This is a genomic window from Microcoleus sp. T2B6, from assembly GCF_036700475.1.
Classification (GTDB): Bacteria; Cyanobacteriota; Cyanobacteriia; order Cyanobacteriales; family Microcoleaceae; genus Microcoleus.
Map to the genome: position 1 here is coordinate 1 of NZ_JAUBOZ010000059.1, position 47,741 is coordinate 47,741.

The window sequence follows — 47,741 nt, forward strand, 5'->3', positions numbered from 1 at the left end:
ACTAATTATGAAATGGAACCGAAAAATAAAAAATAAAGGTAACTTAGTTAATGCAGTTTAGATGTTTGACAGCTTATAACATTTTCTAAAGTGAGTGGGTGGGCGATGGGGAAATGGGGTCGTTGTATGATTTTTGGAGTAGAGGTTGGTTCCACTGGACTTGACCTTGCTACATCCGGGCTTGTCAATATTTCTGGCATTTGCGGAGCGTCTGGGGTCAGTCCCGACAGTTCCGAATGACACGGCTTAGATTTTCGCACATTATGTAGATTATACCTGACTAGGAGTCAACAATGGCTAAAGATAAAATTGGTGAAGTTAAAACCCCATCCGGTTCTACATACTATGTTTATTGGGACAAAGGTACTGGCGAAGTATATGTTGGCAGTGAGTCTGCTGGTAAAGCCGATTCCAAGGGTGAGGCTTTGCGTAAAGCTGACTACTACGCAACTACGCTTAAAAAATTGAAGGATTGATTGAAAAAAGTTGCGCTCGCTTCTTCTAATCTACTATGGGGTAGTGGGGAGGATAGAAGAGGGATTAATAAGGTCGATTGGTTCCCTGAAAAAAGGAAAAATTCCTATTAATTGCCTACAGAGATTATTTGCTAGTAACTACATAAGTAATTTGGGAGGATGTCAGTATGAAATTATCCATAGATCGTCAAGAAAAAAAAGGTTTTTTTGGCGGAACTTACTACGAATCTTATATTCAATTGATTTTGACTGAAGAAGAGGAAAAAATTGCAAAAAAAATGGGTTTGATGAGCGTAAACATTTTTCATTGGGAGGCGTCTCAACAAGATCAACAGCTACTTCTTACATTGAAAGACACTGATAGTAAGGTTCGTCTAAGCTTTAAAGAGTTAACTAAGGGTATCACAGCAAAAAGTATGGGCGAAATGGATCTCAACCGTCTAGCTTTTACTGAAGATAGGATGCGGGCCAAGTGCAAGGAAATTAAAGTGGGGATGGACAATTATATTTCACAAAAAAATGCAGTGGGCAAGGGAAAATATGAAGAAGAATTTTAGAAATACATAGAGTGTCTAGCTAATTAGATGCCTAGCAAAGGAATTAAAAGTTAGTAAAATAGGGAAAAAAAACATGGAAACTAGACCTGTACAAATGTCAGATATTCGAGTCCCTAATAGAAGCGAACTCAATGAGGGAAAAATAAGGTCAATAGAAAATTCTCCTGACTCTATCTCAAGTCTGCTCCACTCCAAGACAGATCCTATAGCCCTGCATAAGGGTAAACCTCCTTACGAAGTTTATAGTGGAAGACACAGAGTTTATGTAGCTTTTCAGAATGGAATTAAGCTAATTCCAGCAGTTTTTACTTAATCAGCGATCGCCCTTTTCTTCCCAAAGTGCGATCGCCCTTTGCTTTCCAACACCAACCTAATTAATACCCTATCTAAGGGGTTTTCTAAACCGATATCCATCAGGTTCTACAACCACAAATGCCCCTTTTAGTTCTACTTCAGAGTAATTTTCTATAACTGCTGCTAGTTCCTTATGAACTTCATTCAGCATTTTAGGTAAGACTCGAAGGTAAATCACACCTGTTCCGATCGCCCTCACAAAAACAAGATTTCCGTAATCTCTGTCTCGCGTAACCAGGATGCGATTTTCTGCTTGCGCTACTCTCAGTATTTCTTCATCACTTGCTTGCGCTAGACCCATTTGAGCGACAACAATTACATCATGTCCTGCATCAATCAAAAACTTTGTGGTGACAGCATGCACATCTTGATCGATCAGAAATTTCATAATTTAAGCTAATGCCAAATGCACATCTTCCGCCGCCACCAGTGCGATCGCATAACGCAAGCACGCCCGAATATCATCCATTTCCAGATCGGGATAGTAGTCTCGGATAATTTCTCCAAAAGAAAGCCCTTCATTTAGTAATTCGAGAACGCTCTGTACAGTAATGCGCGTACCCATTATGCAAGGCTTACCGAAGTGAATTTGAGGGTTGACGGAGATTCTGTCCATTTTGACCACAGAGCTATATGTCTCTTCTATTTTAAGTCATCAGGTAGGCGATCGCAACCTGTATTTTTTCACCAGTGGCATTATTTTCCTATCAGCCGATCGTACTCTGCGTGAGTACCAATCCAAAACCACAAAATACCTGTTTCAATTTCAACACCCAACGCCCGATAAGCCTGTCCAGCGCTTACAGACCAATACTTACCAACCTTCTTAAAATGCAAAGAAGGATGAGACGGATCGGCCTTCAGCAACTCATAACACTGATCTGCTGTAGCTTGTACATTTGATGACCAAGCATTGTAACACTCCCAAAACTTTCTCCTTCGTATAGTGCATTAAATCGCTCGATAATTACCACTCTCACAATCTGCGATCGCCTCTGCTGCTAAAGCATCTAGTTTACCCTCAGCAATATCTTTCTCTAACTGAACATCCCATCGTTGGTAATCCAAATTTAGAAACCACTCTAACAACTCTCCAATCTTGTTGGGCGGAAGTTGGAGAATCGCATTTTCTATCTGTTCAATAGTCAACATAGGCTATCTTAACTTACACTAAAGTTCGTTGATTTTTTTGCTGGTTATTTATTATATCTCAATTCGGGATTCGGGGAAAAGCGATCGCCCTTATTTTCCCAAAGTGCGATCAATCGCCCCTACTTTCTTATTTAGTTGAGCAGTTGGATTATCTCCCCATCGCGCTGATTTGGTAGCTAGAATATACTATTCGTTATTAGTAGGTGGTAAAAATGAGTACCAATGAAGACTTGTTTCGTAGAGCAGAATTAAATTATAAAAATAAAAATTATCAAGCAGCTATTGAAGACTATACCCGATTCTTGCAACTAAACCCCAATGAATCCAAAGCTTACTGGCAGAGAGGTGTTGTCTGGGTAGATTTGGGAAACAATCAAGAAGCTATTAAAGATTACACTCAATTTTTAAAATTTCGACCTGATGTGGTTGACGTGTATGTAGCCCGTGCCGCTATTTTCAAAGATGCGGGTAACTTACAAAGAGCAATAGATGATTGCACTCACGCTCTATCTGTGGGTAGTGATTGGGATCATATAGCATACAGTTTAAGAGGCGATTGTTATGGTGTATTAGAAAACTATCAGGCTGCGCTTCAAGATTATAACCAAAGCATTCGTTTAGATCCTGAAGAAATTGAAAACTATCAAAAAAGAGGCTTTATTCACCAAGAACTCAAAAATTACCATGAAGCGATTGAAGATTTAACTAAAGTATTGGGTCGCAATTCTGAAAATTCAGAAGTAGTTCACTGTTATCATCTTCGCGCTGGATGCCATCAAGGGCTTGGCAATTGGGCGGAAGCAATTAGGGATTTTACAGAGGTAATCCGTAGAGATCCTACTTACTATAGAGCTTACATTGGACGAGGTGGAGCTTATGGGTTCTTGAATGATAGGGAAAGTGCAGCTTCAGACTTGGATACAGCACTTAGATTATCCCAGGCTCAGGGAGATACTGATGCATACCAGAGCGCTATGATGGTGATTAAATTACTGGGGATTACGAAAAAAAGTAGTGACAGCAATATCAGTGATAATACGCCAAGCCCCGTTCCAGTGCTGCACGTAGTCGCGGCGATTTTGTTTCCCCCGCTGGGCGTATTTTTGACGGTTGGGCTTGGCATTCATTTTTGGATCAGCCTGGTGCTCACACTCGTTTTTACCTGGATTCCCGGCATTATCCACGCTGTTTGGCTGGTTTACAATCACGATCGAAGTTAAGCAGTAGGGAAGTACGATCGCCCTTATTTCCCCAAAGCGCGATCGCCCTTATCTTTCCCAAAGTACGATCGCCCTTTTTTCCCAAAGTGCGATCGCCCCTCTCTTCCCATCCAAAAATACTCCCTCAACTTCTCAAATTCTCCAACACTAAAACCGTTAACCCCGGTAAAGAAGGCAACCGCGCATCATTTGTCAAGAAAAACGAAGCACCCTCACGGATAGCTGTAGCCATTTGAATGGAATCGGGCGATCGCAAATTGTAAGTTGCTCTCAGTTGTGCCGCTGTTTCAGCAATATCTGGAGTTAATTCAACAACAGTTAAACTTTCTTGATTCATCAATATTTCACGATATTCTTGAGCCAAGGCAGTATTTTTCTGTCGCAGGGGATGAACTAGCACTTCTACGAGCGTTACTGTTGATGTCACTATCCTAAAATCACCGCGATTAAACGATTTAAAGAAAAGCAGCATCATCTCTAGATATTTTGGATTTTGCTCCATAAAGTAAATCAGAGGCGCAGTATCCAATCCGACAACTTGTCCCTGTAACTGAGCTATCCATTCCATGAATCTCTTTCCCGATCGACATATTCTTGAGCATCAATCCCATGCCAAATTTCCTTACCCAAACCTGATAATTCTAAAATACTGCGCTTCGGCTTAGGAATCACCCGTTGACGAATATGTGCAAACAATTCAGAGATGAGTCGCATTTGCTCATCTGGTGCAAGTTTGAGAACCTGAGTCAGTACCGTGCTGTAAGTAGACATAGACTCTTCATTAAGATTTTTGGGCTGATTGTCATTATAGCAATTTAGGAGCTAGGCAAATACGATCGCCCTTATCTTCCCCAAGTACGATCGCCCTTATTTCCCCAAGTACGATCGCCCTTATTCCCCCAAGTGCGATCGCCCTTATCTTCCCCAAGTACGATCGCCCTTATTTCCCCAAAGCGCGATCGCCCTTATTTCCCCAAAGCGCGATCGCCCTTTGCTTTCCTACACCAACCTAATTAATACCCTATCTAAGCGGTTTTCTAAACCGATATCCATCAGGTTCTACAACCACAAATGCCCCTTTTAGTTCTGCTTCAGAGTAATTTTCTATAACTCCTGCTAGTTCCTTATGAACTTCATTCACCATTTTAGGTAAGACTCGAAGGTAAATCACACCTGTTCCGATCGCCCTCACAAAAACAAGATTTCCGTAATCTCTGTCTCGCGTAACCAGGATGCGATTTTCTGCTTGCGCTACTCTCAGTATTTCTTCATCACTTGCTTGCGCTAGACCCATTTGAGCGACCACAATTACATCATGTCCTGCATCAATCAAAAACTTTGTGGTGACAGCATACACATCTTGATCAATCAGAAATTTCATAATTTAAGCTAATGCCAAATGCACATCTTCAGCCGCCACCAGTGCGATCGCATAACGCAAGCACGCCCGAATATCATCCATTTCCAGATCGGGATAGTAGTCTCGGATAATTTCTCCAAAAGAAAGCCCTTCATTTAGTAATTCGAGAACGCTCTGTACAGTAATGCGCGTACCCATTATGCAAGGCTTACCGAAGTGAATTTGAGGGTTGACGGAGATTCTGTCCATTTTGACCACGCAGCTCTATGTCTCTTCTATTTTAAGTCATCAGGTAGGCGATCGCAACCTGTATTTTTTCACCACCGGCATTATTTTCCTATCAGCCGATCGTACTCTGCGTGAGTACCAATCCAAAACCACAAAATACCTGTTTCAATTTCAACACCCAACGCCCGATAAGCCTGTCCAGCGCTTACAGACCAATACTTACCAACCTTCTTAAAATGCAAAGAAGGATGAGACGGATCGGCCTTCAGCAACTCATAACACTGATCTGCAGTAGCTTGTACATTTGATGACCAAGCATTGTAACACTCCCAAAACTTTCTCCTTCGTATAGTGCATTAAATCGCTCGATAATTACCACTCTCACAATCTGCGATCGCCTCTGCAGCTAAAGCATCTAGTTTACCCTCAGCAATATCTTTCTCTAACTGAACATCCCATCGTTGGTAATCCAAATTTAGAAACCACTCTAACAACTCTCCAATCTTGTTGGGCGGAAGTTGGAGAATCGCATTTTCTATCTGTTCAATAGTCAACATAGGCTATCTTAACTTACACTAAAGTTCGTTGATTTTTTTGCTGGTTATTTATTATATCTCAATTCGGGATTCGGGGAAAAGCGATCGCCCTTATCTTCCCCAAAGTACGATCGCCCCTTCTTTTACCTAATCAAATGGATTCAATATAGTTAACCCATTAACACGCTTAAAATCCTTAGCATTGCGAGTCACCAAAACACATCCCTCAACTAAAGCACAGGCGGCAATTACACCATCACCTAGTTTTAAGCGATAATCTCGGCGAATATGGGCTGCACTATCTAACACTGATTCTGTCAATGATACGCACTTAAGAAGCCTCAAAAATTCTCGCATCTCATTCGCTTGTTCTTCTGTCAATGCCGGGTAACAAAGTAACTCCACCCAACTAATCGGAGAGTAAAATGCCTCTGCATCTCCAGCTTCAATCTCATCAAATATAGGCTGAACCTCCGGCTCGTCATAGAAGTAGTAAATCAGAATGTTGGTATCGAGAAGATATTTATTAATCATCCCATTCTTCTCTAAGTTGCAACTGGAATTCCAAAGCATCCACACGATACGGCAAAAAACCTCGCCATCTCTTTAAATTTTTCCTGGGCAATCTTTCACTGCTACTCTGAGTCTGGGTTGTTACCCGATCGCGCATCAAAGCTGACAATACTTCTAAAAGCTGCTGTTGCTCGTCAGGAGTAAGATTTTGAGCCTGACTCAGTACCTCGCTATAAGTAGACATAGGCTTTATGTTGAGATTTTTGGGCTGATTGTCATTATAGCAATTTAGGATCGAGGGAAGTGCGATAGCCCTGATTTTCCCAAAGTACGATCGCCCTTTTCTTCCTAAAGTACGATCGCCCTTATTTTCCCAAAGTCCGATCGCACTTCAGTTAATCATAAATTTCTCTCCGGTGTCCAATCTGGTGAATAGTAATCACCTTTAAATCATCATCAAAAGAATAAATTACCCGATAATCACCCACTCTTAACTTAAAGAAACCTGCCAGATTAGCCGACAACGGCATAGGAGTAATTTGTTCAAAATTTTCCGCCAACCAATTGATTTTATTACCTATACGCTCCTGCACAGCCTGAGTCAATCTTTCTTGGTTAACCAGAGCTTCTGCAGTCAACTCAACCGAATAGCTCATTACTATTTTATGCCGAGTTTTTGATAAACTTCCCCAGGTTCGACGCTACTTTTTCCTGCTTGTTTGCGCTTCGTTGACTCTAACAATTTCTGCTTGACTTCTTCCTTAACTTCTAAACCTGCATCAGGATCGCCCAAATATTCTTCTAAACACTGTTCCACGGTATGCCGAATTAAGTCCCGCAATTGGTCAACTGTCATGTCTTTGACTTGCATCTTAATCTCCTAGTCTGTGGGATTATCAATAATAAATAATAGCAACTTTAGTACGGTTGTATCTGTAACTTAGCTATCCATTTTTAGAGTAATTTTCTCTAACTCCTGCTAGTTCCTTAACTTTGATGATAACAGGACGGGTTCCTCCTTGTTCAGAACCCTCAACAAATTCAAGTCTAGCATCATAGACTTCTCCCCGGTTCATACAGGAGATTCTCCCAATTGCAGCGCTTCCCAACTCGCTACCGCAAACTCAGCCTCGATCTGTAGCACTTGAGCTTGATACTCTGGATCTTGTACCATTTCAATCAGTCCTGCATCAATTTCCGATCGTTTACCCTGAGTTTGGGTTGTTACCCGATCGCGCATCAAAGCTGACAATACTTCTAAAAGCTGCTGTTGCTCGTCAGGAGTAAGATTTTGAGCCTGACTCAGTACCTCGCTATAAGTAGACATAGGCTTTATGTTGAGATTTTTTGGCTGATTGTTATTATAGCAATTTAGGATCGAGGGAAGTGCGATCGCCCTTTTCTTCCCCAAAGAAAGTGCGAGCCCCCTTATTTGTAAACATCCCCCCTAGAATTAATCGCAGTCACAACATATACTTGATTTTCCCTGTCTTCTACAAAAAGTATCCGATATTTACCCACTCGCAGCCTTAATTCAGGACGACCTTTAAGTTGCTTAATGTCAAGCCCTCTATCGTCACTTACTAAAGTATCTAAAGCCTTGACAATTCGTACTTGGTCATCCGGTTGCATTCGCGATAAATAGCGTTCTGCTGCTTTCAGGAGAATGTAGTCACTCAATTTTTTTCTCCAAATAGCTTCACTTTGAGTTCTTGGGAGGATATCCCCCGATCGCGACCAGCTTGGTAATCTTGCCAAGCAGCCTCGCTCTCTGCTATTTCTTCTGCTGAAATTACTTCATCATCTTCGGCAACTTCTTCCCGTAACTGAATCATCTTTTTCAATTCTTCTAATAACCGCAGTTTGTCTGCAAGCGTGAGGCTTTTAACTTGATTCAGTACCTTGCTATAAGTAAACATAGATTTGGTTGTAAGAGTTTTTGCTTGCTCTCTATTATATCTCCATTTAAAATTATGGGAAAAGCGATCGCCCTTTTATTCCCAAAGTTCGATCGCTCTTATACTATCTTGCACAATTTGTTAGCTGTTGCGAATTCACCTCAAAGGATCTCGCAAACTCCGCTTGCGGCAGCAATCTTTTGATAATCCGCAAGTGTTCCTCGGCGTCGTTTCGGCGGCGAAAACGCGCCACAGTCAGGCGTTGCAGGTTGGGCAGGTGGCGGTAAATCACCCACGGGTAAAGTTGTTGTTTGTAGTTCATCCTAGTTCTGCAATAGATTGCGGACAAAATGAGACACTAGAAAGGCAGGGCTGATTTCCCGTACTCTGCCCTTTTGCTGTCTATATAGACATAGTGTCTGGACAAAGTTGTTTTGTCAAGTAGTCTAGACACTATGTCACATTTTGTAATGATTAAGCGAAGACAACCTCAAGAAGAAGCTGGCGAATCACCGCTGAAAAAACTCAGAGATGAGTTAGGAATGTCCCAAGAAGAATTTGCTCGGCAAATTGGGACATCGGTACGCACTGTGAGTCGCTGGGAAGCCGGAGATAACGTGCCGACATTCACAATTGCCCAGATGAAAGCTTTGGCAAATTTTTTGCGATCGCGCGGGTTAACTCTTGATGACTTGCCCGATCGCTTTGGCCCGCCTGAGTGAGTATCCGATCGCCCTTTATGCTATCTTATAAGTATATACGCTTTGTATATACATTTTTAGGTACTTTGAATATGACTATCTCGCGCAAACGACTTGAAAAATTAGAAAATATTCCAGAATCTGCGATCAATACCTCTGATATTCCTGAATTAGATGCGAATTTTTGGGCAAAAGCAACACTCGTAACACCACTGACAAAACAAGCTATTTCTTTAAGAGTTGATAGCGATGTATTAGATTGGTTTAAAAGCCAAGGAAAAGGTTATCAATCTCTAATGAACGCTGTGCTGCGCTCTTATGTTGAACATCATGTAAAAAGCAGTGAATAAATAAATGTGCGATCGCGCTTTTATTCCCAAAGTTCGATCGCCCATTTTTCTTAAGCCTCAAACGGGTTAATCAGTGTGAGTTCAGCAATCCACAGAAAATCCCCTATATTTCTTGTTACTAAAGTTCTGTCATATACCAAAGCTGTTGCCGCAATAATAGCATCCCCAAGTGTCATGCTCCTTATCTCTCGCAACAGCACTGCGCGATCGAGTACAGTGTTAGAAATTGGTACAACCTCCACCACACCAAAGAATTCCTCAAAGTACAATCTATACTCTTCAGTTAGCCGATGATAACCCAAGACTTCAAGGTAACTTATTGCCGACACAATTATGTCATTTTCGCCAATAAAATGCCTAATCTGCGAGTTTTCTGGCTGGGAAGCGTAGATAATAATATTACTGTCTAGCAACATTCATTATTCATCCCTACCTGGAAGTGGACGGTCTTGACGCAAATCTCGCTGCCATTCCACTGGATCGCTAATCTCAGCAAAGACATTATTTGCTGCAATTTTTTCCAATACTTCAACTATTCTCTGACGGCGAAACTCCGCACTTAAAGTCGATCTATCTTCTTGTAAAGTAACGTAAACTCTGACAGGTCGATCGCCCTGTGTTGGAACCTCATTAACCCATTCTAAAATGTTTCCCTTCAATATAGCCTCAAATATTCGCTGCATAGCTAATATCAACTATTCTTTATTTTCACTATTATAACAATTTTGATCATCAAAGCTAAGAACGACTGAATAAAACTTTAGACTTTCATCAGTATTTTCGTTTGAGTTCTCAACTGAAGTCACCTTACCTGCAGCTACATCTTTTTGGGCTTTATTAAATACTTCAATAAAACCGGGAATTTTTAATAATTCCACCGTAGCTTCATTGCTTTCACGTTCTGCTAAATAAGCTAAGAAATCAGCCACAACGATCAGCCGTTCAGGAGATAAGCGATCTATGGATTGCTTAAGATTCTGGCGAAGTTCTTGAGTTTTCATAGTTCATAGCTATTGAAAATTATTAGAGCTGGCTGTTTTATTATACCAGATAATCTGAAATTTTGCTCCTGCGGCCCCGATGTTGCCTGCATGGCGATCGCCCCGATATTGCCTGCAGTGCGATCGCCCTGAACTTCCTCTGCATGGAAATTTAGTTTTGAGGACGGTTGCCAGTAACTTTAATGTGATCACCTACGCTTCAAGCTCAGCACGCTGAGAAAAAAGCTCGACAAAACCATCTGCAAACCGACAGTCAGGCAAGTGAGCGAGGGAATAACCAAACGCAGAGTTTTAGAAGGGTCGAGAGTACCAAAAGCCGTTTCGCTCCAGATAGTTAATGACAAGAACGAGCCAACTATTCCGATTAATATCAGCGTGACTCCGACAATCAATCCTGTCTCTAGGGTGACATAGCGAAATATTTTGTTGACTTTGGGGTCTTCCGGCAGGAATTTCTCGCTGATGGCGAAAATTTTGGTGAAAAAAGCGAAAGTTACTGCTTGAAAACCGATGATAATTGCGATCGCACCATAAAGCAACGTGTGTACATCAAAGCTGATACTCCCAATCTTTTGAGTACCGGGTAACAGCCAAACCACGATAATTATGCCCCCAATCATCAGCGCAGTACCCGGATACAAAAACAGCCACCGAGGACTGTAAAGCAGCAAAAATCGCAGGTGCCGCCAGCCATCTCGCCAAGTTCGCAAGTGCGGCGGACGGCTGCGCCCGTCGGGAGAAAGTACGGTTGAGATTTCAGTTATCCGCAGCTTGTATACAGAGGCCTTGACTACCATTTCGCTAGCAAATTCCATCCCCGTTGTTTGCAAGTCGAGTTTCAAAATTGAGTCTCTCCTAAAACCCCTGAGTCCGCAGTGAAAATCGCCGACGGGACTTGCAAAAAATAGCCGCCCAACCCATGTCAGCACCGGATTTCCTAAATATTTGTGCAGCGGCGGCATTGCACCCGGTTTGATGCCCCCTTGAAAGCGGTTTCCCATCACTAAGTCGAAACCTTCTCGCAATTTGTTGACAAAAGCGCCGAGGTTGGAAAAATTGTAGCTGTCGTCAGCATCGCCCATGATAATATAAACTCCGCGGGCTGCGATGATTCCTCCCATCAGAGCGCTGCCTTAGCCTTTAGCTGCTACGGGCAGAACTCTCGCTCCCATTCTGGTAGCGATATCTTGAGAACCGTCAGTGCTGCCGTTGTCTGCTATGATGATCTCGCCGGCAATATCAAGTTCGCGCAGGAACTTCTGTGCCTTCTCGATGCAGATTTCTAAAGTTTCTGCTTCGTTCAGACAAGGCATGAGTATCGATAGTTCTAGAGTATATTCTCCGGTTGGGTTGGTCGGCTCTGCCATATATGGGTTCCACTCTCGATCGCGATCGACCATACTTGATTTTCCTGTATCTCTGCTAAAAATATTAGTGGTGAATAAAACCTAGCAAAACTTAATTAAAGTTTTTCCGGTTTTGGGAACGGCAATTTTTGATTGTACTATAGGTTAATAAACTTATGAATAGAAGCGTGTTTTTGTTATTGCTGGCTGCAATATTGTGCGGCGTCGCCGGTCAATTCAGTCTGAAGGCAGGAGCTAAAATATTAGGGCCCATTGGCGCTGCTAATTTAATAGAAAAAATTATAGCAATGGCTACTGAGCCTTTGATAGTAAGTGGTCTTTCTTTGTATGCAATTTCTTCGATCGGCTTTATTGTAGTTTTGTCGCGGGCACACCTTAGCATAGTCTCACCTTTACTGTCAATTAGTTACTTGTTTACTGTTTTAGGTGGCAAACTGATATTTCACGAGCCTTTGCCGCCGCTGCGGTTGGTAGGCGTGGGGCTAATTATGACAGGAGTAATTTTTGTACTCAGAGGTCAAGCTGGGGGAGTGACTGGAGGGAACTAATACGATTTTAGATTTTAGATTTTAGATTTTAGATTGACGATTGAAGATTGAAGAATTTTAAATTAAGTCCACAGGTGAATATCATGAATATTTAACTGAGGTCTAAAATTTTTACTCGCAAGTTAAGTCAGGGTTTCTATCGGTTGTGGGGCGGTGGAAAGGGTGTATGTGAGTTTTTTTTCCTAAAATGATGCTGCTGTATGTCTAATATTTATGAGCCTGTGAATCCCAATCAATTATTGAGCTATCGCACCGCAGTTATTGCTACCATGCACCAAAAAGAACGGGTAATGGCTCCCATTTTGGAACGAGAATTGGGCGTAAATATCCTAGTACCTGCGGCGCTTGACACTGACGCATTCGGCACCTTCACCAGAGAAGTTAAACGCTTAGGAACACAAATAGAAGCGGCTCGCCATAAAGCACAAAAAGCCCTAGAAATTGCGGGCGAAACTCTTGCCTTTGCCAGCGAAGGTTTTTTCGGCCCTCACCCAATGATGCCGTATCTGCCAGCTAACAGAGAAATCGTAATTTTATTAGATCGAACCAACAATCTAGAACTAATCGGTGACTCTTTCTCCGTGGAAACTAACTACAGTCACCAGTTAGTTTCCAGTATACAAGAAGCAGATGATTTTGCTAAAAAAGCGGGATTTCCCGATCACGCACTGGTGGTTATAGTTGGCGATGCTGCCCTCGGTAACGGCGAAATTGTCAAGGGAATTAGGACAGAAAAACAACTTTTTGACGCTGTTACAGCAGGCTTAAAAAAATCGTCAACCGGCCGAGTTCACATCGAAACAGATATGCGGGCGATGTACAATCCAACTCGGATGAAAAACATCGAAAATGCAACTCTCGATTTAGTTAAAAAATTTAAGCAATTCTGCCCGGAGTGCGGTTGGCCGGGATTCGATATTGCTGAGACGAAAATCGGATTGCCCTGCGGACTTTGCTATTTTCCGACTCAGCTAGTGCGATCGGCAATCTATAAATGCAAAAACTGCGGTTATACTAAAGAAAAACTATTTCCCGACGGTCGAGACACTGCCGATCCTTCCCTGTGTCAATATTGCAACCCTTAGAAAAATAATTGGCTAAACTTAGTAAAATTTGCAACAATATTATTGATAGTTCCCTAATAAAAATCACTAATGATAGCCGTAGAAACAGAACGCAACTGGAAACCCGTTATTAAAGAATTCGAGGCTGTAGTTGGCAAAAATGGCGTCGTGCAGCGCCGCGAAGAATTGATTGTCTACGAGTGCGACGGACTCGCCAGCTACCGCCAGCGCCCCGCCCTGGTGGTATTGCCTCGAACTACCGAGGAAGTGGCGCAAGTGGTCAAAATATGCGATCGCAACTCAATTCCCTGGGTGGCTAGAGGCGCAGGCACCGGCCTTTCCGGCGGCGCTTTGCCTGTAGAAAACTGCGTGCTGATTGTCACTGCCCTGATGCGAAAAATCCTGAAAGTAGACTTAGAAAATCAGCAAGTAGTCGTGCAACCGGGAGTAATTAATAACTGGGTAACGCAAGCAGTTAGCGGCGCCGGTTTCTACTACGCCCCCGATCCTTCCAGTCAAATTATTTGTTCGATTGGCGGCAACGTTGCCGAAAATTCTGGCGGGGTTCACTGCCTCAAATACGGAGTCACAACGAATCACGTTTTAGGACTAAAATTGGTACTTCCCGACGGTTCAATTGTCGATGTCGGTGGCGAAATTCCCGAAATGCCCGGTTACGATTTAACTGGTGTATTTGTCGGTTCCGAAGGCACTTTAGGCATCGCCACAGAAGTTACTTTGCGAATTCTCAAAGCGCCGGAATCGATTTGCGTTCTCCTAGCGGATTTTTCCAGTATAGAAGCAGCGGGCGAATCGGTTTCCGATATTATCAGCGCTGGCATTATTCCCGGCGGCATGGAAATTATGGACAACATCAGCATCAATGCTGTGGAAGATGTGGTGGCAACGGGATGTTATCCCCGCGATGCGGCGGCAATTCTCCTCGTAGAAATCGACGGTTTAGAAGTGGAAGTTGCCACAAACAAACAGCGGATTGCTGATATTTGCAAGCATAACGGAGCACGAAATATCACCACGGCAACTGACCCGGAAACGCGCCTAAAAATTTGGAAAGGGCGGAAAGCTGCTTTTGCGGCGGCGGGTCATCTCAGCCCGGATTATTACGTGCAAGACGGCGTGATTCCACGAACGCAAATGGCTTATGTTTTGAAAGAAATTGAGGGCTTGAGCGAGAAATACGGTTATCGAATTGCTAATGTATTTCATGCGGGAGACGGGAATTTGCACCCGCTGATTCTGTACGATAACTCGGTAAAAGGTGCGCTGGAAAAGGTGGAAGAATTGGGCGGGGAAATTCTCAGGCTTTGCGTGAAAGTTGGGGGAAGTCTTTCGGGGGAACACGGCATCGGCGCTGACAAGAAGTGTTTTATGCCGGATATGTTTTCGGAGGTAGATTTGGAGACGATGCAGTGGGTGCGCCAGGTGTTTAATCCGAAAGGTTTGGCGAATCCTGGGAAGATGTTTCCGACGCCGAAGACTTGCGGGGAAGCGGCGAGGGCTAAGGTTGAAACTTTTAAGAAGTTGGAGGGTGCAGAGGTTTTTTAATTCGCTTTTTATGCGGGTAATGTGAGCCGAAAAACACCCTGAAATTGTTTCTAGAATGGGGAGGCAGAGCCTCTAAGTATGCGTTCCCAGCCAGAGTCTGGGAACGAGAAAAAACGATTTTTCTCGTTTTTTAGGAGTGCGAGCGTCCCGCTCGCTTGCTTGCCTATATATCACGTTGGTAAGGCGCGGATTGCACATTCTGCACTAAGGTGCGATCGGAATTCTGATAGTAAATTCCGTGCCCTTGCCCAATTCCGAAGTACAATTTAATTCGCCTTTGTGTCTTTCTACAATAATTTGATAGCTAATTGACAAACCCATTCCCGTGCCTTTGCCAATGGGTTTGGTAGTAAAAAATGTATCGAATATCTGCTGTTTGACTTGCTCAGGTATTCCCGGCCCGTTGTCGGCAATTTTAATTTCTACAAAATTGCCGACAACTTCCGTACCAATCCTAATCTGGCTGGGAGTTTCTAGCATTTCTTGACAATTTTGCCTACTGTTGGCATCTTCTAAAGCATCGATCGCATTGCTGAGAATATTCATAAAAACTTGATTTATCGGCCCAGCAAAACACTCAACAGTTGGCAATTCTCCGTATTGTTTGACAATTTGAATTGGCGGCTTTTCTCCGCTCCCTTTCAAACGGTGATTGAGAATTAACAGCGTGCTGTCAATACCTTCGTGGAGGTTAACGGGTTTCATCTGTGAATCGTCATGCCGCGAAAAGTTCCGCAGCGACTGCACAATCTGGCAAATCCGCTCGACACCAACGCTCATTGAAGACAGTATTTTAGGTAAATCTTCAGCTAAAAAATCGAGATCATTTTTTTCTCTTGCCTGCTGAATTTCGGCGACGGGATTAGGATAGTGCTGTTGATAAAGTTCGAGGTGGTGAAACAAGTCTTGAGTATAATTTGTGAGATGAGCGAGATTGCCGTAAATGAAGCTGACTGGGTTGTTAATTTCGTGAGCGACCCCGGCAAGTAGCAATCCCAAACTAGACATTTTTTCGCTTTGAACTAATTGGGAATTAGTGGCTTTGAGTTGCTCAAGTGTGGCGGCTAGTTGAGCGGCTTGTTCTCTGCTTTGTGCTTCGGAATTATGCAAGGCTTCTTCGGCTTGTTTGCGCTCAGTGATGTCTCTCTGTACGCCTATAAAATGAGTTAATTTTCCCATTCGATCGCGCACAGGAGATATTGAGAAACAATTCCAGAAAGCGGTTCCGTCTTTGCGGTAATTCTTTAATATTACCTTGCATTCGCTTTCTGTTTGCAAGGCTTGGCGAATTATTTCTACTGCCGCCGGGTCGGTATCGCTTCCGTGCAAAAATCGGCCGTTTTTTCCGATTATTTCCTGTCGCCGATAACCTGTCATGCTTTCAAATGCGGGATTGCAATAAATAATTGGATTTTCGGGGTCAGTGGCGTCAGAAATCGTAACTCCGGTGCTAGTAGCTGCGATAGCTCGATCGTACAACCAAAGCATTTCTTCTGCGCGCTTGCGATCGGTAATGTCCCGCAGCGTAGCTAAATAAGCCATTTCTCCATCCCATTCCGTTTCCACCACCCGCATTTCTACTACAGCATTTGCTTTTTGCTTGCGAATAGCTTCAACTTCTGTTTGCACGACGCGAGTTCCTGGTGCTTCTGTTTTTCCAACTTGGGGAATAATATCCGTCGCCATCTCAATGTCGCAAGCTGAAACTTCTACTACTAAATTGCCAAAAAATGCTTGACCTAAAAGTTCCTCTGCTTTGCAGTTAAACAGCGCTTCTGCTGACGGGTTGGCAAAACAGACAAGTCCTCGCTTGTTAACGATTGCGATGCCGTCGGCATTTTTTTCTATCACATTCCGAAACCGAGATTCGCTAGCTTTCAAATCCTGCTTTAGCTGTTCCATTGCTCGCTCCATCTGCTGCAATTCGCACAAACTAACACTATAAGCTTCGGAAATGTTGGCCTCGGTCGAATTCTGGACTCTTTTTTTGGAAATCTGTTGGTAGCCTGTTCTATTGGCCAGATTGGCAGCAGTTTTTTTATGATTCCTGCTAATATTACTGAGTTTATTTTCGGGCTCGGCTTCTTGAAAAAACATATTTCAACCCTACCAAATTATTTTCTAGATTAAGGTGTTGCGATCGCCCAATTTTCCTAGAATTTTAGGGAGAGAGCAATTTACACCCGATGCTAGCACATTACTTTTAGAATTCATCATAAGACATCGTTAAAATTCAAGAGCGATCGCCCTAGAATTATCTATTAAGTTTTATTAAGTAATTTCAACAACATTGACACTTACGTAGCGACACGAACTGTGAAAGCTGGATAGGGCTGCAATCCCCCTCGCACTCACAAAATAATCAGTTCCACGCGCAAGTCCTAAATATTTAGAAGCCACTGGTCAGTATAAAATATTATATAATTTGGACAAAAAATATGAGCTAAAATAAGCGAACTCATCTTTAATTTGTTAAAAATAATTATAATTAGCCATTACCAAATCATCTCCCTGCCACCAGACTTGGTATAGAATATAACCTGTCTATTTTTGCGATCGCAACTTCAAACCAATGGCACGTCTAGCACTTCTGAGCACATCCAATAAAACCGGACTAATCGACTTAGCGCGCAGTCTAGTAGAAGAATTTGAATTTGACATAATTAGTAGTGGCGGGACAGCAACGGCCCTCAAAGAAGCAGGCATCCCAGTCACCAAAGTTGCGGAATATACTGGTTCCCCCGAAATTTTGGGAGGGCGAGTCAAAACACTTCATCCACGAATCCACGGCGGCATTTTAGCACGCCGCGATGTACCGGAAGACCTTGCAGATTTAACCGCAAATCAAATTCGGGCGATCGATCTAGTTGTAGTCAATTTGTATCCATTTGAAGAGACAATTTCTAAACCCGGAGTTACTCTAGCAGACGCCATTGAGCAGATAGATATCGGCGGGCCGGCGATGCTGAGAGCTTCAGCAAAAAACCACGCTCATTTGACAGTTTTGTGCGACCCAGAACAGTACAATACTTATTTAAAAGAACTGCGGGAAAATGGCGGCGAAGCATCCTTAGAGTTTCGGCAAAGATGTGCGCTAGAAACCTTCAAACATACAGCCAACTACGATCGCGCGATCGCAACTTATCTCAGCAGCAGCCAATCCGCTGAAGCATCTTCGCTACCAGACGAGTTTAATTTATCAGGAAAAGAGTTGCAAACTCTCCGCTACGGCGAAAATCCCCATCAAGCCGCCACCTGGTATCAAAGCGGAAGTACACCCACAGGCTGGACAACTAGCACCATCCTGCAAGGCAAAGAATTAAGCTACAATAATTTAGTAGATTTAGAAGCAGCAAGGCGGCTGATTGTAGAATTCCCCGACACACCCGCCGCCGCTATTCTGAAGCATACAAATCCTTGCGGCACAGCCTTGGGAACAACTATTTCTGAAGCGTATCAAAAAGCCTTCGACACCGATTCAGTCTCAGCTTTCGGCGGAATTGTCGCCCTCAACCGCCCGATTGATGCTGCTACCGCCACGGCCTTAACTCAAACATTTTTAGAATGTATCGTCGCGCCGGGGTGCGAACCAGAAGCCGAAGAAATTATCAAAAAAAAGGCGAAAGTTCGAGTATTAATTTTGCCAGATTTGACTCAAGGGCCGCCACAAACTGTTAAAATTATTGCAGGCGGTTTGCTGGTACAAGACTCAGATAATATAGTAGAAGAAACTAGCAAATGGCGGATGGTTACTGAGAAACAGCCGACGGCGGCAGAGTTGGAAGAATTGCTGTTTGCTTGGAAAGTAGCGAAACACGTCAAATCAAATGCGATCGTTGTGACGCGCGATCGCACTACAATTGGTGTGGGTGCCGGACAAATGAATCGCGTGGGCTCGGTTAAACTAGCATTGGAACAAGCAGGAGACAAAAGCAAAGGAGCGATTTTGGCTAGCGATGGTTTCTTCCCCTTCGACGATTCAGTCAAAACTGCGGCTGAGGCGGGCATAATTGCGATCGTCCAACCGGGAGGAAGTATGCGCGATCGAGATTCCATTGAAGCCGCCAACCAACTCGGAATCACAATGGTTTTCACCGACATCCGCCACTTCTTGCATTAATTAAGTTCGTAGCAATGACATTTTGCACCTCTATTATGAACAGGCAAGATGCCTGTTCCACAAAGAGTTAATTCTATTGTGGGTTGGGCTTCTAGCCCGCCCTCAAGCAATGATTGAATTTTTGTTCTTCCATCTTCCTTCTTGCATCTTCCTTCTTTCTTCTCCCATCCCTCCATCCGTTACATCCGTTACAGAATCCGTTGCCGAACTTCCTTCTTCTTCTATAACTAACGGCTATGACTAGCACAATTCAACCGCAAATTAAACCCCAAGACGTAAAAGTCAAAATCCTGCTCACCGGGGGACATCAATGCACCGTCACCCTCAAATCTGATACACCACTATTGCACAGCCTGATCAAAACATTAGTCGATCGCACCCAACAAACACTGGGTTTTTCGCCCTTATTTCAAATCCCCATAGACGACGGGCGTTCCACCCTTTTTTTTCCCGCCGAACACCTAGTCGGATTAGTCACAGAACCCCCAATTTACTTGCAGCAACTGCAACCGCAGCAGCCTGCAACTCCTGTAGAAATTCCCGCAGAAATTCCCGCAGAAATTCCTGCCCCTGCGCCGCCTGTAAATGACGACTTAATATCTCGCTACGCCCAAATAGACAACTTTTTGACACCTGCCGAAAAAAACAAACTCCTTAAATATGTCTTAGCAAAAGAATCACAATTTGTGACTACCAGCACCTCAACCAATGCCGAAGATTACCGCCGTTCGATGGTACTCCACTCGTTCCCCGAATTTTCCGAACTGATGGTTAATCGCATCAAAGCAATTCTCCCCGACGTGCTGCAAAAATTAAATATTCCCTCATTTCCGCTTGGTGAGATAGAAGCTCAGTTAACCATGCACAATGACAACAACTTTTACAAACTTCACAACGACAGTGGCTCGCCAGATACCGCAAGCAGATTTTTTACTTACGTTTACTATTTCTATCGAGAACCCAAGGCTTTTTCTGGTGGTGAATTGCAGATTTATGACAGCAAAATCGAGAACAATTTTTATGTGGCGGACGAGACATTCAGAACTGTTGAACCTCGGAATAACAGCATCGTATTTTTTCTGAGTCGCTATATGCACGAAGTTTTGCGAGTTAGCTGTCCCTCAAAAGCTTTTGCTGATAGCCGCTTTACTATTAACGGCTGGGTGCGAAAAGCAAATTGAGGTTAATTCATTGTCCTGGACGCACTAATCACCTAATTTTGTCATTCTGAGTGAAGCGAAGAATCTCAAACTATTGCCACATCGTTACAGTGCATAATACCAATTTAATGTGAAGTGGCATATATTTCGATCCCCCTAAATCCCCCGCGGGAGGGGAGTAGGGGTTGACTTTGACCCAGCTCTTGTCCACCCCCTACTCCCCCTTATTAAGGCAGGGCGGTTTCATTCTTGGTAGGGGCCGTGCCCCCGTGCCGGCCCTTTTGGCCTGAAACCCCCATTCGAGGGTTGGTGGCGGGGGTAGGCACGGGGAGTAGGGGTAGCACTACCCCTACAAAAGCCTCGTTTTTGGTGAGAATGAAACAGCCCTGCTTATTAAGGGGGGTTAGGGGGGATCAGATTCTATGCAGCCTCATATAAAATTGGTATAAGTCCCCATATCTGAGATTCTTCACTTCCCAAAGCCTACCCTCAGAATGACAGAATTACCTTACTCAAAACTATTTCATTCTTACTCCAGTGCTCCAGCACTTTTGAGCAATTTCACCACGCTGGAATAACGTTTAAACTCAGCCAGCATTAAAGCTGTATAATTTCCCGGATTTTTGTGGTTTAGTTCTGCACCAGCATCAATTAAAACCTGTACAGCACCGACACAACCCCGATGTGCGGCCCACATGACAGCGGTTGCGCCCGAATCATCGAGCAAGTTGACATCTGCACCTTTTTCGACTAATAATTGGACGATCGCCACATAACCTCGATCGCACGCCTTCATTAATGCAGTTTTCCCCAAATCCGCCGGGATATTGGGATCAGCACCGCCGTCAAGCAAAGCTTTCACAGTCTCGGTATGTCCGTGAAACGCAGCCAGCGTCAAAGCCGTCTCCCCAAAGTTTTTCGCATTCAGAAACTCATCCCGATTTGAGTTTACTTTTTGCAGCAAAGCCGATACGATCGCACTATGGCCGTGAACAGCAGCCACCAGTAAAGGCGTATCGCCCAATCGATTTCTAGCACCGACACTAGCACCTCGGTTTAAGAGCAATTCCACTACATCTTCGCAGCCTTCAACCACGGCAAAATTCAAAGCAGTTTCATCATCTTTATCCTTAGCGTTGATATCCGCGCCAGCATCGAGTAAGATATGGGCGATCGGCGCATTTCCTCCAGCAGCAGCGGCCATCAAAGCCGTGCCCCCATCTCCATTTTTCACATTCGCATTAGCACCCGCACCAAGCAAAGTTTGCACCACATCAGTATTGCCGGCATCCGCAGCCAAAGTTAAAGCAGTTTCTCCGTTTTTGTCGGGAATTTCGACATCAGCGCCAGCCGCCAACAGCGCCTCGACAACAGCCAAATTTCCCGCCGTCGCAGCCAGCATCAAAGCAGTTTTGCTTTCTAGATTTTTAACATTAGCATCCGCCCCACAATTGAGCAAAATTCGCACAATTTCAGCGCTTCCTTGACGGACAGCTAAAAACAGCATAGAATTGTCAGCAACAGCACCCGCATCCACCAAAGCTTTGACAACAGCTTGATGGCCCGATAAAGCAGCTATTTTTAGAGCTGAATCTCCATCTTTATCTTGGACATTTACATCAGCATTAGCATCAAGTAACATCCGCACAACATTGATATCACCTTTCAGAGAAGCCGCCATCAAAACCGTACTTCCATCATCATTTTTAGCATTAACATCAGCACCCGCAGCCAGCAACAGCCGCACAGAGTCAGCCTGTTTGTGAGCCGCCGCCAGCATCAAAGCTGTCAAGCCAAAACGCCTGCTCACATGGTTGACATTAGCGTCATTGTTTAGTAAAATACGCACGATTTCTGTATAGCCTTTTTGGGCTGCAAACATCAAAGCCGTCGTCCCCTCAGAGTCTTTGGCGTTAGCGTTAACATTCTTAGCGAGTAAAGCTTGGACGTGAATAATGTTGCCAGTCTTGGCGGCTTGAATCAATACAGCGTCTTGTTTAGTGGCAGGCATAATAGTCTCTCATACCGTATATTTTTACCGTCGCACGAGACGGCCTGACTGGTATGCTAAGTTTTATGAAGTATCATAAAACTTGATTAAGTTTGTAAGCATCAATAAACAATAGTAGTATCATATAGTCAGGAAAGTCAAACAATAAAATGTTGCGATCTTTGAAAAATACAGGTACTAAATGCAACTAGCAGAGAGGCATATCATTAAATCTACGGAATACCGTTTCGCCCAGATTGATGAATTAGCTTTTAAATCCAAGAATCTCTACAATGCTGCTAACTACGTCATTCGTCAGAGTTTTGTTTATGGATGGAGTTACATCAATTACAACGAAATGAACCGTTTGATGAAGTCTCATCAAGCATACAAGGCAATGCCCGCAAAAGTCAGTCAGCAAATCTTAATGATACTAGATAAGAATTGGAAATCCTTTTTTGAAGCGGTTAAAGCTTACAAAGTTGATTCCTCTAAATTCACTGGTAGCCCAAAAATGCCCAAGTACAAGGATAAGGTCAAAGGGCGAAACATTCTCGTATACACAATACAAGCAATTAGTAGCAAACTGTTGAAGAAAGGGATTATTAAGCTTTCGGCTACTAATCTATCAATCAAAACCAAAGTAAATCCCGATCGAATTTGTCAAGTTAGGTTGGTTCCCAAATGTGATTCTTATGTGATTGAGGTAATTTATGACAAGTCGGAGTCCACCATCAGCGATGATAAATTCGTAGCTAGTATTGATTTAGGACTGAATAACTTAGTGGCGTTAACTTCAAATCAGCCGGGTTTTATCCCGCTACTGATTAACGGGCGACTCTTGAAATCAATCAATCAGTTCTACAACAAACGTAAAGCACAGTTACAATCTCAATTAAAAGGAAGTCGCAAGAGTTCATCCCGCATTCAACGGTTAACTCGCTGTCGCCACCCAAAAATTGATAATTACTTGCATCATACCAGTCGCCTGATTGTTGACCTTTTAATCGCCAAAGAAATTGGGACGTTGGTAATTGGCAAGAATGTACAATGGAAAACTGAGATTGATTTGGGAAAGCAAACTAATCAAAACTTTGTCAGTATTCCCCACGCTCGACTAATTGAGATGTTGGAATACAAAGCTCGATTAGTTGGAATCAAGGTACTAGAGCAAGAAGAATCTTATACATCTCGGTCTAATTTTCTCGATTTATATCCAATCCCTGTCTATGGAAAGACAGATAAGGATATTGTATTTAGTGGCAGGCGGATCAAAAGAGGTTTGTACAAGACATCAGTCGGTCAATTAATTAACTCCGATGTTAACGCTTCTTACAACATTTTGAGAAAAGCAATCCCAAATGCGTTTAGCTTTCTTGATAGGGAGCTGCGTAGTTCAGCCGAGGCGGGTCAATCCGCTTAAAGTGAAAGTGAAGGGGGAGGGACTTAATGCCTCCCATGTCATGTCATAAATGACTATACTTTTACTAGCTATGTTTGCTAATCCTCAGAACACTATGAATCTCGAAATTCCTCAGTCAGTGAAAGTTTGGAGCCAATTCATCCACCCAATTTTAATGTGGGTACTGCTGGCCATCTCATTTTATGCTTTGTATCTGGGCATTCAAATCCGACGTACCAGAAGTGCGGAAGGCGAACTCAAAAAAGAGTTAGTTAAGGGCAAATTCAACGTCAAGCACCACCAGATGGGTTCTTTGCTGTTAGCCTTGATGGTTACGGTGGCGATCGTCGGGATGGCTGTCACCTACATCAACAACGGCAAGCTATTTGTGGGCCCGCACTTGCTAGCAGGGTTGGGAATGATGGCCATAATTGCGATCGCAGCCTCGCTGACTCCTTTGATGCAAAAAGGCAATGATTGGGCGAGAAACACTCACATCTTTCTGAATATTGTGCTCTTGGGGCTGTTTGGCTGGCAAGCGGTATCAGGGGTGGAAATCCTGCAAAGAATTATCAGCAAAATGTGATAATTTGGGTAAGATAGCTAATTGCTAATTGCTAATTGCTTTGGGGCGATTAGTAATTAGCAATTGAATTGTCATAGATTTGCAATAAGCATTTGGAGTTTTTTTGTCATTGGCGCGCTCGCCAGATGAGACAAAAGCTAGCCACCCTAAAGTTCGGGAAGTTGGGAAGGCGCTTAGTAACCGTTATATTTTGGCAGAGGTACGCGCTCGCGAAACCTTCGTAATTCACAAGAAACTGTTTTTATAATCATATTGGTACCTCTAAACAGTACAATAGCCACAGGCACGCACAAACATAGCAAGGTAAAGCCCAGAGCAGTTATTCGCTCGGAAGCAGCTTAAACAACGATATGACAACGTATGGATTACTTGAACTAGCTCACGAAAAGCTCCACTGGCCTTGTCCAGAGCAGGTTATGGAGCCAAATGGTGCTGGGCCAAGTATCTATGCACAGCTTGCTAGGGAAAAACTGGAAAGGAATATACATAAGCTTTCAGATGGTGCGGGTGCAAGATTAGGAGTCTTAGCACCAAATCCCAATGGAGACGAAACTGAAGCACCTATAGCTCTTGTCTGTGAGTTCCAAAGGTCTGTTTCGGAGGCTACACTTAGGGAAACTTACAAACTGGCTTGGAGTTTCTCTCGCTCTCCATCATTAATTACGATGGAACCTGAACTTTTAAGAGTTTGGACTTGTTACGAAGAACCACCAGCAGCATCTGAAATCCTCGATCCAGTTTTTGAGGTTTCGAGAAGTGAACTTGAATCATTAAACCAACCTTCTCTATCACAACAAGCGGCTAAAGCTTTAGATATTCATTGGGCTGGTTTAGTATCTGGTCAGTTTTTTAAAGAACATCACAAGAGGTTTAAAAGAAGCCATTCTGCCGACCAGATGCTGCTCAGTAACTTAAAAAGTATCCGTAAGCAGCTTAGAGAGCAAGACCTAGATTACAACACCATACATGATTTATTAGCAAGGATTATTTTCATTCAATTTCTTTTCGATAGGAAAGATTCTCAGGGCAACCCTGCTTTGAATGAAGAACTACTTAACCATCTTTATCGCAATGAAAAATTATCAGCCAAATATCATAACTTACCTGAAATACTAAGTAACCATAAAGACACTTATAAGTTTTTTCGTTGGCTCAACGGTAAATTTAATGGTGATTTATTTCCCGGTCAAGGTTCTACAGAAGCAGAACAAGAAAGAGAATGGCAAGCGGAAGAAAAGAAGGTTAATAAAAAACACTTAAAAATACTTGCAGAGTTTGTCAGTGGTGATCTAGAGATGGAAAGTGGTCAGAGATGTCTTTGGCCACAATATTCTTTTGACGTAATTCCACTCGATTTCATTAGCAGTATTTATGAAGAATTTGTTAGAGAAAATAATACGGATAAAGGTGTTCATTATACCCCAGGTTACATAGTTGACTTTATTCTTGATGGTGTTCTTCCTTGGGATAGTGAAGTTTGGGATGTAAAAATTATTGACCCTGCTTGTGGCTCTGGTATTTTTCTAGTTAAAGCATTTCAACGGTTGATTTATCGATGGAAAAAAGCTCACCCTGGTGAAGAAATACAATCAAACATTTTGCAGTCTCTACTGGAGCATAATTTGTTTGGTGTTGATGTCAATCCTCAAGCAGTTAGGGTTGCCTCTTTTAGTCTTTACCTGACTATGTGTGACGAGATCGATCCTCGGCATTATTGGCAAGAGGTACGCTTTCCAAGACTGAGAGATAGGCAATTAGTATGTGCAGACTTCTTTAGAGAAGATATAAAAGGGTTCCGCACTCAATTAGATGCAGCTAAGTATGATTTGGTGATAGGAAATGCGCCTTGGGGAAGAAACACTCTAACTCAATTTGCCCAGTCTTGGGCAGGAGATAAGTGGAAAATTACCTACGGCAATATCGGCCCACTATTCCTTCCTAAAGCCGCTGCTTTGACTAAGATAGGTGGAAGCATTTCAATGATGCAGCCTGCTGGTGTATTAATTTTTAATCAAATTGGTACGGCTAAAGAATTTCGCCAGAAGCTTTTATCAGAATTTAAAGTTGAAGAGATAGTTAATTTATCTGCCCTACGCTTCGGTTTGTTTCAAGATGCTATTGCGCCAACGTGCATTATTACGATATGCGCTACTCAGCCCGATGGTGAACCTTTGGCATACATTTGTCCTAAACCAGTTGGCACAAATGAAGATGAATATCGTATAGTCATAGAACCAGAGGATATCAATCTAATTTATGTACAGGAAGCGATCGCAGATTCTTTAGTTTGGACGGCGTTAATGTGGGGCGGAAGACGTGATCTAGCTTTAGTTCGGAGGTTAAGTCGGGAAAAAAATATCGAGAAACTTGAAAATGAAGGTATTGTTGTCAAACGTCAAGGAATTATTAGAGGTGATAGAAAGAAATCACAGAAGCGTATTATTGGTAGACGAATCTTACAATCTGCTCGATTCCCTAATAATACATTTCTATTTCTTAATATCAAAAATCTTCCTATTAATAATGACCCGCAAACTGACTCAAGAGCTTCAAAAGATTTTAGTGCGTTTGAAATGCCACAATTGATTGTGAAGCAAGGCTGGCAGAAAAGTAGCGGACGATTTCAGGCTGCTATCACTCAAGGAGAAAATAATGAGGCTGGTATTATTTGCTCGAAAAGTTACATAAGCATACATATCCCTCTGGAATATTTTTCAGTTCTGGAGTTGGCTTGTCTAACTTATAACAGTAAGTTAGCTGTTTATTATCTACTTCTTTCGAGTGGTCGGTTTGCTACTTATCGACCGGAACCTAACGTAGAAGATTTACTGCGAGTTCCAATCCCAGAAAATTTTAAAGTCTTATTAAATAATGTAAAAAATTTTGATGATGTAGATCGGCGTATTTGTGAAGCATTTTCTCTTAAAGATAGTGAGTCAATATTGATTGAAGATCTATTTAATTACACGCTTCCAGATTTTAAAGGAGATAGTGATTCCCCTGGACGTAAAACAACTCACAGTAATTTAAAACAAAATTTGCCAGAGGAAAATGAGTTAACTTTACAAAATTATTGTAGATATTTTTTACGCGTTTTAAAAGCTGGATTCGGTGATAAAAAAAATGTTTGCGCCACTATTTTTCAAGAGCAAAACTTAACTCACCTTCCGGTTCGCTTAGTTGCAATTCATCTCAATCGACCCGACTGCAAAGACGTACAAATAGAGATGATAGACTCCCCTGATTTATTGAATCTAATGGACAAGTTAAATAAGGCTTTATTGGAGAGAGGAGATACAGAAGGTGGTGGAATTTTTTATCAGCGTGTTGCCAAAGTCTATGCTTCTGTTAAATTAAATGAAATTAATATTCCTACTGTTTATCTTGTCAAGCCTGATAAAATCCGCTATTGGACTAGATCAATGGCTTTACGAGATGCTGATGAAGTTGCAGCCGATATTATGACCTCGCAAACACAATTTGATCGGGAATTGAAGTTTATATAAGGAGTGACACAGTGGTTAGGAGAGGTAGGACAATCCCAGAAAAGCGATGGCCAGATACACCTGACTTTGTTCAAGTAGCTAAGGATTGGCGCCCTGATGCAATAACAGTTCTTGTAAAACTGGTCTGGGAAGGATACGATCTACTTACAGCCGATGTTTTATCACATATTAACTGCGATCAAGGTGAGGAAAAATTAGAGCAAATAGAAAGAAGTATAACTCAATCTCTTGAGCGCAGGATTCATAATGTTATGACAGGAGACGAGCCATTTGGGGTTCAACATGAAGTATATGAATGGGAGACTGGGTATTCAGCGCAAGCGCAACCACCACAGTATGATATTGCATTTTTCCTAAGAGCTAATGACAGAATTATTTGGCCTTTAGAAGCTAAAGTTTTGAGTTCACATGGGGCAGTGGCACCCTATATTAATGATGTCAAAGATCAATTTCTTACCTGCCGATATGCGCCTTTTTCTAGTGAGGGAGGTATGCTTGGTTATCTTTTATCGGGTGAGGCAGATATAGCTTTTAGTAAAATTGAGAAAGGAGTGCCATGTATTCTAAGCCATCACCAAGAATTTGTAGATCGTAACCACAAGACTTCAGACCATAAACGTACAGTTCCACCGGAGAAGCATTATCCAGCTAACTTTCGTTGTCACCATTTAATATTAAACATTATAGGAGTAGTGGCAAGTGCTTCATCTTAAGCTAGTACCTGTTTTTTCTAATTTTAATACTTGCTCATAATGTAACCAACCCTTAATTGCTCAATTTGGCAGCCTAGGTACGGTGAATCTGATCCAACCATACCGGAATTACGGGCTGACCTTTCTTTAGGGAAGCGATCGCCCTTGCCATATCAAACTCTACCAGATCGATCGCCATGAATGAATTCCACCACAGCATAAACCATCCCGGCGAAACCGGATTCGTAAACTCTGGTTCCTTCTCCGTCAATGGACAAAACTCTGTCATCACTGACAAACAACTTGTTACTGTAGAAATTAAAAAAGGCGGCACCCAGATTTGAACTGGGGGTGGAGGTTTTGCAGACCTCTGCCTTACCACTTGGCTATGCCGCCGTCACGTCTGAAATTTGACGTTTTCTTATATTACACCAAATCTCGAAAATTTTAACATACCTGTCAAAAATTTCGTGAAGCGCAGCTATCCCCAACGCGCCTGGGTTCCCCAAGGGTAGGGAATCGCCCTTTCCATATCCCCAAAACCCTTGTGGGAAGGTACTCTAGAACTATAGCAACGACCCGCAACACCAGCCATGACACCAGTTTCTCCCCTACTCGTCGCCCAAATCACCGACACTCACTTGTTTGCAGAGATCGATCGAGAATGGAAAGGCCTCTCAACAACCCGCACCCTCCAAGCAGTTCTCGATCGCTTGCAACAGATACAGCCGCCGCCCGACTTACTCCTACTCACAGGCGACTTGTCCCAAGACGAAACACCCGAATCTTACCAGCGCCTCGTCTCCCTCATCGCCCCCCTCGGAATACCCGCCTACTGGATACCTGGGAACCACGACAACATCCCAGTCATGGCAGAAATCTTAAATCAGCCGCCCCTTTCCCCAGAAAAATCATGGATGCTAGGAAACTGGCAATTTCTATTACTTTCGAGTGTGGAAGCGGGATGCGACGGCGGGCGGCTTTCCCCAGAAAGCTTGCATTGGCTAGACTCTCAACTGCAACAAACGGGCGATCGACCTGTTATCATTGCCTTGCACCATCATCCTTTGCCGATCTACTGTGAAATAATGGATGGAATGATGCTGCACAATGCCGATGAATTTTTAGCAATTGTCGATCGATATCCTCAAATCAAAATTGTCCTCTGCGGCCACATTCACCAAGAATTTCACCAACAGCGGGGCCCTGTTTCCTACTTGGGAACGCCCAGTACCTGTCTCCAACTTTTACCCAAAAGCCATCCGATTATAGTTGACGAAATCCCGCCGGGATTTAGATTGCTGGAATTGGCGATCGACGGTACTTGGAAAACCAGACTTGAGCGAGTTGCCGAAGCATAGCCACCCTTTTAATTATTTTCTATAGCCTGAAAATAATTATTATCAAATTTACATTTTTTTGTCAATCCATCAACAGATAGATTGTGGTGAGCAACCCCATCTATTATGATATTTATTAACGATAGATTGCAGACCTACGTAAACTAGCAAGCTACGAACAAAAATCTATCTGGCAACATTACAAAACAGGAAAAACTAAATATATGTCTGAACTAAATGGCGTCATGATGCAGTATTTCCACTGGTACACACCCGCTGACGGCAGCCTGTGGAATCAGCTAGCGAAATCAGCAAAAGATTTAGCCAAAATAGGCGTTACATCCCTGTGGTTGCCGCCAGCATATAAAGGAACCGGCGGCGGTATGGATGTGGGTTACGGCGTCTACGACTTATTCGATTTAGGCGAGTTCGACCAGAAAGGGTCAGTACGCACGAAATACGGGACAAAAGATGAGTATTTGGCCGCGATAAAAGCTGCCCAAGATGCAGGAATTCGGATTTATGCCGATGTAGTCTTCAACCACAAATTAGGTGCAGATGCAGAAGAAGAAGCCGAAGCCACACCCTTCAATCCCGACAACCGGAATGACACCGTAGGCGAATATCAAAACATCAAAGCTTGGACGCATTTTACATTCCCCGGCCGCGACAAAAAATATTCCAGCATGGAGTGGCATTGGTGGCATTTTGACGCCATTGATTACAACGTTTACAACACAGAAACCCATGCCGTTTACCTGCTTAAAGGTAAAGAATTCGATCGAGGAGTAGACCTAGAAAAAGGCAATTATGACTACCTGATGGGTTGCGATTTAGATATGGACAACCCAGAAGTCACCGGGGAATTAAAATACTGGGGTGAGTGGTATGTCGATACAACAAACGTTGACGGCTTTCGCTTCGATGCCGTCAAACACGTAGCAGCAGAATTTTTCCAAGAATGGTTGGAACACGTCCGCCACTATGCCCAACGCGACCTATTTGCCGTCGGCGAATATTGGTCTTATGAAGTGGAAGCTTTGCACTACTTCCTAGAAGCAACGGACGGTAAAGTAGCCTTATTTGATGCACCCCTCCACTACAACTTCCACGCTGCTAGCAAAGCCGGTAATAGCTATGATTTGCGAACAATTTTTGATAACACTCTCGTCCAACAGCAACCCGCCCTCGCCGTTACCTTGGTAGACAACCATGATTCCCAGCCCTTACAATCCCTAGAATCAGTTGTCGAAGCTTGGTTTAAACCTCTTGCCTACGCTTTAATCCTGCTACGGCGCGAAGGATATCCGTGCATTTTTTACCCGGATTATTACGGCGCTAACTATAAGGATACAGCAAATGATGGCAATGAATACGAGATTTGGTTAGACAAACATAAGTTTATGGTAGATAAATTCTTGTTCGCGCGCCAAACTTATTCCTACGGCAATCAGTACGATTACTTCGACCACGCCAATACCCTTGGCTGGACGCGACTCGGAGATGAAGAACATCCGGGCGGCATGGCTGTGGTACTCAGTAACGGAGGCGATGGCACTAAGTTTATGGAAGTCGGACAGCCGAACCGAACTTATATTGACATCACCGAACACATCCAAGAACCCATCACAACTAATGAGGATGGTTGGGCTGATTTTAGGTGTAACGCCGGTTCAGTTTCTGTCTGGGTTCCGCAGCCGTAAGGACTGTGTTAACAGCAAAAAGTAAAAAGCAAGATATCTTTTTACTTTTTGGTTTCATATTTTTAATAGCTAAAATCTATCTATAGTTAGGACTAAAGCTCTCTCTTTAGTCCTATTTTTAGGCGAGGCGATCGTGTATAATGTTATTTTACATAAAAAATTATGAAACTTTCACAAAAAGTAGCCGTTATTACTGGCGGAGGGTCGGGAATTGGTCGTGCAGCAGCAATTTTAATGGCAAAGGAAGGCGCAAAAGTTGCTATTATCAATCGCACTTTAGAAACCGCGCAAGAAACCGTCCGCCAGTTGGTCGATGAAGGAGGCTGCGGGCTAGCTGTTGCAGCAGATGTGGCCGATTCTCTGCAAATGCAACAGGCATTTCAAACCATTTTTGATGAATATCAAAGAATTGATATTGTGTTCGCAAATGCGGGTATCAACGGTGTATGGTCGCCGATAGAAGAGATGGAACCCGAAGAGTGGGATAGGACAATTAACACCAACCTCAGAGGAACATTTTTGACGGTAAAATATGGAGTTCCTTATTTAAAAAAACAAGGAGGTTCCATCGTGATTACATCGTCGATTAATGGCACCAGAAGTTTCAAGAAAGTGGGCGCTACAGCTTACGCCTCCAGCAAAGCTGCCCAAGTAGCTTTAGCGAAAATGCTGGCGCTAGAACTTGCTCCCAGCAAAATCAGAGTCAATGTTATATGTCCGGGCGCGGTGCTGACTGCCATTGAGGAAAGCACCACGAAGCGACATATCGATCGCATTCCAGTCGCGCCTGAGTCGATTCAAGATATGATTCCTTTGACTGATAATACCGCCGGTTCTAGTGAAGAAGTCGCCCAATTAGTTTTATTTCTGGTATCAGATGCGTCCAGCTTTATCACAGGTACTGAAGTGTGGATTGATGGGGGCGGTTCTTTGATTTAAAATCTCAATAGTTTATTTTTATCACTCGGCGGTTGAAACCGCTTCTTGTCAAACGAAGTCCGCCTGCGCGGACTAAGAAATAAGAATTTCTAATGACTAACTCTCCATTGTTTAACAGCAGTTTGCAATTTCTGTGGCAGCCACTTATCGTACTGAGGATAAACAGGCAAACGCTGCACAAGTTGCCATCCCCCTGCTGCTAAAATTTCTGTTAAAGTTTGGTGGTGCAGGTGAGGATAATCGGGATTAACTTCATCCCGCGGCCCAATTCCTCCTAAATCTCTAGCACCTGCTTCTAAACAAGCCAGCAATATCTCTGGCTGTGCAACTAAATTGGGGGGAATTTGCAGCCTGATTTCATCAGGTAAGATGCTGCGGGCGATCGCAATTACTTCCGGCATTTTTGTAGCATCAAAAATTTCACCGTCCCAACTTTGCTGATTTCCCGGACTGTGTGGCTGGAGGATAACTTCTTGAATGTGATTGTATCGCGAATGAATGCGGGCGATCGCCTCTAATGTCTCAATCCAATCTGCCTCACTTTCCCCAATTCCCAGCAGCAAACCAGTTGTAAACGGAATCTTTAATTCCCCAGCCCATTCTAACTGTTGCAGCCGCAGCGCCGGCACTTTACTCGGTGCGTGCCTGTGAACAGTTTGTAACAAACGTGGGGTAAGCTGTTCTAGCATCAGCCCCATCGATACATTTACCTCTTTTAACAGTGCCATCTCCTCAAAGCTGAGCGGCCCCACATTAGTATGCGGCAAAAATCCCAGAGCAAGTGCCAGTTCGCACAAATCGTAAATCCGCTGCAACCAAGCTTTTCGCCGTTTACTTTGAGGATGTACCTCGCCGCTGAGGATGAGAATTTCAATTACACCTTGAGTTTGCAGCAGCAAAAGCTGTTTTTCGGCTTCTGCGAATGTCAGCCAAGGACTTTGCAGCGGTTCTGCCCGAAAATTGCAATAGGTGCAGCGGTTAAAACACTCGTAAGTGGGAACCAGAGTATAAGCAGGGCTGTAGGTGACGGTGCGAGACATTCCTTGGGACTTTTATCGATCGGACTTACGCAGCAACATCTATGTGTGCAGTGCGAGTTTTGCGGTTGGCGATCGCAACCCTTCATCTATCTTAACACTGACACAACTCCCGAATCTCGTTGCCCCGGTAGATTATGAGTATTCTTCATTGGTGGGCGATCGTCCACAAATTCCGCATTCTGCTTTTAAACTCCTTATACAGCAAGCCTTGTGGCTTTTAACAAGCATATTTTATGACACCTATAAGAAAAACTGTGCTTAAAAGGCCTTTACAAACTGAAATAAAAGCTTTATGTTTATTTACATGGCGGAACACAAAGCCGTCACGAACATTGAAAACCAAATAAAGCAATCATAAACAAATGACAACAACCTTACAGCAGCGCGAAAGCGCCAACGTCTGGGAACGCTTTTGTGAGTGGGTAACATCAACCGACAACCGCATTTATGTAGGTTGGTTCGGAGTCTTGATGATTCCTACCTTGCTCAGCGCCACCATCTGCTACATTATCGCCTTCATCGCTGCCCCTCCAGTGGACATCGACGGCATCCGCGAACCAGTAGCAGGTTCCTTGATGTACGGTAACAACATCATCACAGGTGCTGTTGTTCCTTCATCTAACGCGATCGGCTTACACTTCTACCCAATCTGGGAAGCAGCTTCCCTCGATGAGTGGTTGTACAACGGCGGCCCTTACCAATTGGTAATTTTCCACTTCCTCATTGGCGTTTTCTGCTACATGGGTCGTGAATGGGAATTGTCTTACCGCTTAGGTATGCGTCCTTGGATCTGCGTCGCTTACTCTGCACCTGTTGCAGCAGCCACCGCAGTATTCTTGATCTACCCAATTGGTCAAGGTTCGTTCTCTGACGGCATGCCTTTGGGTATCTCCGGTACATTCAACTTCATGATCGTGTTCCAAGCAGAGCACAACATCCTGATGCACCCGTTCCACATGTTGGGAGTTGCTGGTGTCTTCGGTGGTAGCTTGTTCTCCGCCATGCACGGTTCCTTGGTAACATCTTCCTTGGTTCGTGAAACAACCGAAACCGAATCGCAAAACTACGGTTACAAATTCGGTCAAGAAGAAGAAACCTACAACATCGTTGCAGCCCACGGCTACTTCGGTCGTTTGATTTTCCAATACGCTTCTTTCAACAACAGCCGTTCTTTGCACTTCTTGTTAGGTGCATGGCCAGTTGTCGGTATCTGGTTTACCGCTTTGGGTATCTCCACGATGGCTTTCAACTTGAACGGTTTCAACTTCAACCAATCGATTATCGACTCTCAAGGTCGTGTCATCAATACTTGGGCTGATGTCATTAACCGCGCTAACTTGGGTATGGAAGTAATGCACGAGCGCAACGCTCACAACTTCCCGCTTGATTTGGCTGCTAGCGAAGTCACACCAGTAGCTTTGGTTGCTCCTTCTATCAATGGCTAAGTTTTAGTCTGAGATTGACAAATAGCGCTCCTAGAAATAGGGGCGCTTTTTGTTTGAGGAAAATATTTTTTTAGGCTTTATTCACATATCTAGTTCAGTAAAATAAGCGTTATAACTCACATCTTGCACCATTGTCAGCAACAGGCAAGATGCCTGTTCCACAAGAAAATTCATCTCTTGTGGAACAGGCATCTTGCCTGTTCATAAAAGGATTATTGAGAATGGTGCAACATATGAGTTAGAACTGACATCTTGCACTATTATTAATAAGTGTTTCACGGGCGGGCAGGATGCCGACCTCACAAGAAGAGATGTACTGTTTGTGGAACAGGCAAGATGCCTGTTATTGAGAATTGTGCAAGATGTCAGTTATAAACTTTGTAGTCAATAATTCATTCCCAGCGAGTTTGATGAGGATTGAAGTCCTCAATATAAATCAATTTTATTCTGGTTTTTCTAGCGGAAATCATCTGATTACCGACTAATAACTAATAACTAATAACTAATGTGTAATGACGATCGAGTTTGATGATTCCGATGCAGCCGGAAACAAGATTAGCGGTAAGGATTCAATGCACAAATGGCTTTCGGTGCTGGGGATTGGCGAAGATGGACTTTCAGGGCTGGGCCCGATCGCCTCTACCCTCCTCTCTCGATCTCAAATCGTTGTTGGTGGCGCGCGTCACCTCGCAATGCTACCAACCGATGACACCCGCGAAAAATTGGTTTGGGCATCGCCTTTGCAGACAACAGTTGACGAGATTCTCCGTCGGCGGGGACAATCTGTGTGCGTGCTCGCAAGCGGCGATCCGATGTGTCACGGCATCGGCGTCACGCTGTCGCGCCAGATTCCCATTTCGGAAATGACTGTGATTCCGGCAGCATCGGCTTTTAGTCTTGCTTGCGCCCGTTTGGGTTGGCCGATCGCCCAAGTTGAGACTTTCAGTTTGACAAATCGCCCGATCGCATCGATCGCCCTTGCTTTGTATCCGGGGGCGCGCTTGCTAGTGTTGAGCGCTGACAGACACACGCCGGGAAAGGTTGCCGAATTGTTGACGCAGCGGGGGTTTGGTAGCAGTTTGATGACCGTGTTTGAGCGGATGGGGTCGGGATCGGAACGGCGGATCGAGGGGGTAGCAGCAGCCTGGAAGGCAGCGGATTTGGCGGATTTGAACACGATCGCGATCGCAGTTGCAGCCGATCGACCAACTGTGATTTTCCCTCGTACCTCCGGTTTGCCGGATGCTGCTTATCGCCACGACGGACAACTTACCAAGCGGGAGGTTCGAGCCGTTACTCTGTCAACGTTAGCACCGATTCCCGGAGAGTTGCTTTGGGATGTGGGCGCGGGCTGCGGTTCGATCGCGATCGAATGGATGCGGAGTCATCCTCGGTGCAGGGCGATCGCGATCGAACGCCATCCGACTCGATTGCAATACATCGCCGAAAATGCCTCGACTTTTGGCGTTCCCGAACTCCAAATTGTCGCGGGAGAAGCGCCAGAAGCCCTGACAAATTTGCCTCAACCGAATGCTATTTTCATCGGCGGCGGTGTCACCGCAGAAGCTGTGCTGGAAACTTGCTGGAATGCTTTAGGTGAAGGCGGCCGATTAGTTGTTAATGCGGTGACAGTTGAGAGCGAGTTTAAAGTTTTGCAATGGCACGATCGTTATGGTGGGGAACTCATTAGAATTGGTATTCAGCGAGTAGGGGCGATCGGTTCTTTTCAGGGTTGGAAACCGCTTGCACCGGTGACTCAGTGGGCGGTAGTTAAGAGGTAAAAGGACTTACCCAAGGCGCGATCGAAGAAACCGGGTTTTTGACCAAATCTGCGGGCGGTCACGCGTCTTCTCAGCAAAAAACCCGGTTTCTGGGCCCCCATGCGTAAGTCAAAAGGTAAAAGGCGATCCATCTATTTCCATCTTTGATATCTAAGTGAATGAAGCAGTTATAAACACGGCGATAACGTAATAGCTTCTTCAGATCTAGCAATATAGAATACCCGATAGGCGTCTTCTGTCCACTATGCTAAGATGAAAGCTGGTTTACATTTTCTGATGAGGTCGTTATGACCAGTTCGCTGTCTCCTACAAGAATTTCTCGTTATGTCACCCGCAATCCTGAAGTTTTGCAGGGGGAACCGATTATTGCAGACACTCAAGTTACTGTACGGGATATTGTGGTGTTTTGGAAATCGGGAACAAAGCCTGAAGAAATCCCACAGAAGTTACTTCAACTCGTGACGGCGGCTCAAGTGTTTGATGCCATTAGCTTTTATCTGGATAATCAGCCAGAAATTGACGATCGGATTGCTTGGTATGAGGCGCGTCCGATGTTGAATGTTTCACCTCTTTTGAGATGTAATCCGTTGCTGAATGAAGTCACGAAATATGTTGAAGCATATCGCCACGATCGAAATGCCGATATCGATTTTCCTGAGTCTGAGACCCTATGACTCAATATATTCTCGATACCGACCATATCACACTGCTGCAACACTCTAATCCACTCATATTGCAACGTTTTGAAGCTCTCCATACCAGGGATGTTGCTATTACTGTCATCAATGTTGAGGAATTGATTCAGGGCTGGTTCAATGCAATTCGTCAAGCTTCGCAACCCGGACAGAAGCAACGCTTAACTTGGGCTTATGTAGGTTTGAGATCGGCTGTTAAATTTCTCAACGATATTCTCGTTCTGGATTTTACCGAGTCAGCTTACGAGCAATATTTGGCGCTGCGCCGTCAGGGAATACGAATTGGGACACAAGACTTGCGGATTGCGTCCATTGCTTTGGTTAATAACTCAATTTTAGTGACGCGAAATCGACAAGATTTTGCACAAGTGCCAGGACTGGTTTTGGAGGATTGGACATAACAATTGCCAAGCCCCGCTTATGTGGCATTTCCAACTTCTGCCAGATGCCAGAAAGTCATCCCATTTTCAGTATGACTGAGCAAAATCCCCAAATCTTCCAGGCTTTCTAGACAGTCGAGAATGACTTTTTGTTTGCGATTAGCCCCTTTGAAGTGGGCGGTGACTTGGGCGGCTGTCCATTCGCCGCTTTGGGTGCGGAATAAGTCGCGGATGGCCCAAAGTTGCTCTTTGAGGGTTTTGGGGAAGGGTTGTTGTTCCGTGGGGGCGATCGAGGTTTCGGTTTCCGTGGTGATGCCTGCAAGGGATGGTTGCACGTAGGTTTCGCCTGGGGCTTGGTAGTCGGGGCGCAACCAGCGAATGAGTCCGTTGCGTTCTTCTTCGGCGCGTTGGGCGTTGAGGGTGACGAGGTTCTCGATAATTTGGTTGTCGGTGAGGGTGGGTTCCCAACCATAGGCGGCAAAGACGGCGGTATCCAGTTCGTCGTGGATTTGTTTGAGGGTGGAGACTAGGGCTTTTTGGTTGAAGGCTTTGTCTTTGTCGTCGAGGGGTTCGCCTTGGCGGAGTTTTTCGAGGAGGTTGTACATCCCGGTGATGGTGACTTCGGGGTGAGTGGCTTGGATTCGTTTGCGGTGGCTGTCGAGGCGTTGTCCGAGTTCGCGGATGGTTTGTTTTTGGGTGTCGGTGGGGTCGGGGAAGGGGAATGGGTCGAAGCAACGAGTTTTGTTGTAACGAGGTCTATCTTCTAATGTTCCGCCTGCTGCCAGCGACCAAGTAACATGAACTCGACTAGAAAGAACTCCTAAGAAATAAGCATCATCAAGGGCGATCGCAATCAACATATTATCAGGTATTACTTCACGGGGAAGAAAGACGAATACTCTATGCTTCGCAGTCTCTACTGTAGCAATATAACGCTGTAGTCCCTTTAGTGCTGGTCGAAGTTCAGTTCTGGGACGACCAAATATCCACCAGTTTTCTCGGAGGCTCTTATCACGGTTAGTATCTCGTTCAGGTTTAACTTTATCCAACACCCATTGGAATGCTTTTGGATATAGTTCTTGAGCTTTATCAGCTTTTAAGCCAAATAAATCAATGACGCGCACATTGCGAGAATTTTGCATACAGTCTCGTCCATTAATGTATGGGAAAAGAACCTCAGACTCAATCTCTCCAAAGTCAGATTGCTCGACAATAAACCCGGAACTAAATAGCATAACACCGCGACTGGATATCCTATCATTAGCCAGAAGTTGTTGAGATTGAGTTAAATCAGAACCCGCTAGAAGGTTACTAAAAATTAGCCCTACATTCTGCAACTGCACTTGAACTTGCTCTGCTGAGTCTTCCGGTGTCTCTCCCTCACACTCAGCAACTACTGTACCAAATTCGGCAATCCTTACAGGGTTTTTGAGGTCATCTAATTCACCTGCTGTAATTGCAATTCTGACTGCTGCCCCTCCATCAATCCAAGGGTGATCGGGAATAGCAAAAATTAATCTGGTTGGAATCTTTTGCGTAAAATGAAAATCCAGAACTTTCCGCTGCCGAACTTGGCGAATACTGTTTGTGGTAATAAACCCAAAGCGTTTAATTTTGCTCGCTCTAGTTAGTTCCGCTGCCTTGTGCCACCAGTACATGACGAAATCCACAGTATCCGGTACATCCTTATAGACTTTCCTCAACTTTTCTGCATATCCATCTCCCAACATTTCCCGCATTCTCGCATTGCCAATAAACGGCGGATTCGACACAATATAATCCGCCTTCTGCCACTGGGTCGCCCTCGGATTCAAATACCGATAAATCGTCACTTGGTTTGTCGGATCGGGAATATCCTCCCCCGTCACCGGACTTTTCATCATCCGCCCGCCCCAGCGAGTTCGCACCTTCCCTGCCGCATCCACATCTGGTTCTATTCCGTCATAGGCCAACACCGCATCCCGGCATTCAATATTGTTGTACTCCCGCAACACCGGTTCGATCGGCGGAATATCGCCAAACCGCCGAAAATGCCACTGCAAATAGCCAATCCAAATCACCAAATCTGCGATCGCCGCCGCCCTAGGATTGATCTCAATTCCCAAAAACTGACTCGGATTGACTTGAGCAATATCTAACCGCAACTGCGCCGATCCGGTGACATCTTCCAAGCGCCGCAACACCTCCGATTCCAACCCCTTCAACAAATCCAACGTCACATAAAGGAAATTACCCGATCCGCACGCCGGATCGAGAATCTTCACCTGTTGTAACTCCGTCAGAAATGCCTCTAAAACTGAGCTCGCCTTTTTCCTTTGATTTGCAGTCGGTTCCGATTCCCCCGCGTTGAGCAACTGTTTAACCTCGGCTTGTACCGCAATCCAGCGATCGCCCAAAGGTTCCATCACCACAGGCTTTACCAACCTTTCCACATAGGATCGCGGCGTATAATGAGCCCCCAACTTACTACGTTCCCTCGAATCCAGCGCCCTTTCCAACAACGTCCCAAAAATCGCCGGTTCCACATTGCACCAATCCCGCTTCGCCGCCTGCAACAAAACTTCCAACTGCGCCTTTGTCAACGCAAACGCCTGCGACTCGGCAAACAATCCCCCATTAAACCGCAACAGTTTGCCATGAAAGCCAAAACTCGTCCCCTCATTCATCGCCTCCCACAGCGCCTCTACTTCCGGCTTAAAAGTCTTCGGATTGAGAATCCAGCGCGTTTCCAGCGCCTGCGTAAACAAATGTTCCTTCAGTAACCCCACATCCTCAGCAAACATCGTGAAAATACAGCGCATCAAAAACTGGGCGACTTGCTGCGGATCGACATTCGCCTCCATCCGCTTCGCCAACTCTGCCAAATCCGCCGCTACTTCCCGCGTCACCCGCGCCGCAATTTTCTCTGGGTTGCGCTGCTGCGGATTGCTAAAAATATCGACAAACAAATCGAAAACATCGGCTTTCAGCAACTCGATTAGCCCGATTTCTCGTCGCGCCCCATAGCCGCCATAATCGCCGCTAAAACCCATCCACAATTCAAAATGATCGCCAATATCGCAAGTTAACAAAAACGGCGGTTTGCTGCTGAGACTGCGGGTATAGGCGATCGCCTGCACAAACGCTTTTTCCATCTCTCGCAAATAGGTATTTGTCCCCCGCTTTGCCGTTCCCTTTTTGCTCGTTGTTCCGCCCTGTTTTGCCTCTATCAAAAAATGCTCGGCTTTGTAAAAGTCAATAAACCCCGGAGTTACTTTGCCGCTGGGGTGAAAAATTTTGACATCTTTGTCAAAGCAGTAGGGATCGTTGGGAATTCTGCCTTTATCAAAAGGGCGATCGACTCCCAGCGCATCGCACATTTCCGCAAAAAACAACTGGTAGTTTGCCCGTTCGTTACCGCTAGAACCTGCCCAGCGCGTGATGAATGTTTCGACACGCGTGCGATCGGCTTCATTCATGTTTCAACCCTGTTGCTTGCTTTTTCCTGATTCTATAATTAGATCGGTTTGAATTTTCGATTTATCTTGCGATTTTGGTTGGAAACTCTTGGAACCGATTACCCAGTGGGCGGCAGTTAAGAGGTAAAATAATCCCCAATCTTCTATTTAGAAACACTTTGGCGAGATTTGAGTTCATAGTAGATGGCCCACCAGTATCACAACAAGCTCGTAGGCGAGCTCTTCTTAAAGCTTGGAAAGTGACAGTGAGGCAAGAGGCTGAAAAATACTGGTCTTCGGAGCAGAAAACAGCTACTGGCCTAGTGATGCTTCAGATAACTTATTTCTACGATTCTGTTAAAATCGATGTAGACAACATAGTAAAGCCAATTCAAGATGCAATTATCGGGCTAGCCTATGTCGATGACGATCAAGTAACTGATGTTCTAGTCCGCAAGAGGAATTTATCAACTAACTTTAAAGTAGAAAATATGACCTCGATTCTAGCGGAAGGATTTGCCCGTGGTAATGAATTCTTGCACATTGTCGTAATTGATGCTCCTGACAAAGAGGTACTGACATGATCGCAACCCCAACTGCAAACATAGAAAGAGAGCAACTGCTGAAACTAGCAGAGGAGTATCGTGAGAAAGGTTATGAAATTTCATTTCATCCAAACTCTGAAGATTTACCGGACTTCCTTAAAAGCTATCGCCCGGATCTGATAGTGCGCCGGGGCGAAGAATCGGTGGTTATTGCAGTCAAGTCACGCGCTTCACTCAAGTCACCCTCTACTACATATCTACGTAATTTAGCCCAAGCAGTAGCAGAAAATCCCGGCTGGAGGTTTGAGTTAGTGATGACTAACTCGGAGGATGCAGTCGATATTTCCCAAGCTGAGGATTCTTTTCAAGAGCATGAAATAGAGTTGGGTTTGCAAGTCGCCAAGCAACTTGTAACACAACATCTAGAGTCAGCAATGCTATATTCTTGGTCTTTAGTTGAGGCAACTTTGAGGATTGTTGCCCATAAAGAAGAGCTAAGTTTGCAAAGATTAGAACCGCTGTATTTAGTGAAACAACTGACGGTTGAGGGCGTGATTTCTAAATCCGAATATCAGTTATTAATGAATGCGCTTTCTTTGCGGAACGCTATTGCTCATGGGTTTAAAACTACACAACTTACGCAAAATTCTGTGTGCGAACTGATTGAGGTAACAGAGAAAATATTGAAAGATAATACGGCGGTTGTCTAAAGCAAAAAGGTTGGGTTTCCTTTCGTTAACCCAACCTATTAATAATGTAATGAAATCAAAGTTCAGAGTTTAGCCTTAATTCACCACAGTCGGTTTTAAACTTTCCTGTGACTTCGATCGATCTAAACCATTTTGAACTTCCACAGATTCCTTAATCGGTTTCCGGGCTTCAATTAAACTCAGAGCTTTGTTGACACTTTCAGGTAAAATCACTACCAAACTGCCGGCTGGCGCCTCATCTAAAGCCTTGTTAACGGCCGTTGTTTCGTCGAGAATCAACTCGTATTCAACTTGAGATTTCTTTGCGGTTCCTGCAGAAATCGCCTCGGCAATTCCCTGGCAAATTAACTTTGCCACGGCACCGGGTTCTCGGCCGCGCCTGTCAATATCTTCTTTGACAAGAATACGATCGAACATCTCGGCCGAAAGTTTGCCCAGCGTGACAAAATCTTCATCTCGTCGGTCTCCGGGCGCGCCGACAACCCCGATCCGCAGTCCCGGCCAATTCAGCACGAAACTGCCCAAAGCTTTGTAGCTGTGGGGGTTGTGCGCGTAGTCGAGTAAAGCGTGGTAGCTGCCCAAATTAAACAAGTTCATCCTTCCGGGAGTTTGACCGACGGATGCTTGGAAGCTTGACAAAGCAGCGCGAATATCTTCTATTTTCAATCCTTGGGCAAAAGCAGCCAAACAAGCTGCTAAAGCATTAGCAATCATAAACGGCGCGCGTCCGCCCATCGTCAGCGGCACGTTCACAGCCTGCTCAATTCTCAGCGTCCAATCACCTTTCAATATCGACAAATACCCATTTTCGTAAATCGCTGCCAGCCCGCCCGCAGCGGTATGTTTGGCAACCAGTTCGTTGTCCGGGTTCATGGAAAAATATGCAATTTGAGCCTTGACACGCTGCGCCATTTGTGATACCAGCGGGTCGTCTGCATTCAAAACAGCATAGCCTTTGGGCATTACCGACTCGACGAGGACGCTTTTGAGTTTGGCCAGTTGTTCCACGGTGTCGATGTCGCCAATTCCCAAGTGATCGGCGGCGACGTTCAAGACGACGCCGACATCGCACTGATCGAAGCCGAGGCCCGATCGCAAAATTCCGCCTCTAGCCGTTTCCAACACTGCCACTTCCACCGTCGGGTCAGACAAAATCAATTGAGCACTCTGCGGCCCGGTATTGTCTCCGGTTTCTACCAAATAATCGCCGATGTAAGTGCCGTCGGTAGTCGTGTAGCCGGTAATCTGACCGGTCTGCTTGACAATGTGGGCTAGCAGGCGAGTGGTTGTCGTTTTGCCGTTGGTTCCCGTTACCGCTAAAATCGGCACCCGGCTGGGTTGAGGCGAGGGGAAAAGCATATCGAAGACGGCGCCGGCGACGTTGCGGGGTAAACCTTGACTGGGGGCGACGTGCATTCTGAAACCCGGTGCTGCGTTGACTTCGACGATGACGCCGTTGACATCGCGCAGGGGTTGGGAAATGTCGGGAGTTACTACGTCAATGCCGGCGATGTCCAAACCGATAATTTTGGCGACTCTGGAAAACAGCCAGACGTTTTCTGGGTGGATTTCGTCGGTGCGATCGACTGCAATTCCACCGGTACTCAAGTTTGCTGTCGCCCGCAAAAATACTCTTTCGCCGGCGGGCACTACCGAGTCCATCGCGTATCCTTGTTTTTCCAGCAAATCCAGCGACAATTTGTCGATCGTGATCCGGGTGAGTACGTTGTCGTGTCCGTCTCCTCGCTGCGGGTCGCGGTTTACTTCTTCAATAAGCTGTTCTACTGTAGACTTGCCGTTGCCCACGACGTTAGCAGGGACTCGTTCTGCGACTGCTATGACTTGCCCGTTGACTACCAATACTCTGTGGTCACGGCCGACGTAATAGCGCTCGACTATCACGCTTTTTGTTTTTGATGCGGCGCTGGCTAAGTCGTAGGCTTCTTCTGCTGCTTCCCAGGAATTGATGTCGATCGTAATGCCGCGGCCGTGGTTGCCGTCTAGGGGTTTGAGGACGATCGGATAACCGCCGACATCTTCGATCGCCCCGCGCAGTTCGTCCAAATAATGAATCACCGTTCCTCTTGGCACCGGTACACCGGCGCTGGCGAGGATATTTTTGGTACCTTCCTTGTCACAGGCAAGTTCTACTCCCAAAACTCCCGTCCGGTTGCTCAGAGTGGCCTGAATCCGCTTTTGGTGAACCCCGTAGCCGAGTTGAATCATAAACCGGGCGTTCAAAGGTATCCAAGGAATGCCGCGCGCTTCTGCTTCCTTGATCAGTGTTTCCGTGCTCGGCCCCAAAGCCGCCGACGCACCAAACTCTCTCAGGTCTCTCAAATCTTGGACTAATTCTGCTGCTGGATAAGTGCCTGTCTCGGCAATACTTTGGCACATCCGCACGCCCGCCCGGGCTGCATAGCGACCTGCTTGTTCGTTTTGATACTCGATTACTACTTGGTAAATGCCTGGGGTCGCAGTCTCGCGGGTGCGACCGAACCCGACCGGCATTCCTGCCATTTCCTGAAGTTCTAGGGCGACGTGTTCGATTACGTGTCCCATCATTGTGCCTTCTCTGACCCGTTGCAGGAATCCTCCCTGATGGCCTGGGGAACAGTGATGGTCGTTCAAACTCGGAAGTGCGGCGATCAACCCTTCGTAGAATCCAGGAATTTCCGCTGTGGTTTTATCTGCCCACTCCTCTAAATCCAGACGCATCAGGACGAGTTTCTGGCGTCGGATGCTCCAGTAGTTGGGGCCGCGTAAGGTCTGGATTTTAAGTATTTTCATGGCAGTTTGAGGGGTATGGGGCGCGAAATCTTATAGATAATTGGAGCATTTATTCAATTTCGATCTAGATTGCTCGATAAACTGTTCGCTGCGAACAGTTTGGGAGTGAATTTCCAGTTATGGGCTACCCAATTGAAAATTTCTGCTCCTGCGATCGGCTAAAAACAAGTACAGGTACATGGCTAGCAAAAACTCAAAGCCCGAAGCTAGAATTTTCTGTGGTTCGGCCTGCTGGGGTCAGACCGTGGCTGCTTCGGAATCTATTCTATTGTGGTATCCATGATTCGGCCGGAATGCCGCCTAATTTCTGCCGAATCAATGACAAGAGATGTTCTACGTTAGTTGGCTGTGCGGCATTCGGGGGGCCAGCCAGACTCGGAACACGCTCCCGATGGCATTGGTTTGCCTAGGGGCATATTGTAGCAATCTCCGTGACACAGGACGTGCAAGCGCATATTGAACAGACTTAAGGGTTCTGTCGCTCCTACCATAGACTCATTGGTATAAAAATTTTCCCTAGAATCAACAATAGTCACAGTGCCTTTACCGAGAATTTTCATAGTATCGTCTCCCTCAAACAAGGCACAGGTGTCTTCGTCAATACCAATAGCGAGGCGATCGGGATGGCAAGCCACAGCCGACAGCAAGCGAGCCATGCGGTTGCGGTTGTGAAAATGCTGATCTACGATGATCTCAGGAATAATGTTAAGTCCGTTTGCCATGTCTACTAAAGAGCGGTTCGGTGACGCGCCACTTCCACCGCCTGCAATCATGTGATATCCCATCACCGCAGCACCCGCGCTGGTGCCAGCGAGGGTAATCTTGCCTTCGAGAGTTTCTTTGCGAATTTTCTCCATCAGCGGGGTGTCCGCCAGCAGTCCACAAAGCCGCAGTTGGTCGCCGCCTGTGATGAATACGCCCGTACAGTCTTCTAAGTAATCTTTCCAGACGGGGTTTTCGGCTTGTTCGCGTTCGCGGATGTCCACTACTTTGACTGCGCTAACGCCCATTTCGTCAAATATTGTGCGGTAGCGGTTGCTAATTCCTTCGGGATCTCGCGAAGCGCAGGGAACGATCGCCAGCCGAGCGTTTGCACCCCCAGCACGGCAAAAAAAGGTGTTCAAAATCTCTCGCCCGTGAACTTTGTCTTCGGCTCCCCCGATGACCATAATCGAGGTTTTTGTGCGCTGGGGAATATTGTGTTCAAGGGCTTGAGATGTCAACTGCTGCATGGTGTGTCTTCCTCTGTTGGATGTGAAATTCAATTTTGCCGTGGCTGTGCGTAGAATAGGGCTTTTTAAGAATAAATATTTGTTGGTGCGAGTGAGGTGCGATCGCCGATCGCGCGATCCCGCAGTTGTTTGGGGGCGAGTTTACTTGCAGTCGCTGTCATGAAAAACAGATTATTTTTGTACAAAACCGGCCCGCCGACAAAGGAAGAAAATTTAACTTGCAAAAATTCTCAGAAATTATAAGAAATTATAAAGAATAAAGCAATTACTGAAAACTGAACTCCCTCTAAAGGTCAAACTAGAGGTGATGTCTCAATGAAATTCCAATAATTGTGCGATTTGACGTTGTTACCCTATTTCCAGAATTTTTCCGGGCTCCCCTAGAGTCGGGACTGATGGGCAAAGCCTTAGCTAAAAAGATTGCTGAGGTGAATTTTGTCAATCCCCGCGATTTTACCACAGACAAACACCAGCGAGTCGATGATGAGCCTTACGGGGGCGGAGTGGGGATGCTGATGAAACCGGAACCGATTTTTGCTGCGGTGGAGTCGCTGCCGGTTTTGCCGAGGCGGGAGGTGATTTTGCTGACTCCCCAGGGGGAACCGATGCAGCAGGCGATGTTTCGGGAGTTGGCGGCCGATCGCGATCAGTTGGTGTTGATTTGCGGTCATTATGAAGGTGTGGACGATCGAGTGCTGCATTTGGTAACTCGCGAGGTGTCTTTGGGGGATTTTGTGCTCACGGGGGGCGAAATTCCGGCTTTGGCTTTGATTAATGGGGTTTTGCGATTGCTGCGGGGAACTGTGGCGAAGGAAGATTCCCTAAAGTTTGAGAGTTTTGAGGACGGACTTTTGGATTATCCGCAGTACACTCGACCGGCGGATTTTCGGGGATTGAAGGTGCCCGATGTGTTGCTGTCGGGTAATCACGCAGAAATTGCTCGCTGGCGCAGGGAACAGCAAATTGAAAGAACGCGCCAAAGGCGATCGGATTTGTACGATCGGTGGTTGCAGGAGAGGGAAGAATAGGAGAAAGGGCGATCGCACGAGTGGTCAATCGATTTTTGATTTTTGATTTTCGATTGACTTGCGCGAGATAAATGCGGGGGCTTGAGGATTTTTGATTTTCGATTTGGCATTGATTCCACGGATAAATCACGTGGCGGGTACCACCTTTGAAATTCGTGGTCAGAAACCGGGTTTTTTGCGGTAATACTTCGTGGTAGTCCACAGATTCGGTAAAAAACCCGGTTTCTTTGGTCTTGATGCGTAAATCCCGTATATAGCAATCCTAAATCATTTGCATAATTATTGTAGGGGCAATCCGACCCCTACTCCCCGTGGTTGCCCGATAGATA

Annotated in this window: 56 protein-coding genes, 1 tRNA gene and 2 pseudogenes; 27 read left to right on the forward strand and 32 right to left on the reverse strand. The window is 44.9% G+C overall.

Features of this window, described 5'->3' with window-relative positions:
• Positions 1-293: 293 nt before the first annotated feature.
• Both QUA00_RS22860 and QUA00_RS22865 read left to right on the forward strand, forming a co-directional pair.
• Positions 294-476, forward strand: coding sequence for a hypothetical protein (locus tag QUA00_RS22860; RefSeq protein ID WP_333371563.1), 183 nt, complete (start codon positions 294-296; stop codon positions 474-476).
• 167 nt (positions 477-643) lie between these two features.
• On the forward strand, positions 644-1,033 hold the full coding sequence (locus QUA00_RS22865) for a hypothetical protein (RefSeq protein WP_333411223.1): 390 nt from the start codon (positions 644-646) through the stop codon (positions 1,031-1,033).
• 382 nt (positions 1,034-1,415) lie between these two features.
• Here QUA00_RS22865 and QUA00_RS22870 read toward each other — a convergent pair whose 3' ends face one another.
• The 4 genes from QUA00_RS22870 to QUA00_RS22885 form a co-directional block, all read right to left on the reverse strand.
• Entirely contained in the window at positions 1,416-1,775 is a 360-nt protein-coding gene (locus QUA00_RS22870; protein ID WP_333411224.1) for a DUF5615 family PIN-like protein, read from the reverse strand.
• Between the two features lie 3 nt (positions 1,776-1,778).
• A complete protein-coding gene (locus QUA00_RS22875; protein WP_333031785.1) occupies positions 1,779-2,003 on the reverse strand; it encodes a DUF433 domain-containing protein in 225 nt (74 codons plus the stop codon).
• An 80-nt stretch (positions 2,004-2,083) separates the two neighbouring features.
• The gene (locus QUA00_RS22880; protein ID WP_333102750.1) at positions 2,084-2,254 is read right to left on the reverse strand and encodes a hypothetical protein; all 171 of its coding nucleotides are present in this window, start codon (positions 2,252-2,254) and stop codon (positions 2,084-2,086) included.
• 84 nt (positions 2,255-2,338) lie between these two features.
• Positions 2,339-2,539, reverse strand: a complete 201-nt coding sequence (locus QUA00_RS22885; protein WP_333102751.1) for a hypothetical protein — start codon at positions 2,537-2,539, stop codon at positions 2,339-2,341.
• A gap of 212 nt (positions 2,540-2,751) precedes the next feature.
• Between QUA00_RS22885 and QUA00_RS22890 the strand changes: the two genes are divergently transcribed.
• Positions 2,752-3,759, forward strand: coding sequence for a YqaE/Pmp3 family membrane protein (locus QUA00_RS22890; protein WP_333196601.1), 1,008 nt, complete (start codon positions 2,752-2,754; stop codon positions 3,757-3,759).
• Between the two features lie 124 nt (positions 3,760-3,883).
• Here the strand turns inward: QUA00_RS22890 and QUA00_RS22895 are convergent, their stop codons facing one another.
• The 15 genes from QUA00_RS22895 to QUA00_RS22965 form a co-directional block, all read right to left on the reverse strand.
• The gene (locus QUA00_RS22895) at positions 3,884-4,327 is read right to left on the reverse strand and encodes a PIN domain-containing protein (RefSeq protein WP_333102745.1); all 444 of its coding nucleotides are present in this window, start codon (positions 4,325-4,327) and stop codon (positions 3,884-3,886) included.
• On the reverse strand, positions 4,315-4,530 hold the full coding sequence (locus QUA00_RS22900) for a hypothetical protein (protein ID WP_333102747.1): 216 nt from the start codon (positions 4,528-4,530) through the stop codon (positions 4,315-4,317). The genes QUA00_RS22895 and QUA00_RS22900 overlap by 13 nt, the downstream gene beginning before the upstream one ends.
• A 250-nt stretch (positions 4,531-4,780) precedes the next feature.
• Positions 4,781-5,140 carry a DUF5615 family PIN-like protein gene (locus tag QUA00_RS22905; protein WP_333411225.1) on the reverse strand — a complete coding sequence of 120 codons (360 nt, stop codon included), beginning with the start codon at positions 5,138-5,140 and terminating at the stop codon, positions 4,781-4,783.
• 3 nt (positions 5,141-5,143) lie between these two features.
• Positions 5,144-5,368: a DUF433 domain-containing protein gene (locus QUA00_RS22910; protein ID WP_333031785.1), complete on the reverse strand. Its 225-nt coding sequence runs from the start codon at positions 5,366-5,368 to the stop codon at positions 5,144-5,146.
• 80 nt (positions 5,369-5,448) lie between these two features.
• Positions 5,449-5,619 (reverse strand): hypothetical protein, encoded by a 171-nt coding sequence (locus QUA00_RS22915; RefSeq protein ID WP_333102750.1) that lies wholly within the window; start codon positions 5,617-5,619, stop codon positions 5,449-5,451.
• Positions 5,620-5,703: 84 nt separating this feature from the next.
• A complete protein-coding gene (locus tag QUA00_RS22920) occupies positions 5,704-5,904 on the reverse strand; it encodes a hypothetical protein (RefSeq protein WP_333102751.1) in 201 nt (66 codons plus the stop codon).
• A 126-nt stretch (positions 5,905-6,030) separates the two neighbouring features.
• Positions 6,031-6,417 (reverse strand): type II toxin-antitoxin system VapC family toxin, encoded by a 387-nt coding sequence (locus QUA00_RS22925; protein WP_333143127.1) that lies wholly within the window; start codon positions 6,415-6,417, stop codon positions 6,031-6,033.
• Positions 6,410-6,640, reverse strand: a complete 231-nt coding sequence (locus tag QUA00_RS22930; RefSeq protein WP_333109591.1) for a hypothetical protein — start codon at positions 6,638-6,640, stop codon at positions 6,410-6,412. Before QUA00_RS22930 ends, QUA00_RS22925 begins: the two co-directional genes overlap by 8 nt.
• Positions 6,641-6,791: 151 nt before the next feature.
• Positions 6,792-7,034: a type II toxin-antitoxin system RelE/ParE family toxin gene (locus QUA00_RS22935; RefSeq protein ID WP_333411226.1), complete on the reverse strand. Its 243-nt coding sequence runs from the start codon at positions 7,032-7,034 to the stop codon at positions 6,792-6,794.
• Between the two features lie 20 nt (positions 7,035-7,054).
• Positions 7,055-7,267: a hypothetical protein gene (locus tag QUA00_RS22940; RefSeq protein ID WP_333143128.1), complete on the reverse strand. Its 213-nt coding sequence runs from the start codon at positions 7,265-7,267 to the stop codon at positions 7,055-7,057.
• A gap of 73 nt (positions 7,268-7,340) precedes the next feature.
• Positions 7,341-7,472, reverse strand: a complete 132-nt coding sequence (locus QUA00_RS22945) for a hypothetical protein (RefSeq protein WP_333143129.1) — start codon at positions 7,470-7,472, stop codon at positions 7,341-7,343.
• Positions 7,469-7,723 carry a hypothetical protein gene (locus QUA00_RS22950; RefSeq protein ID WP_333308274.1) on the reverse strand — a complete coding sequence of 85 codons (255 nt, stop codon included), beginning with the start codon at positions 7,721-7,723 and terminating at the stop codon, positions 7,469-7,471. Before QUA00_RS22950 ends, QUA00_RS22945 begins: the two co-directional genes overlap by 4 nt.
• A gap of 101 nt (positions 7,724-7,824) precedes the next feature.
• Positions 7,825-8,076, reverse strand: coding sequence for a type II toxin-antitoxin system RelE/ParE family toxin (locus QUA00_RS22955; protein ID WP_333143131.1), 252 nt, complete (start codon positions 8,074-8,076; stop codon positions 7,825-7,827).
• Complete coding sequence (locus QUA00_RS22960) at positions 8,073-8,315, reverse strand: hypothetical protein (RefSeq protein WP_333143132.1); 243 nt, start codon at positions 8,313-8,315, stop codon at positions 8,073-8,075. Before QUA00_RS22960 ends, QUA00_RS22955 begins: the two co-directional genes overlap by 4 nt.
• Positions 8,316-8,418: 103 nt before the next feature.
• Positions 8,419-8,616: a hypothetical protein gene (locus tag QUA00_RS22965; protein WP_333411227.1), complete on the reverse strand. Its 198-nt coding sequence runs from the start codon at positions 8,614-8,616 to the stop codon at positions 8,419-8,421.
• A gap of 148 nt (positions 8,617-8,764) precedes the next feature.
• Between QUA00_RS22965 and QUA00_RS22970 the strand changes: the two genes are divergently transcribed.
• The gene (locus QUA00_RS22970; protein WP_041623394.1) at positions 8,765-9,016 is read left to right on the forward strand and encodes a helix-turn-helix transcriptional regulator; all 252 of its coding nucleotides are present in this window, start codon (positions 8,765-8,767) and stop codon (positions 9,014-9,016) included.
• Positions 9,017-9,087: 71 nt separating this feature from the next.
• Positions 9,088-9,345, forward strand: coding sequence for a BrnA antitoxin family protein (locus QUA00_RS22975; protein WP_333411228.1), 258 nt, complete (start codon positions 9,088-9,090; stop codon positions 9,343-9,345).
• Between the two features lie 50 nt (positions 9,346-9,395).
• Here the strand turns inward: QUA00_RS22975 and QUA00_RS22980 are convergent, their stop codons facing one another.
• The 4 genes and pseudogenes from QUA00_RS22980 to QUA00_RS22995 form a co-directional block, all read right to left on the reverse strand.
• Positions 9,396-9,761 carry a type II toxin-antitoxin system VapC family toxin gene (locus QUA00_RS22980; RefSeq protein ID WP_333284762.1) on the reverse strand — a complete coding sequence of 122 codons (366 nt, stop codon included), beginning with the start codon at positions 9,759-9,761 and terminating at the stop codon, positions 9,396-9,398.
• Positions 9,762-9,764: 3 nt separating this feature from the next.
• Positions 9,765-10,028: a hypothetical protein gene (locus QUA00_RS22985; RefSeq protein ID WP_333411229.1), complete on the reverse strand. Its 264-nt coding sequence runs from the start codon at positions 10,026-10,028 to the stop codon at positions 9,765-9,767.
• A gap of 12 nt (positions 10,029-10,040) precedes the next feature.
• On the reverse strand, positions 10,041-10,346 hold the full coding sequence (locus tag QUA00_RS22990; RefSeq protein ID WP_333411230.1) for a hypothetical protein: 306 nt from the start codon (positions 10,344-10,346) through the stop codon (positions 10,041-10,043).
• Between the two features lie 188 nt (positions 10,347-10,534).
• Positions 10,535-11,746 (reverse strand): annotated as a pseudogene (locus QUA00_RS22995) (glycosyltransferase).
• 122 nt (positions 11,747-11,868) lie between these two features.
• Between QUA00_RS22995 and QUA00_RS23000 the strand changes: the two are divergent.
• The 3 genes from QUA00_RS23000 (at position 11,869) to glcD (ending at position 14,891) form a co-directional block, all read left to right on the forward strand.
• Entirely contained in the window at positions 11,869-12,261 is a 393-nt protein-coding gene (locus QUA00_RS23000; RefSeq protein ID WP_333143137.1) for a transporter, read from the forward strand.
• A gap of 200 nt (positions 12,262-12,461) precedes the next feature.
• Positions 12,462-13,346: a DUF6671 family protein gene (locus tag QUA00_RS23005; RefSeq protein WP_333411231.1), complete on the forward strand. Its 885-nt coding sequence runs from the start codon at positions 12,462-12,464 to the stop codon at positions 13,344-13,346.
• Between the two features lie 69 nt (positions 13,347-13,415).
• Positions 13,416-14,891, forward strand: coding sequence for a glycolate oxidase subunit GlcD (gene glcD, locus QUA00_RS23010; protein WP_333411232.1), 1,476 nt, complete (start codon positions 13,416-13,418; stop codon positions 14,889-14,891).
• 204 nt (positions 14,892-15,095) lie between these two features.
• Here the strand turns inward: glcD and QUA00_RS23015 are convergent, their stop codons facing one another.
• Positions 15,096-16,988 carry a PAS domain S-box protein gene (locus QUA00_RS23015; protein WP_333411233.1) on the reverse strand — a complete coding sequence of 631 codons (1,893 nt, stop codon included), beginning with the start codon at positions 16,986-16,988 and terminating at the stop codon, positions 15,096-15,098.
• A gap of 475 nt (positions 16,989-17,463) precedes the next feature.
• Here QUA00_RS23015 and purH point away from each other — a divergent pair, with 475 nt between their 5' ends.
• Genes purH through QUA00_RS23030 form a run of 3 tightly spaced genes read left to right on the forward strand, consistent with a single transcriptional unit; the run spans position 17,464 to position 20,192 of the window.
• Positions 17,464-19,011 carry a bifunctional phosphoribosylaminoimidazolecarboxamide formyltransferase/IMP cyclohydrolase gene (gene purH, locus QUA00_RS23020; RefSeq protein WP_333143141.1) on the forward strand — a complete coding sequence of 516 codons (1,548 nt, stop codon included), beginning with the start codon at positions 17,464-17,466 and terminating at the stop codon, positions 19,009-19,011.
• Between the two features lie 22 nt (positions 19,012-19,033).
• Positions 19,034-19,255: a hypothetical protein gene (locus tag QUA00_RS23025; RefSeq protein ID WP_333411234.1), complete on the forward strand. Its 222-nt coding sequence runs from the start codon at positions 19,034-19,036 to the stop codon at positions 19,253-19,255.
• Complete coding sequence (locus QUA00_RS23030) at positions 19,248-20,192, forward strand: 2OG-Fe(II) oxygenase (protein WP_333143142.1); 945 nt, start codon at positions 19,248-19,250, stop codon at positions 20,190-20,192. The genes QUA00_RS23025 and QUA00_RS23030 overlap by 8 nt, the downstream gene beginning before the upstream one ends.
• A 508-nt stretch (positions 20,193-20,700) precedes the next feature.
• Here the strand turns inward: QUA00_RS23030 and QUA00_RS23035 are convergent.
• Positions 20,701-22,182, reverse strand: coding sequence for an ankyrin repeat domain-containing protein (locus QUA00_RS23035; protein ID WP_333143143.1), 1,482 nt, complete (start codon positions 22,180-22,182; stop codon positions 20,701-20,703).
• Positions 22,183-22,363: 181 nt separating this feature from the next.
• On the opposite strand from QUA00_RS23035, the pseudogene QUA00_RS23040 reads away from it, so the two are divergent.
• The 4 genes and pseudogenes from QUA00_RS23040 (at position 22,364) to QUA00_RS23055 (ending at position 28,368) form a co-directional block, all read left to right on the forward strand.
• Positions 22,364-23,633: pseudogene (locus QUA00_RS23040) on the forward strand (RNA-guided endonuclease InsQ/TnpB family protein).
• Positions 23,634-23,678: 45 nt separating this feature from the next.
• A complete protein-coding gene (locus tag QUA00_RS23045; protein WP_333411244.1) occupies positions 23,679-24,149 on the forward strand; it encodes a DUF4079 domain-containing protein in 471 nt (156 codons plus the stop codon).
• Between the two features lie 350 nt (positions 24,150-24,499).
• Positions 24,500-27,655: an Eco57I restriction-modification methylase domain-containing protein gene (locus QUA00_RS23050; protein ID WP_333411235.1), complete on the forward strand. Its 3,156-nt coding sequence runs from the start codon at positions 24,500-24,502 to the stop codon at positions 27,653-27,655.
• An 11-nt stretch (positions 27,656-27,666) separates the two neighbouring features.
• Positions 27,667-28,368: a hypothetical protein gene (locus tag QUA00_RS23055; protein WP_333411236.1), complete on the forward strand. Its 702-nt coding sequence runs from the start codon at positions 27,667-27,669 to the stop codon at positions 28,366-28,368.
• 73 nt (positions 28,369-28,441) lie between these two features.
• Here QUA00_RS23055 and QUA00_RS23060 read toward each other — a convergent pair whose 3' ends face one another.
• A complete protein-coding gene (locus tag QUA00_RS23060; protein ID WP_333411237.1) occupies positions 28,442-28,636 on the reverse strand; it encodes a hypothetical protein in 195 nt (64 codons plus the stop codon).
• A 36-nt stretch (positions 28,637-28,672) separates the two neighbouring features.
• Positions 28,673-28,743 (reverse strand) — tRNA-Cys (locus QUA00_RS23065).
• 197 nt (positions 28,744-28,940) lie between these two features.
• On the opposite strand from QUA00_RS23065, the gene cpdA reads away from it, so the two are divergent.
• From cpdA to QUA00_RS23080, 3 genes are all read left to right on the forward strand, one after another.
• Positions 28,941-29,708, forward strand: coding sequence for a 3',5'-cyclic-AMP phosphodiesterase (cpdA, locus tag QUA00_RS23070; RefSeq protein ID WP_333411238.1), 768 nt, complete (start codon positions 28,941-28,943; stop codon positions 29,706-29,708).
• 203 nt (positions 29,709-29,911) lie between these two features.
• Positions 29,912-31,390: an alpha-amylase gene (locus QUA00_RS23075; protein WP_333143149.1), complete on the forward strand. Its 1,479-nt coding sequence runs from the start codon at positions 29,912-29,914 to the stop codon at positions 31,388-31,390.
• A gap of 162 nt (positions 31,391-31,552) precedes the next feature.
• Positions 31,553-32,329 (forward strand): SDR family NAD(P)-dependent oxidoreductase, encoded by a 777-nt coding sequence (locus tag QUA00_RS23080; protein WP_333143150.1) that lies wholly within the window; start codon positions 31,553-31,555, stop codon positions 32,327-32,329.
• Positions 32,330-32,418: 89 nt separating this feature from the next.
• On the opposite strand, the gene cofG is transcribed toward QUA00_RS23080, so the two are convergent.
• Positions 32,419-33,369: a 7,8-didemethyl-8-hydroxy-5-deazariboflavin synthase subunit CofG gene (gene cofG, locus QUA00_RS23085; protein ID WP_333411239.1), complete on the reverse strand. Its 951-nt coding sequence runs from the start codon at positions 33,367-33,369 to the stop codon at positions 32,419-32,421.
• Between cofG and QUA00_RS23090 the strand changes: the two genes are divergently transcribed.
• The 6 genes from QUA00_RS23090 to QUA00_RS23115 all read left to right on the forward strand — a co-directional run bounded on the left by QUA00_RS23090 (position 33,353) and on the right by QUA00_RS23115 (position 37,691).
• Positions 33,353-33,631, forward strand: coding sequence for a hypothetical protein (locus QUA00_RS23090; protein ID WP_333411240.1), 279 nt, complete (start codon positions 33,353-33,355; stop codon positions 33,629-33,631). The two genes, cofG and QUA00_RS23090, sit on opposite strands and share 17 nt — an antisense overlap.
• Positions 33,632-33,731: 100 nt before the next feature.
• The gene (gene psbA, locus QUA00_RS23095; RefSeq protein WP_333070606.1) at positions 33,732-34,814 is read left to right on the forward strand and encodes a photosystem II q(b) protein; all 1,083 of its coding nucleotides are present in this window, start codon (positions 33,732-33,734) and stop codon (positions 34,812-34,814) included.
• Between the two features lie 193 nt (positions 34,815-35,007).
• Positions 35,008-35,205, forward strand: a complete 198-nt coding sequence (locus tag QUA00_RS23100; protein WP_333411241.1) for a hypothetical protein — start codon at positions 35,008-35,010, stop codon at positions 35,203-35,205.
• Positions 35,206-35,326: 121 nt separating this feature from the next.
• Entirely contained in the window at positions 35,327-36,595 is a 1,269-nt protein-coding gene (gene cbiE / locus QUA00_RS23105) for a precorrin-6y C5,15-methyltransferase (decarboxylating) subunit CbiE (protein WP_333411242.1), read from the forward strand.
• Positions 36,596-36,882: 287 nt separating this feature from the next.
• The gene (locus QUA00_RS23110) at positions 36,883-37,269 is read left to right on the forward strand and encodes a DUF433 domain-containing protein (protein ID WP_333287829.1); all 387 of its coding nucleotides are present in this window, start codon (positions 36,883-36,885) and stop codon (positions 37,267-37,269) included.
• The gene (locus QUA00_RS23115) at positions 37,266-37,691 is read left to right on the forward strand and encodes a type II toxin-antitoxin system VapC family toxin (protein ID WP_333225758.1); all 426 of its coding nucleotides are present in this window, start codon (positions 37,266-37,268) and stop codon (positions 37,689-37,691) included. Before QUA00_RS23110 ends, QUA00_RS23115 begins: the two co-directional genes overlap by 4 nt.
• 17 nt (positions 37,692-37,708) lie before the next feature.
• Here the strand turns inward: QUA00_RS23115 and QUA00_RS23120 are convergent, their stop codons facing one another.
• Positions 37,709-41,128 (reverse strand): DNA methyltransferase, encoded by a 3,420-nt coding sequence (locus tag QUA00_RS23120; RefSeq protein ID WP_333411243.1) that lies wholly within the window; start codon positions 41,126-41,128, stop codon positions 37,709-37,711.
• 158 nt (positions 41,129-41,286) lie between these two features.
• On the opposite strand from QUA00_RS23120, the gene QUA00_RS23125 reads away from it, so the two are divergent.
• Together QUA00_RS23125 and QUA00_RS23130 are read left to right on the forward strand one after the other, a co-directional pair.
• Positions 41,287-41,691 carry a RusA family crossover junction endodeoxyribonuclease gene (locus tag QUA00_RS23125; RefSeq protein ID WP_333147225.1) on the forward strand — a complete coding sequence of 135 codons (405 nt, stop codon included), beginning with the start codon at positions 41,287-41,289 and terminating at the stop codon, positions 41,689-41,691.
• A complete protein-coding gene (locus QUA00_RS23130; protein WP_333147209.1) occupies positions 41,688-42,362 on the forward strand; it encodes a hypothetical protein in 675 nt (224 codons plus the stop codon). Before QUA00_RS23125 ends, QUA00_RS23130 begins: the two co-directional genes overlap by 4 nt.
• 75 nt (positions 42,363-42,437) lie before the next feature.
• On the opposite strand, the gene cphA is transcribed toward QUA00_RS23130, so the two are convergent.
• The 3 genes from cphA to QUA00_RS23145 all read right to left on the reverse strand — a co-directional run bounded on the left by cphA (position 42,438) and on the right by QUA00_RS23145 (position 46,608).
• Positions 42,438-45,152 carry a cyanophycin synthetase gene (gene cphA / locus QUA00_RS23135; protein WP_333147211.1) on the reverse strand — a complete coding sequence of 905 codons (2,715 nt, stop codon included), beginning with the start codon at positions 45,150-45,152 and terminating at the stop codon, positions 42,438-42,440.
• A 338-nt stretch (positions 45,153-45,490) separates the two neighbouring features.
• On the reverse strand, positions 45,491-46,384 hold the full coding sequence (locus tag QUA00_RS23140) for a cyanophycinase (protein WP_333147213.1): 894 nt from the start codon (positions 46,382-46,384) through the stop codon (positions 45,491-45,493).
• A 65-nt stretch (positions 46,385-46,449) separates the two neighbouring features.
• A complete protein-coding gene (locus QUA00_RS23145) occupies positions 46,450-46,608 on the reverse strand; it encodes a hypothetical protein (RefSeq protein ID WP_333307141.1) in 159 nt (52 codons plus the stop codon).
• Between the two features lie 108 nt (positions 46,609-46,716).
• Between QUA00_RS23145 and trmD the strand changes: the two genes are divergently transcribed.
• Positions 46,717-47,412 (forward strand): tRNA (guanosine(37)-N1)-methyltransferase TrmD, encoded by a 696-nt coding sequence (trmD, locus tag QUA00_RS23150; RefSeq protein WP_333287819.1) that lies wholly within the window; start codon positions 46,717-46,719, stop codon positions 47,410-47,412.
• Positions 47,413-47,741: the final 329 nt, after the last annotated feature.

Excerpts from the sequence above, each read along its gene's own strand:
- QUA00_RS22860 (WP_333371563.1), top strand. The coding sequence starts at position 294 with ATGGCTAAAGATAAAATTGGTGAAGTTAAAACCCCATCCGGTTCTACA.
- QUA00_RS22865 (WP_333411223.1), top strand. The coding sequence starts at position 644 with ATGAAATTATCCATAGATCGTCAAGAAAAAAAAGGTTTTTTTGGCGGA.
- QUA00_RS22870 (WP_333411224.1), bottom strand. The coding sequence starts at position 1,775 with ATGAAATTTCTGATCGATCAAGATGTGCATGCTGTCACCACAAAGTTT.
- QUA00_RS22875 (WP_333031785.1), bottom strand. The coding sequence starts at position 2,003 with ATGGACAGAATCTCCGTCAACCCTCAAATTCACTTCGGTAAGCCTTGC.
- QUA00_RS22885 (WP_333102751.1), bottom strand. The coding sequence starts at position 2,539 with ATGTTGACTATTGAACAGATAGAAAATGCGATTCTCCAACTTCCGCCC.
- QUA00_RS22890 (WP_333196601.1), top strand. The coding sequence starts at position 2,752 with ATGAGTACCAATGAAGACTTGTTTCGTAGAGCAGAATTAAATTATAAA.
- QUA00_RS22895 (WP_333102745.1), bottom strand. The coding sequence starts at position 4,327 with ATGGAATGGATAGCTCAGTTACAGGGACAAGTTGTCGGATTGGATACT.
- QUA00_RS22900 (WP_333102747.1), bottom strand. The coding sequence starts at position 4,530 with ATGTCTACTTACAGCACGGTACTGACTCAGGTTCTCAAACTTGCACCA.
- QUA00_RS22905 (WP_333411225.1), bottom strand. The coding sequence starts at position 5,140 with ATGAAATTTCTGATTGATCAAGATGTGTATGCTGTCACCACAAAGTTT.
- QUA00_RS22910 (WP_333031785.1), bottom strand. The coding sequence starts at position 5,368 with ATGGACAGAATCTCCGTCAACCCTCAAATTCACTTCGGTAAGCCTTGC.
- QUA00_RS22920 (WP_333102751.1), bottom strand. The coding sequence starts at position 5,904 with ATGTTGACTATTGAACAGATAGAAAATGCGATTCTCCAACTTCCGCCC.
- QUA00_RS22925 (WP_333143127.1), bottom strand. The coding sequence starts at position 6,417 with ATGATTAATAAATATCTTCTCGATACCAACATTCTGATTTACTACTTC.
- QUA00_RS22930 (WP_333109591.1), bottom strand. The coding sequence starts at position 6,640 with ATGTCTACTTATAGCGAGGTACTGAGTCAGGCTCAAAATCTTACTCCT.
- QUA00_RS22940 (WP_333143128.1), bottom strand. The coding sequence starts at position 7,267 with ATGCAAGTCAAAGACATGACAGTTGACCAATTGCGGGACTTAATTCGG.
- QUA00_RS22945 (WP_333143129.1), bottom strand. The coding sequence starts at position 7,472 with ATGAACCGGGGAGAAGTCTATGATGCTAGACTTGAATTTGTTGAGGGT.
- QUA00_RS22950 (WP_333308274.1), bottom strand. The coding sequence starts at position 7,723 with ATGTCTACTTATAGCGAGGTACTGAGTCAGGCTCAAAATCTTACTCCT.
- QUA00_RS22960 (WP_333143132.1), bottom strand. The coding sequence starts at position 8,315 with ATGTTTACTTATAGCAAGGTACTGAATCAAGTTAAAAGCCTCACGCTT.
- QUA00_RS22965 (WP_333411227.1), bottom strand. The coding sequence starts at position 8,616 with ATGAACTACAAACAACAACTTTACCCGTGGGTGATTTACCGCCACCTG.
- QUA00_RS22970 (WP_041623394.1), top strand. The coding sequence starts at position 8,765 with ATGATTAAGCGAAGACAACCTCAAGAAGAAGCTGGCGAATCACCGCTG.
- QUA00_RS22975 (WP_333411228.1), top strand. The coding sequence starts at position 9,088 with ATGACTATCTCGCGCAAACGACTTGAAAAATTAGAAAATATTCCAGAA.
- QUA00_RS22980 (WP_333284762.1), bottom strand. The coding sequence starts at position 9,761 with ATGTTGCTAGACAGTAATATTATTATCTACGCTTCCCAGCCAGAAAAC.
- QUA00_RS22985 (WP_333411229.1), bottom strand. The coding sequence starts at position 10,028 with ATGCAGCGAATATTTGAGGCTATATTGAAGGGAAACATTTTAGAATGG.
- QUA00_RS22990 (WP_333411230.1), bottom strand. The coding sequence starts at position 10,346 with ATGAAAACTCAAGAACTTCGCCAGAATCTTAAGCAATCCATAGATCGC.
- QUA00_RS23000 (WP_333143137.1), top strand. The coding sequence starts at position 11,869 with ATGAATAGAAGCGTGTTTTTGTTATTGCTGGCTGCAATATTGTGCGGC.
- QUA00_RS23005 (WP_333411231.1), top strand. The coding sequence starts at position 12,462 with ATGTCTAATATTTATGAGCCTGTGAATCCCAATCAATTATTGAGCTAT.
- glcD (WP_333411232.1), top strand. The coding sequence starts at position 13,416 with ATGATAGCCGTAGAAACAGAACGCAACTGGAAACCCGTTATTAAAGAA.
- QUA00_RS23015 (WP_333411233.1), bottom strand. The coding sequence starts at position 16,988 with ATGTTTTTTCAAGAAGCCGAGCCCGAAAATAAACTCAGTAATATTAGC.
- purH (WP_333143141.1), top strand. The coding sequence starts at position 17,464 with ATGGCACGTCTAGCACTTCTGAGCACATCCAATAAAACCGGACTAATC.
- QUA00_RS23030 (WP_333143142.1), top strand. The coding sequence starts at position 19,248 with ATGACTAGCACAATTCAACCGCAAATTAAACCCCAAGACGTAAAAGTC.
- QUA00_RS23035 (WP_333143143.1), bottom strand. The coding sequence starts at position 22,182 with ATGCCTGCCACTAAACAAGACGCTGTATTGATTCAAGCCGCCAAGACT.
- QUA00_RS23045 (WP_333411244.1), top strand. The coding sequence starts at position 23,679 with ATGAATCTCGAAATTCCTCAGTCAGTGAAAGTTTGGAGCCAATTCATC.
- QUA00_RS23050 (WP_333411235.1), top strand. The coding sequence starts at position 24,500 with ATGACAACGTATGGATTACTTGAACTAGCTCACGAAAAGCTCCACTGG.
- QUA00_RS23060 (WP_333411237.1), bottom strand. The coding sequence starts at position 28,636 with ATGACAGAGTTTTGTCCATTGACGGAGAAGGAACCAGAGTTTACGAAT.
- cpdA (WP_333411238.1), top strand. The coding sequence starts at position 28,941 with ATGACACCAGTTTCTCCCCTACTCGTCGCCCAAATCACCGACACTCAC.
- QUA00_RS23075 (WP_333143149.1), top strand. The coding sequence starts at position 29,912 with ATGTCTGAACTAAATGGCGTCATGATGCAGTATTTCCACTGGTACACA.
- QUA00_RS23080 (WP_333143150.1), top strand. The coding sequence starts at position 31,553 with ATGAAACTTTCACAAAAAGTAGCCGTTATTACTGGCGGAGGGTCGGGA.
- cofG (WP_333411239.1), bottom strand. The coding sequence starts at position 33,369 with ATGTCTCGCACCGTCACCTACAGCCCTGCTTATACTCTGGTTCCCACT.
- psbA (WP_333070606.1), top strand. The coding sequence starts at position 33,732 with ATGACAACAACCTTACAGCAGCGCGAAAGCGCCAACGTCTGGGAACGC.
- cbiE (WP_333411242.1), top strand. The coding sequence starts at position 35,327 with ATGACGATCGAGTTTGATGATTCCGATGCAGCCGGAAACAAGATTAGC.
- QUA00_RS23110 (WP_333287829.1), top strand. The coding sequence starts at position 36,883 with ATGACCAGTTCGCTGTCTCCTACAAGAATTTCTCGTTATGTCACCCGC.
- QUA00_RS23115 (WP_333225758.1), top strand. The coding sequence starts at position 37,266 with ATGACTCAATATATTCTCGATACCGACCATATCACACTGCTGCAACAC.
- QUA00_RS23120 (WP_333411243.1), bottom strand. The coding sequence starts at position 41,128 with ATGAATGAAGCCGATCGCACGCGTGTCGAAACATTCATCACGCGCTGG.
- QUA00_RS23130 (WP_333147209.1), top strand. The coding sequence starts at position 41,688 with ATGATCGCAACCCCAACTGCAAACATAGAAAGAGAGCAACTGCTGAAA.
- cphA (WP_333147211.1), bottom strand. The coding sequence starts at position 45,152 with ATGAAAATACTTAAAATCCAGACCTTACGCGGCCCCAACTACTGGAGC.
- QUA00_RS23140 (WP_333147213.1), bottom strand. The coding sequence starts at position 46,384 with ATGCAGCAGTTGACATCTCAAGCCCTTGAACACAATATTCCCCAGCGC.